Below are 55,781 nucleotides of genomic sequence, written 5' to 3' on the forward strand. Positions count from 1 at the left end.
AGCGGCGCCCGGGGTCAGGAAATAGAGCCCCTGGCGGCCCGGCGTCACCGCCACCCGCGAGACGTCGACCCCGTAGCGGCGCAACTCGTCGATCCCGGCCCGGCCCAGCGCGTTGTCGGGAGCGACCGAGAGCATGGCCGCCTCGTGCCCCAGCCTGGCCAGGGACACCGCCACATTGGTCTCGGCCCCGCCGAAGCAGACCTTGAGGCTGGGCGACTGCAGCAGCAGCTCGGCGTCCGGCGCCGAAAGCCGGATGAGGATTTCCCCGAAACAGACGACGCGGCCCACGCTGGCAGTCTCCTTGAACAAGGCGGCGCGCCGGTCATCCCGGCGCGCCGATACAGTGGTCTTCTCGGGGAGAAGGCGCCTAGTAGGTGTAGCGGACCCCGACCAGGAACTCACGGCCGGTGTGGTGGTAGAACGAGAGCCGGTCAGTCTGGTCGTTGAACTGATCCTGGAACTCGTCGGTGAGGTTCACGCCCTCGACGGTGAATTTCAGGTTGTCGTTCCAGGTGTAGGTGAACGAGGCGTCGACATTGAAGGTCTCGTTGGTTCCGTCGAAGGTGGTGCCAGCCTCGGCGCCGGGCACGCGGGTCAGGTAGCGGCTGCGGTAGCTGGCCGAGACCCGCGCACTGACCTTCTCGTCCTCATAGTAGAGCGTGGCGTTGTAGGCCTTGCGCGACAGGCCGGTGATGTCGTTGGTCGCCACCACCGCGCCGGCGGCGTTCAGATAGTCGATGGACGACTTCACATAGGTGTAGTTGGCCAGCAAGCCGAGATTGGCGAGCGGCCCGGGCAGAAAGCTCAGTGGCTGCTGGAAGCTGATCTCATAGCCCTCGAGGTCGCCGCCGGGGGTGTTGCGCGGGGTCGAGAACTGCCAGAGCGCGGCGGGGCTGCAGCCGGGCGTCGAGCCGCAGGCGGCGGTCGCCACGCTGTCGGGGATGCCGAACGGATTGCCGGTGAAGGGAATTCCGGTCGACAGCGTCTGGACGAAGCTGTCGACCTTCTTCTTGAACAGCGCCACGCTGATCAGGGCCTCGGGCTGATAGTACCATTCGAACGACAGGTCGTAGGCGTCGGCCCGGAACGGATCGAGATTGGGGTTGCCGGCGGTGACCGAGCGGGTGGTGCCCGACACGCTGACCGTGGCGCCCGGCGTCAGGTTGCCCAGGTCGGGCCGCGACATGGTCTGGGCCGCGCCGAACCGGATCAGCAGGTTCTCCATCGGCTCCAGCACCGCGTTCAGCGACGGCAGGGTGTCCTCATAGGTGCGGTCGACGGTGATCGGCACCGCCGCGCCCGATAGGAAGGTGTAGCCCGAGGCGCTCTGCTGGGTCTGGACATGGCGGACCCCGATATTGCCGCGGAACGGCATGCCGGCGATCTCGGTCGACCAATCGACCTGCACGAAGCCGCCCTTGTCCTCCTCCGACACCCCGCGATTGTTCCCGAGCGCGGGTTCGCGGCCCAACCGCCAGGCGCCGCCGAAGGCGGTCGGATCGTTGAGGTTGAAGGCGGTCGCCGCGGCGAAATAACTGGGCGACACCCATGATGTCACCGTGCCGGCCGGCGCGCCCAGCCCGCTGGTCGGCAGGTTGACGGTCTTGGCGTAGCTGGAGAGCGCGATGGCCGCCACCCCCGCCGGGATCACCGGCTCCTGGTTGGCGCTGGTCCCGTTGGAACGGCGCAGTTCGGTGCTTTCGAACTCGTAGCTTTTCCAGTTCAGGCCAGCCGAGAACTTGAAGATCTCGTTGGGCTCGAACTCCACCTCGGCCTGGACGGTGTCGTAGACATTGCTGGCGGTCTGCGGCCGCATGCGCACCTGGGTCAGGGTCCAGGCGCTAGCGTCGGCCAGGTTGGCGTTGCCATAGGTCAGCAGCGGGGCTCGCCCCTGGCTGTAGTCGTAGCGGTAACCGTCGACGTTGAACTGGTCCCAGATGATCGTGGTCTGGACCGGGTTGTCGTGGTCGGACTTCGAATGGCCGGCCAGGGCGTGGACGCGCAGGTTGTCCGAGAACTCGTGGGTGAAGTCGAGCGAGTACTGGGTGAAGGTGGTCGTCAGCTCGTCGTAGCGGTCCTCGACCCGCAGATCGACATCGTTGAACGTGCCCGCCACCAGGGTGTTGTTGGCGTCGATGGTCGAGGCCGTGACATTGGTGTCGGCGATGCCGCAACTCGTGGCCACATTGGCCGCGGTGCAGGCGCCGTTGACGCTGAACGAGGGCACTTCCAGGAACTGTTCCTCCCGGTTCCCGTCCAGCTTGGCGTAGAGCAGGTCGAAGGTGAGCTCGGTCCGATCGCTCGGCTTCCATTGCAGGGCCAGGGTGGCGCCCAGCCGGTCCTGTTCCTGGTCGTAGCGATCGTAGCGCGGGATTCGGGGGTGATAGGCCGCGTTCACCGCCGCGGCCGCCGGGTTGGCGGTGGTCGGCAGACCCGCGGCGTTCGGCAGGGCGTCGAAGCCCGGCGCGACGTTGGTTCCCCGCGCCCAGCGCACCGTGGACGTACCGACATCCAGCAGGGTGCGCTTGTTGTAGGCCACCGACAGCAGGGCGCCGAGGGTGTTGTCGGCCCAGGTGTTGGAGATCATCGCGGCCATGCGCGGCGAAGTCTTCTCGGACAGGCCGTTGTAGCTGGCCTGGGCGGAAGCGGCGAACTTGAAGCCGTCATAGTCCAGCGGCCGGGCCGTGCGCAGGTCGACCGTGGCGCCCAGCGAACCCTCCTCGGTCTGGGCCGAGGCGGTCTTCTGCACGGTGATCGAGCTGAACAGGTCAGAGGCGAAGATGTTGAAGTCGAAGCTGCGGCCGCGGTTGGTGCCGCCCGAAGCGTCCGTGCCGCCGGCGGTGGTCAGGGCCTCCATGCCGTTGATGCGCACGCGGGTGAATTGAGGGCTCAGGCCGCGCACGGTGATCTGACGGCCCTCCCCGGCGTCGCGGGCGAGCGCCACGCCGGAAATTCGCTGGATGGATTCCGAAAGGTTCAGGTCGGGGAACTTGCCGATATCCTCGGCCAGGATGGTGTCAGCGGCGACGGAAGAGTCGCGCTTGAGGTTCAGCGCCTGCTGCAGGCTGCCGCGGAAGCCGGTGACCACCACCTCCTCGACCTCCGAGGTCGCGTCCTGCGCGGCGGCGGGCGTGGCCAGACTGAGCGCCGTCACCGAGGCGCCGGCCAGCAGCCAGCGCGACATCGTCCAAGTCCGACCCATGGCATCCTCCCTCGAGGGACCGCCCACCGCGCCGACTTGCGGCATATCGGATCGACGCATCCTTGATTGTTACCTACATGACACCGGTGTCATTGTGCAATGCAGCGTTTGACACCGGTATCATCGAAGGGTAGCCACGAATCCGTCACACCCGCAATACCACTCGCCCGCTTGTTGGGCACGAGACGCCCAAACTGTGACCAGGACGCCGCGGTGGGCCGTTGAACCCAGGTCGTCCGCTGCTAAGCTTGCCGGGTGACGGGCCCGGCGATCATCCTGCTGAACGGATCTTCCAGCGCCGGGAAGAGCGCCCTCGCCCGCTCTCTGCAGAAGCGCCTGGATCCGCGGCCGGTGATCGTGAGCCTCGACGCCTTCGTCTTCGGCCTGATGCCGCCCAGCTGGCACAACACGCCCCACGGGACCTATTTCACGCACGAGGCAGACGGCGCGACGCCCCTCCACCTGGGCCCCGGCGCCCAGGCCATGGTCCGGGCCTTCCACAAGTCGGTCGCGGCGCTCGCCGACTGCGGCCTCTCGGTGATCGTCGACGACGTGCTGTTCGAGCCCTGGCTGCTAACGGACTGGCTGGAGGCGACCGCGGACCGCGAGGTGTTCTTCGTCGGGGTCTGCTGCGAGCTGGCCGAGGCCGAGCGGCGGGAGATCGCCCGCGGCGACCGCCAGCCCGGTCAGGTGCGCAGCCAGTTCGACCTGGTCCACGCACACGGCGACTATGACTTCAGCGTCGACACCACGAACACCATACCCGGCGCCTGCGCGGACCAGATCGTCGCCGCGATTGGGGCCCGAAGCGGCCCCTCGGCCTTCGAGCGGCTGCGGGGCTAGCGGGCCAGCCAGCCGCCGTCGACCGGGACGATCGCCCCGTGCATGTAGTCGGCCGCGCTGGACGCCAGGAACACCGCCGCCCCGCCCAGGTCTTCCGGCCGACCCCAGCGTCCGGCCGGGATGCGGGCCAGGATATCGCGGCTGCGGCCTTCGTCGGCGCGCAGGGCCTCGGTGTTGTTGGTGGCGAAATAGCCCGGCGCGATGGCGTTCACATTGATGCCCTTGGCCGCCCACTCATTGGCCAGCAGCTTGGTGAGGCCAGCGATGCCGCTCTTGCTGGCGGTGTAGGAGGCCACCCGGATCCCGCCCTGGAAGGACAGCATCGAGGCGACATTGACGATCTTGCCGCCTCGCCCCTGCTCCACCATCCGTCGCCCGACCGCCTGGGTGAGGAAGAAGGTGGTCTTCAGGTTGACGTCCATCACCGCGTCCCAGTCGTCTTCGGTGAAGTCCAGCGCGTCGTTGCGGCGAATGATCCCGGCGTTGTTGACCAGGATGTCGACCCCGCCCAGGTGCTCGACGGTCTCGGCCACGATACGCTCGATCGGCTCCAGGCCGCCGAGGTCGGCGGTGATGTCATGGAAGCGCCGGCCCTTGGCCTCGACGGCGAAGCGGGTGTCCACGGGGGGCGTTCGGCCCACCGCGGCGATGTCGGCGCCCGCGCCGGCCAGGGCCTCGGCTATGGCCTGGCCCAGGCCGGTGTTTGCTCCGGTGACGATAGCCGTCTTGCCGGAAAGATCGAACATTTGCAACGACATGGGGCGCCTATTTCAACTGGCAGATGTCGAGGACGTGCATGTCGGTATAGTCCAGGTTCTCCCCGCCCATGGCCCAGATGAACCCATAGTTGGAAGTCCCGGCCCCCATGTGGATCGACCAGGGCGGGCTGATCACCGCCTCGTCGGCGCCGACCACGATGTGGCGCATGGCCTCGGGCTCGCCCATGAAGTGGAAGACCTTATCGTCCCCCTCCAGGTCGAAGTAGAAATAGATCTCCGAGCGGCGATCGTGCAGATGCGGCGGCATGGTGTTCCAGACGCTGCCGGGCTTGAGGAAGGTCACGCCCAGCAGCAGCTGGGCGGTCTCACAGACCCCTGGGATGAAGTACTGGAAGATGGTCCGCTCGTTGGACTGCTCAGGCGTGCCGCGCTCCAGGGGATTGGCCTGGGAGATGGCGATCTTGGTGATCGGGCAGGCCTTATGAGCCGGGGTCGAGGCCAGGTAGAACTTCGCCGGGCTGGCCGGATCGGCGCTCTCGAAGACCACGTCGTTCGAACCCATCGGCACATAGAGGCCATCGCGCGGCGCCATGTCGAAGGCCTGGCCGTCGACTGTGATCTTGCCCGCCCCACCGACATTGACCACGCCGAGCTCCCGGCGCTCCAGGAACGGATGGCCCGCGGCGCTGGCCGGCTCGGTCTGATCGGGCAGCTTCACGGCCTTGGAGACCGGGGCCGCGCCGCCGATCACGAAGCGTTCGTTGTGGCTGTAGTTCAGGCTGACGGTGTCGGCCGCGAACAGGTCCTGGACCAGGTAGCGGTCGCGCAGGGCCTCGTTGTCGGCGCCCTTCATCATGTCCGGATGGGTCGCGTGGAATGTCTTCTTGAACATGGTCGGGTCCTTGGTCAGGCGCTGAGCGCCATGGGGGCGGCAGGCTGGCGATCCAGCCGGTAGGCCCGCTTGGGAAGGTTGTAGGCCAGGTCGACGGCCAGCTCGCGGGCTTCGCCCTCGTCCAGGCGATGCTCGGCCACCAGCTTGGCCAGGAAGCCGCAATCCACGCGCCGGGCCACGTCATGGCGGGCCGGGATCGACAGGAAGGCCCGGGTGTCGTCGTTGAAGCCGACGGTGTTGTAGAAGCCCGCCGTCTCGGTGGTCTGTTCCCTGAACCGGCGCATGCCCTCCGGGCTGTCATGGAACCACCAGGCCGGGCCCAGCTTCAGGATCGGATAGTGGCCGGCCAGGGGCGCGAGCTCGCGGGCATAGGCGGTCTCGTCCAGGGTGAAGAGGATCACCGAGAGGCCGGGCGCATTGCCGAACCGGTCCAGCAGCGGCTTCAGCGCGCGCACATAGTCGGTGGAGGTGGGGATATCGGCGCCCTTGTCGCGGCCGAAGCCCGCGAAGACCCCGGCGTTGTGGTTGCGGAACGAACCCGGGTGGATCTGCATGACCAGGCCATCGTCCAGGCTCATCGCCGCCATCTCGGTCAGCATCTGGGCGCGGAACAGCTCGGCCTCGGCGGGTCCGGCCCGCCCGGAGACGATGGTCTCGAACAGGGCCGCGGCCTCGGCCGGGGGCAGGTCGGCGGTGGCCGCCGTCGGATGGCCGTGGTCGGTGGAAGTCGCCCCGGCGTCCTTGAAGGCCGCGCGGCGGATGCGGTGGGCCTCCAGATAGCCGCGCCAGGAATAGACGTCCTCGCCTGACAGTTCGGCGAACCGCTCCATGGCCTGGCCGAACTGCTCGTGCTCGACATCGATCACCGGGTCGGGGCGATAGGCGGTGATCACCTGGCCGCCCCAGCCGGAGTCGCGGATCGCCAGGTGATGCTTGAGGCTGTCCGACGGGCTCTCGGTGGTGGCCAGGGCCTCGATGTTGAAGCGGTCGAACAGGGCGCGCGGCCGGAATTCCGGCGTCGCCAGCTTCTCGTTGACGGCGTCGAAATAGAAGTCCGCCGTCTCGGGTTCCAGCCGGACCTCGAAGCCGAACACCTCGGCAAACACGTGGCCCAGCCACATGGCCGAAGGCGTGCCGCGGAACAGGTGCTGGTTGGCCGCGAAGATCCGCCAGGCGGCGCGCGGGTCGGCGCTGCTCATGCCCGAACGGTCGGGCACGCCCAGGCTCTCCAGCGAGATCCCCTGCGAATAGAGCATCCGGTAGAGGTAGTGGTCGGGGGCCAGCAGCAGCTCGGTGGCGTTCGGGAAGGCCGCGTTCTGCGAGAACCAGACCGGGTCGGTGTGGCCGTGCGGGCTGATAATCGGCAGGCCGCGGACCTCGGCGTAGAGCGCACGGGCGATGGCGCGTGTCGCCGGCTCGACCGGCAACAGCCGGTCGTCGTTCAACTTCAGGGACTTGGCCATCAGCGGCCTCTTTTCGGCGTTTCCGGATCGCGAGCCTGACGCTCGATTGGCCTCAAGGTAACCGGTGTCATTGTTAGGGGCAATGAACTTTCGGCGCCGGCCTATCCGATGGCCGGCCCTACCCCACCTTGGCGCTGGAGGCGCGGACGATCAGTTCGGGCTGGATGTCGGGCTGGACCTTGGGTTTGTCGCGCAGGGGGTTGGGCACCAGCATTTCGCCGGCGATGCGGCCCATGTCGCGCAGGGGCAGGCGCACCGAACTCATCGGCGGCCACAGCCGGCTGGCGATGGACGAGTCGTCGAAACCCACGACCGAGACGTCTTCGGGGATGCGCAGACCCGCCTCGCGGGCGGCGGTGTAGACGCCGGTGGCCATTTCGTCGTTGAGGCAGAACACGGCCGTCGGTCGGGCCTTCAGCGCCAGCAGCTCCTTCGCCGCGCCGACTCCCGACTCGTAGGTGTAGCCGCCGACCTTCACCAGGGCCGGGTCCAGCGACAGGCCGCGTTCGGCCAGCCCGGACTCGAAGCCCTTCCGCCGCTCCACCGACGACCGGAAGCTGGTGGGGCCCGAGATGAGGGCGATTCGGGTGTGACCCAGGTCGGCCAGGTGGCGGGCGGCCTCGGCCGCGCCCTTGCCGTCGTGGCTGACCAGCATGCGGCCGGGTTCGTCCAGGGCGACCGAGCCGATGCGGACATAGCGCACGTCCAGTTCCTGCAGCAGGGCGGCCAGGCGCTCGTCCTCGGACACCGGCGAGGGCAGCACCACGCCGAACAGCTTCTGGCGCTCGATGAACACCCGCATCTCGTCCAGCAGGCGCGGGCTGGTCCGGTCCACCGGGCGCACCACCAGCTCGAAGCCGGAGCCGGCCATGGCGTCCAACAGGCCCTGCTGATGGCTGACCGTGTGCTGGGGATTGGGGTTGTCGTAGATGAGCCCGACCAGGAACGAGCGCCGGAAGGCCAGGCCCCGGGCCTGGGGATCGGGAGCGTAGCCAGTCTCGCGAATGATCGTCTGGACGGCCTTGCGGGTGTCTTCCTTGACGAAGGGGCTCTCGTTGATGACCCGCGACACGGTCTTCTTGGAGACCCCGGCCATGCGCGCCACGTCATTGATCGTCGGGCGGCGGGAGGAGCCCTCCATACCCGCCGGCCTCGGTTTCGTCCCTGCCTCGCGCGCCGCCACGGGTGTCTTCTTCCGCAATGTACCTGGGGATGTTCATAGCCTGCGCCCCGTCGCCGCAACAAGTGACGCTTGCGTAAGTCATGACACCGGTATCAATTTATAGACCATGACCGACATCGCCACCATCCTACGCATCGATCCCCGCGACGATGTCGCCACGGCCCTCGTGGGCGTCGCCGAGGGCGATTCCGTGGGCGGCGTGACCGCGCGCGCGGCGATCCCGGCCGGGCACAAGATGGCGTTGAACCCGGTGAAGGCCGGCGATCCGGTGCTGAAATACGGCTGGCCGATCGGCCGGGCCACCGCCGACATCGCCCCGGGCGACCATGTGCACAGCCACAACCTGGCCACCGCCCTCAGCGGACTGGAGGCCTACAGCTTCGCCCCGAGCGCGCCGGAGGCGCTCCCCGGTGACGACGCGACCTTCGAGGGCTATCGCCGCGCCGACGGGCGGGTGGGCACGCGAAACGAGATCTGGGTGCTCTGCACCGTCGGCTGCGTGGCGCGCACGGCCCAGAAGATCGCCGAGGCGGCCAATCGCAGGTTCGCCGGCCGGGTCGACGGGGTGGTGGCGCTGACCCACCCGTTCGGCTGTTCGCAGCTCGGCGACGACCTGTCCGCCACGCGGGCCATGATCGCGGCCTTGGCCCGCCACCCCAACGCCGGGGGCGTGCTGATCATCGGCCTGGGCTGCGAGAGCAACCAGCTCGCGCCCCTACTGGAGAGCCTGGACGGCGCCAATCCCGCGCGCCTGCGCGCCTTCGCCGCCCAGATGACCGAGGACGAGATCGAGGCGGGCCTGGCCGCGGTGGAGGCCCTGGTGGAGCTCGCCGAGCACGACAAGCGGGTTCCCTGCCCGGTCTCCGACCTGGTGATCGGCCTGAAGTGCGGGGGATCCGACGGCTTCTCGGGCCTCACCGCCAATCCCCTGGTGGGCCGGGTGGCCGACGCGGTGACCGGCGCCGGTGGGACCGCCATCCTCACCGAGATCCCGGAGATCTTCGGCGCCGAACGCCTGCTGATGGCCCGCGCCCGCGACGAGGCGGTGTTCGACGCGGTGGTCGAGGTGGTCAACGACTTCAAATCCTACTTCATCGCCCATGGCGAACCGATCTCGGAGAACCCCTCGCCCGGCAATATCGAGGGCGGGGTCACCACCCTGGAGGAGAAGTCCCTGGGCGCGGTGCAGAAGGCCGGCCGCGGGACGGTGACCCAGGTGCTGCGCTACGGGCAGCGGACCGACCGCGCCGGCGTGGTCCTGCTGGAGGCCCCCGGCAATGATGCGGTTTCGTCCACGGCCCTCACCGCCGCCGGCGCCACCGTGATCCTGTTCACCACCGGGCGCGGCACGCCCCTGGGCTTCCCCGCCCCCACCTTGAAGATCGCCACCAATTCGGGCCTGGCCCAGCGCAAGCCGCGCTGGATCGACTTCGACGCCGGCCGGATCGCCGCCGGCCAGACCCTGGACCAGGCGACCGAGGGCCTGATGGCGCTGGTCCTGGCCACAGCCTCGGGGCGGACGACCCGCGCCGAGGAGAACGGCGAACGGGAGATCGCGCTCTGGAAGCGCGGGGTCACCCTTTGAGCCCGCCGCGCCTGACCCCCGCCCGGTTGGACCTGGTCCGGCCGGGGATCACCCTGCCCGCCTATGACCGGCAAGCCGCCCGGATCGGCGTCGTCCACTTCGGCCCCGGCGCCTTCCACCGGGCGCACCAGGCCTGGTATTTCGACGAGATGCTGGCCCACCGGCCCGACGTCGCTGTCAGCGCGGTCTCGCTGAAGAGCCCCGGCGTCCGCGAGGCGCTGGGTCCCCAGGACGGGCTCTACGTCCTGGCCGAGCGCGAGGCCCAGCCGACCTTCCGGGTGATCGGCTCGATCCGCGAGGTGCTGACCGCCGCCCAGACTCCGGACGCCGTCTTCGCCCGCCTCGCCTCGCCAGAGGTCTGGCTGGTCACCGCCACGGTCACCGAGAAGGGCTACTGCCTGACCCCAGGCGGCGACCTGGACGAGACCCATCCCGACATCGCCTACGACCTCGAGCGCCCGGACACGCCGGCCAGCTTCATCGGCTGGTTGGTCGAGGGCCTGGCGCGGCGGCGCGCGGCAGGCCTACCGGCCTTCACGGTCCTGCCTTGCGACAATCTTTCGGACAATGGCGGGCGCCTGCGCCGCGCGGTCCTACAGTTCGCCGAGGCGCGGGGCGAGGCCGACCTCACCGCTTGGATCGCGGGCGAAGTCATCTTTCGCTCGACCATGGTCGATTCCATCACGCCGGCCACCGACGACGCCCTGCGGGCGGAAGTGGCCCAGGCCGTCGGCCTGACCGACGCCTGGCCGGTCCAGCGCGAGGGCTTCGTCCAATGGGTGATCGAGGCGGGCTCCGCCGCCGATGTGCTGGCGCAAGCCGGCGCGACCATCGCCGCCGATGTCGCGGCCTTCGAGCGCGCCAAGCTGCGCCTGCTGAACGGCGCCCATTCGACCCTGGCCTATGCAGGACTGCTTCAGGGCTGCGAGACCGTCTCCGAGGCCATGGCCGATCCCGAACTGGCGGCCTTCGTCGAGGCCATGATGCGCCAGGACATCGCGCCGAGCCTCGATCTCGAGGCCGGAGACTACATCGCTGGGGTCCTGAAGCGGTTCCGCAACCCGGCCATCGTCCACACGCTCAGCCAGATCGCCTGGGACGGCTCGCAGAAACTGCCGTTCCGCATCCTGGAGACCACCTCCGAGGCCTTGGCCACCGGACGGCCGGTGGACCGCCTCGCCGTTCCGATCGCCGCCTGGATGCGCTTCGTCGAACGCCGGACCCGCGAGGGCGTGGCGATCGTCGATCCCCTGGCGGGCAGGCTGGCGGGCCTGCACGGCGTCGACGCGTTCCTCGAACTGGACGAGGTGTTTCCGCGCGAATTGGCGGGGGACGCCAGGTGGCAGGCGGCGGTGCGGAAGGCCTACAACGCCCTGCCACAATAACCTCGTCATCCTCCGGTCAGCCGCAGGCTGATCCGGGGGACCCAAGGTGACTCTCGGGGGACTCCGCTTGGGTCCCCCGGATCTTGCTTCGCGAGCCCGGAGGATGACGAAGGTGGGGAGGATTTAGGTCCCCTTCGCCTTCGCCCCGGAGTCGAGCACCTCCGGCCGCTTCGGCGTCATGTCGTCCAGGTTCCAGTCGGTCTCCACGAACGGCCGCCGGGTCTCCTGCGGATGCGGATAGCCGTGCAGTTCCTGCTCCGAATCAACGATCTCACCGCGGCCCTCGGCGACGTCGGCCAGCAGGCGCACGTCGTCGGCGTCGCGGTCCCAGGGCCGGGCGCCGGCCTTGGCCAGGACCGACTGTTGGACGTCCACGGCCGCCATGGGCGTGAATCCCTGCGGCCAGAGCGGCGGCGTCTTCACCTGGATGATCTTGGCCGGGGCGGTGGTGTAGCGGCCGAACATTGGCAGCGGGACGCCGAACCGGTCCACGGCGATATTGTCCCTGCCGTAGAACTGCACGTCGCCATAGCCGCCGAGCTGGAAGAACGGTAGGCCGGCCGGGGTATCCTGCCCACCCCGCAGGACATTGCCGACGGCCACCACCTGGCCGACCTGCCATTCGGCGTCGCCCCACTCCGCGGCCATGAGGTTGTAGTGGATCGCCCGCTGCCCCGGATTGAAGATCAGGTTGTTGGCGATCACCCCGCGCACCCCGCCCTTGAACAGCGGATTGCGCTCGTAGTTGTGGGCGTAGAGGTTCCCCACGATCAGGATGTCGGTGACGTTGTCGTGGATCAGTGAGCCCTTGGAGTGCTCGATCTTGGCGTGGGTCGAATAGGCCAGGCTCTCGGCGACGATGTTGTTGGAGAAGGTGATGGCGCGGCTGGTGCCCGCCCGCCATTCGTCCGGCGTCTTGCCCACGAACCGAGGACCGGATGCCGAGAGATTCTCGTCCGTGCCCCAGGTCAGGCTGTTGTGATCGATCACGATGTTGAACGACACGCCCTGGGTGGAGATCGAGTCGAAGTCGCCGCCGCCCTTCTTGGCCTGACCGGCCTCCCCCGGCCGCACTCGAAGGTGCTGGACCACCACGTCATGGGTGGCGATGTCGAGGCCGCCGCGGATCAGGGTCACCCCCGGCGAGGGCGCGGTCTGGCCGGCGATGGTCAGGAACGGCTCGCGGACGGTCAGCGTCTTCACCCCCAGGTCGATCACCCCGCCCACTTCGAAGACGATGATTCGCGGGCCCTTGGTCTCGACCGCCGCCCGGAACGAGCCCGGACCGTCGGCCGCCAGGGTGGTGACTCGCAGGATCTGGCCGCCCCGGCCGCCCGGCGTGACCGCCGCCCAGCCCAGCGCCTCGGGAAACGCCTTGGGCGGGGACGGGGCCGTCACGCCCGGCGAGCCCATGCACAGCGCGGCTATCGCGGCCAAGCCCAATGTCCTGATCATCGTCTCACTCCACGCCCGATGCGGTCATTAGCAAAATCGTGCCGATTTGGGCTTGATTTGAAAATGACACCGGTTTCCTCTAGAGACAACAGCGCCGTTCGAGGCGGAATTTTGGGAGGGTTTTTGCGCGTGAGCGTCCCAGCGGCGGATTCGGCCGAAGGCTATCCGGTGGCTTCCGTCGCCGAGCGGTTCGTCCGCGCGCGCCGGGCCGCGAGCGCCCTACCCGAGTTTCCGGGCCCTCTGCCGACCGACCTGGCCACCGCCTACCGGGTGCAGGACGCGGCCCTCGACCTCTGGCCCGACGAGGTGGTCGGCTGGAAGGTGGGCCGGGTGCCGCCCGAGCACGAGCCGCGCCTGCGGGCCAACCGCATCTTCGGTCCGATCTTCGCCAAGGCGCTGTGGCACGTGAAGCCTGGCGAGGTGACGGAATTCCCGGTGTTCGTGGGCGGGTTCGCCGCCGTGGAGGCCGAGTACGTCCTGCGATTGGCCCACGACGCCCCGGTCGACAAGCTCGCCTGGACGCCCGAGGAAGCCGCCGAGCTGGTCGAGTCCATGCACATCGGCATGGAGCCCGCCGGCAGCCCCTTGGCCAGCATCAACATCGTCGGGCCCACCGCGGTGGTCTCGGACTTCGGCAACAACGCCGGCCTGATGGTCGGCGCTCCCATCGAGAACTGGCGGGCCATTCCCCTGGAAATGCTCCGCTGCGAGACCATCATCGCCGGCGAGCGCGTTGGCGAGGGCGGCGCCTTCGTCCTGCCCGGCGGGCCGATCCAATCCCTGCGGCTGCTGGCCGAGAACGTCGCCGCACGCGGCCGGCCGCTGCGCAAGGGGATGTACATCTGCACCGGCGCCGCCGCCGGCATCCACGACATCGTGGCGGGCCAGGACGGCGCGGTTCGGTTCGCCGGCGTGGGCGAGATCGCCTGCCGCGCCTATCCGGCGACGGCGGCCGATACCTGAGACCAAGGTCCCGCGTCGGGCGACAGCGCGGGACTCAGCAGAACATGTCGCCGCGGGTCGAAACGTTTTAGGGGCGCAAGCCATGACCACCGTCGAAACCGCCGCCTTCGAAGAGGGCAAGATGACCCGCCGCCGGTGGGTGATCTGCGGCCTGCTCTTCACGGCCGTGGTCATCAACTATGTCGACCGTCAGATGCTGGGCGTGCTGAAGCCCTTCATGTCCGACGAGATGGGCTGGAGCGAGACCGACTACGCCGACATCGTCTTCTACTTCCAGGCGGCCTACGCGGCCTCCTATCTGCTGTTCGGCGCCTTCGTGGACAAGGTGGGCGCCAAGATCGGCTACGCCACGGCCTTCGCGATCTGGCAGCTCGCCCACATCGCCCACGCCGGCGCCAGCAGCCTGAACCAGTTCTTCCTGGTCCGCGTCCTGCTTGGGATCGGCGAGGGCGGCAACTTCCCGGGCGGGGTCAAGGCGGTCACCGAGTGGTTCCCCAAGAAGGAACGCGCGCTCGCCACCGGCATCTTCAACGCCGGGGCCAATATCGGCGCGGTGATCACGCCCATCGCGGCGCCGATGATCATGCTGGCCTATGGCTGGCGAGCGGCCTTCATCATCACCGGCGTGATCGGCATGCTGTGGATCGTGGCCTGGCTGATCATGTATCGGGCGCCTGAGAAGGAAGCCAAGGTCAACGCCGCCGAGCTCGCCCACATCCGCTCCGACCCCGAGGACAGCGACCGCAAGGTCGGCTGGCTGACGGTCGTCGGCAAGCGCGAGACCTGGGCCTACGCCACGGGCAAGTTCCTGATCGACCCGGTCTGGTGGATGCTGCTGTTCTGGCTGCCGGACTTCTTCAAGAAGACCTTCGAGCTGGACATCCCGACCTTCGCCGGGGTGCTGGCGGCGGTCTATCTGATCTCAGACGCGGGCAGCGTCGCCGGCGGCTGGCTGTCCTCGCGCCTCATGAAGAACGGCCACAGCCTGAACTTCTCGCGCAAGATCACCATGCTGATCTGCGCGGTGTTCACCCTGCCCTACTTCTTCATCATGCAGATCGACAACCTGTGGCTGGCGACCATCGTGGTGGGCCTCGTGGCCGCAGCGCACCAGGCCTTCTCCGCCAACCTCTACACCCTGCCCGGCGACGTCTTCCCGCGCAGCGCCGTGGGTTCGGTGATCGGCATCGGCGGCATGCTGGGCGGCATCGGCGGCATGGTCATGGCCAAGTCGGTCGGCCAGGTGCTGGAGGCGGCCGGCGGCTACGCGCCGATCTTCGCCGTCTGCGGCGGCATCTATCTGCTGGCGGTCCTGGTCATTCACCTGCTGACCCCGAAGATGGCGCCGGCCAGGTTCCCGGAGATCGCCGCCCAAGCCTAATGGAGGCCAATGGCCTGGGGCGCGGCGAGGGACTAGATTGTCCCCTTGAGCGTCGACAGACGGAGGTCGCCATGACGCCTTGGGAACTCAAGGGACCCTCGCTGGTCAACTGCACCTGTGACTACGGCTGCAACTGCCAGTTCAACGGACTGCCCGACAAGGGCCACTGCCATGCCGTGGCCGGCATCCAGATCGATGAAGGCCACTATGGCGAGACCAGGCTCGACGGCCTGCGGATCGCCGCCATATTCAAGTGGCCGGGGGCGGTCCACGAGGGCAATGGCGAGGCCCTCGCCTTCGTCGACGAGGCCGCCAACGAGGCGCAGCGCGAGGCCCTGCTGAAAATCATGACCGGACAGGACACCGCCCCGTTCGCCACCATGTTCGCCGTCTACGCCTCCACCGTGACCAAGATGAACCCGCCGGTCTTCACAAGGATCGACCTGGACCTGGACGTCGATGGCCGGACGGGCCGCATCTCCATCCCGAACTACGTGGAGACGACGGGTGAACCGATCCGCAACAAGGTGACCGGCCTGCCGTCCCGCACGTTGATCCTCCAGCCGGAGGGCTTCGAGTACAGCGTGGCCGAGATCGGCAGCGCCTCGAGCCGGACCCAGGGCCCCGTCGAGGTGGAGATGACGGACACTTACGGACAGTTCGCCCGGCTGCACCTCAACAATAACGGCGTCGTGCACGCCTGACGGATGCCCGGGGCCTTCGAACGCCTGCTGAGCCGCCGCCGCGCGATCACCGTCGTGGGCCTGCTCGCCCTGTGCGCCCTAGCTTGGCTCTACATCCTGACGGGTGCGGGCCTTGGCATGAGCGCGCGGGAGATGACCACGCTCTCGCTCTTCCCGCACAAGACCGCCGCCGCGCAGGCCATGCCCGGAATGGACATGAGCGGAATGGACATGCCCGGCATGGCCATGGACATGGGCCCCGCCCCGGCCACGCCGCCGGCATGGACCCCCAGGACCGCGGCGCTGATGGTCGCCATGTGGTGGGCGATGATGATCGCCATGATGTCGCCGAGCGCCGCGCCGACCATCCTGCTCTATGCCCAAGTCCATCGGCGCGCCGTCGCCCAGAGCCAGATCCAGGACAGGCCCGCCCCGACCGGCGCCTTCGCCGCGGGCTATCTCCTGACCTGGCTGGGCTTCTCGGTCGCGGCGGCCGGCCTGCAGTGGGTATTCGGGCGGGTCGGCCTGATCTCCGACATGGGATCGCAAAGCCGCTGGCTGTCGGGGGGCCTCCTGATCGCCGCGGGCCTCTACCAGCTCTCGCCGCTCAAGCAGACCTGCCTGGCCCACTGCCGCGCCCCGGCCGCGTTCCTTTCGACCCATTGGCGGCCAGGGGCGACCGGCGCGCTGCGGCTCGGCCTGCGGCACGGCGTCTACTGCGTCGGTTGTTGCTGGATGCTGATGGCCCTGCTGTTCGTCGGCGGGGTGATGAATCTGGCCTGGATCGCCGCCCTCGCCGTCCTGGTCCTGGCCGAGAAGGTCTTCCCAGCCGGGCGCTGGATCGGCCTCGTTTGCGGCGCGGTCCTGGTCGGCTGGGGCGTGGCGACGCTGCTGGTCTAGGCCACCGCCAAGCCCAGTTTCAGGCCCCGCAGGATCGCCTGGGCCACGTCGGCGGCCTGGGAGCGGATGTCGGGGACCGAGGTGATCTCCCAGAAGGCCCCGCGGGTGAGCGGCCCCACGGCGTAGAGCCCGGCCTGGGCGCCGCCGCCAGTCCCGATCAGTCGCGAGCCGGCGTCGACGTCGGCCCCCAACCGGCTGGGGTCGGGGCGGATCAGCCCGCGCGACAGCAGTTGGCGCAGCAGGGGTTCGCTCGCCTGGTCGAGATCGCCCAGCAGGCCGGCGCAATTGACCACCGCTCCGACCCACAGGCGCCGGGTGAGCCTGGCCCCGCGCGGTCGCCATAGGACTTCCACCCCCTCGCGGCCCAGCGTCAGGCTCGTGATCTCCCCGGCCCTGACCACCAGCTCTCGCCCCCGCATCAGCATGGCCACGCGGCGGGCCACGCTGGGCGCCAGGCGGTGGCGATGGACGTCCCACCAGGGGCGCAGGTGGCGCAGGAAGGCGGCGCGCTCGACGCCGCTCCAGCCCTGCCAGATGGTCCGCACGTGGGGGCGCAGGTCGTCGACCGCCTCACGCCACCGGCCGTCGGGCGACGCCGCGCGCAGAGTCCGCAGGATCTCCACCGGCGAGCCGCGCGACGCCTCGATCTCCGGGCGCGGACCGACCGGGGCGTGGGAGCGCGGAACCAGGCCTCGGCGCGACAGGGCCCAGAACCTCCGTCCAGGCCGCCAGAGGGTGACAGCCGCGTCGATCATGGTCAGGCCCGTGCCTATCAGCAGCACTTCGTCGATCTCGCGATCGAGCGCGGCCCTGGGGTTCCACGGATCGGCCACATAGCGCGGCGAGGCCAGCAGATCGGGGCCCGCCACGGCGGGCGGCGCGGGCCGCAGGACGCCGAGCGCCAGGACCACGGCGGCGGCCTTGATCTCCCGTCCCATCCCCAGCCGGACCTTCCAGGCGGGCCCGGCGCGGGAGATGTCGACCACCTCGTCGCCCTCCAGCAGCAGGCGCCCTGCGGCGGAGCGCTCCACAGCCGCCTTCAGCAGATCCTGCAGGTAGTCGCCATAGACGCCGCGGGTGACGAAGCCCCCGTGCGCGCTCCAGCCCTCGCGGCCGGCCAGCCAGCGCGTGAAGTGCTCTGGGTCGTCGGGATAGGCGCTCATATTGGCCACGCGCACGTTCAGCAGATGGTCGGGATTGGCGGTCGCGTAGGCCGCGCCCCGGCCGAACGAAACCGAGCGTTCGATCAGCCGGACGATGGGCCCCTCCGGGTCCGCCGTCAGGTGCAGGGCGGTCAGCAGGCCCGAGAACCCGGCACCGACAATCGCCACCGTCGGCCGATTGGACATACCCGTCTGCTCCGCAAATGCTTCGAGTAATTCCTATCATTTTTATGGGATTTAAAACGAGAGAAAAACTGTGACTGAACGCAGATCAGTTGGAGACGGGTAACCTATTCCACGCTAAAATTGACGGCAGCGTCATCTTTGGTCGAAGCCAGGGGCGCCCCAGGGGACGGAGGAACCACGATGAGCGACGGCAATATCGACCTCAGCAAGGACGCCCGCGCGCAGGCCTATGCGACCCCGCTGGACCAGCTGAACCCGGCCCAGCCCGCCCTCTTCCAGTCCGATCAGATGTGGTGGAACTTCGAACGGCTCCGCAAGGAAGACCCGGTCCACTACACCGCGCAGAGCGACTACGGCCCGTTCTGGTCGATCACCAAGTACAACGACATCATGACCGTGGACACGAACCACGGCGCCTTCTCCTCGGAAGGCGGCATCACCATCGCCACCCAGGACGGCGACCAGGGCCCCCTGCCCATGTTCATCGCCATGGACCCGCCCAAACACGACGTGCAGCGCAAAACCGTCAGCCCCGTGGTCTCGCCGGCCAACCTGCAGGTCCTTGAGCCGCTGATCCGCGAGCGCGCGGCCATGATCCTCGACTCCCTGCCGATCGGCGAGGAATTCGACTGGGTCGACAAGGTGTCGATGGAGCTGACGGCCATGACCCTGGCCACCCTGTTCGACATGCCCCAGGAGGACCGTCGCAAGCTGACCTATTGGTCGGACGTGGTCACCGCCGTCCCCGGCCAGGGGCTGATCGACACCATCGAGCAGAAGATGGCGATCTTCGTCGAGTACCACGCCTACTTCACCAATCTGTGGAACCAGCGGGTCAACGCCCCGCCGGCCGGCGACCTGATCTCCATGCTGGCCCACGGCGAGGCCACCCGGAACATGGAGCCGCGGGAGTATTTCGGGAACATCGTCCTGCTGACGGTGGGCGGCAACGACACCACGCGCAACACCATCTCCGGCTCGATCCTGGCCCTGAACCGCAACCCCGACCAGTATCGCAAACTGCGCGAGAACCCGGGCCTGATCCCGTCCATGGTCTCCGAGACGATCCGCTGGCAAACGCCGCTGGCCCACATGCGCCGCATCGCCACGCAGGACTTCGACATCGGCGGCAAGACCATCAAGAAGGGCGACAAGGTCGTGATGTGGTACGTCTCGGGCAACCGCGACGAAGAGGCCATCGAGCGGCCCAACGACTACATCATCGACCGCGAGCGGCCCCGCAACCACATCTCCTTCGGTTTCGGCATCCACCGCTGCGTGGGCAACCGCCTGGCCGAGCTGCAGCTCAAGATCATCTGGGAAGAGATCCTCAAGCGCTTCCCCGAGGTCGTGCTCCTGGAGGAGCCCAAGCGGGTCTATTCGACCTTCGTGAAGGGCTATGAATCCATGAAGGTGATCATCCCCTCGCGGAACTAGACCATCCCACACGCTCGTCATCCTCCGGTCAGGCGAAGCCTGATCCGGGGGACCCAAGCCGAGTCCGCCAAGTCCTGGAAGTCAGCTTGGGTCCCCCGGATCGTCTTGCAGACGACCGGAGGATGACGACGGTGTTGTGCGTGCTTAGTTTTGCGCGAGCGAAACCGGAGGCGACCATGGATATGACGCCCGCGACCTTCGACCTCGAGGCCCATGTCGAGCGGCTGACGCGTGACGGCTACACGATCATTCCGGATTTCGCCGACGTCGATCAACTGGCCCAGGCGCGCGCGGCTCTGGCCCCGCACATGGGGACCCACCACGGCCGCAACGATTTCGAGGGCCTGGAGACCGAGCGCGTCTACACCCTGGTGGCGCGAGGCAAGGTGTTCGAGGATTTGACCGCCGAACCGCGGCTTCTGGCCCTGCTCGACCGGTTCCTGGCGCCGAGCTACCTGCTCACCGCCAGCCAGGCGATCTGCATCCATCCGGGCGAGAAGGCCCAGGCCATCCACTTCGACGACGGTTTCTATCGCCAGCCCCGCCCACGGCCGGCCATCAGCCTGTCGATCATCGGGGCGATCGACGAATTCACCGACACCAACGGCGCCACCGACATCATCCCCGGCAGCCACACCTGGAGCGACGCCGACATCGCCGCCCTCGACCCGCGCGAAGCCCAGGCCATGCTGGTCCCCGTCATCATGCCGGCCGGCGGCGCCATCGTCTTCCAGGGGACCCTGCTCCACCGGGGCGGCGCCAACCGCAGCGCGGCCTCGCGCCTGGCCTTCACCAACCAGTACTGCGAACCCTGGGCCCGGACTCAGGAGAACTTCTACCTTGGCGTCCCCCGCGCGCGGGTGAAGGCCATGTCGCCGCGCCTGCGGGACCTGCTGGGCTATAACATCTGGCCGCCCTTCATGGGCCAGGTGACCGGCTCGCACCCGCTCAAGAGCCTGGACGACGACTGGGTCGCCCCGGTGGATCGGGTCTAGCCCAACCGCCGCCGGAACAGGGCGTTGAGCCGCTCCCAGTGCCGCTCGGCCGCGGTCTTGTCGTAGGCGGCGCGGTTGGGGAAGGCGAAACCGTGCTCGACGCCGGGATAGAACTCGACCTCGGCCTCGATCTCGTCCGATTTCAGCGAGGTCTCCAGGGCCCGGACCATCTCCAGCGGCGCCCAGCGGTCGATCTCGGCGCAGGCGAAGTAGAGCTCGCCCTTGGCCTTGCGCGCGGCGATGTGCGGACTGTCGGGTTTGTCGGTGACCAGGAAGGTGCCGTAGATCGAGGCCGCCGCCTTGACCCGGTCGGGATGGCGCGCCGCGGCGTTGATCGAGAACTGCCCGCTCATGCAGTAGCCGACGCAGCCCACCGTCTTGGCGTCGGCCGCGGCCTGGCCGTCGGCATAGGCCAGCAGGGCGTCGGTATCCTCCATCACCAGCGGGATGGTCAGCGAGTACATCAGCCCGAACATCTTCTTCCGTTCGGGATCGGCCCAGTCCTCGGCCGTCAGCTCCAGCACGCCGGAGCGGTAGTAGAGGTTGGGAAGCATCACGTAGTAGCCGGCGGTGGCGAACCGTCGGGCCATGTCGCGCAGCTCTTCGCGGATCGCCGGGGCGTCCATGAAGAACAGGATCACCGGATGCGGGCCGTCCCGCTCCGGATGGACGATGAAGGTGGTCGTGGCCCCGTCCTTGGTCGGGACCTCCACGGTCTGCTCGATCATGCGGCGGGTCCTAGGGCTTGGGCCGGCGAAGGCGGGTCAGCTCTTCCTCGATCATCCGCTCGCGGTGGTCGCCGACATAGGCGTAGACCGAGAGCCCGTGGGCGACCAGGCCGACGCCCCAGCCCAGCATCGGCCAGAGGAACCAGTAATAGTCCGACGAGGTCATCAGGTTGATCGCCGCCAGGCCGGCGCTGACCACCACATAGACCAGCAGGTGGCTGCGGAACCCTAGCTTGGCGTCGGCCCTGCGCTCGGCGATCCGGCGCAGCCGTTGCTCTTCGTTGTCCTCGGCCATGTTGTCGTCTCCCTACCCTGACGCCATCTGACCGCGTTTCGGAAGCGACCGCTACCCCCGCGGCATGACCAGGCAACTGCGGGCGAGCGAAACCCGGGTCAGCTCCCGGCGGCGCAGGAAGACCTGCATGGCCTCGGAGGTCGGGTCGCGGGAGACCTGCCATTCGCCCAGGTCGCGATAGTTGGTCATCAGCAGCAGGCGGCGCGCGCCGTCGGCCCGGTCCGCCGCGCTCTCGGCGGCCAGGAAAAGGCCGTAGATCTTGGTCTCGAAACGGCCTTCGAAGGCCGGCCAGGCCTCCCCAGACAACCGCACGAACTCTTCGACCGCGCCGCCGTCGATGGTGAACCAGTTGTGGACATAGACCCCCTTCGGCTCGGGCGGGACGTCCTGCGTCGGCCGCAGGGTCGGCGTCAGCCGGTCGACGGCGTGGGCCGCGAAGCCCAACTCCGCCCCGGCCCTGGCCAGGACCAGGGCCTCGTTGGAGGCGAAGCCCAACAGCGGCGAGAACACCGCCACCACCTCGGGCATCGGATGCAGCCGCTCGGCCAGCGCCTTGTGGGCCGTCCGCTCGCGGCCGAGTCTGAGCTGGAAGTAGTCGTATTCCAACGGCTTGGCCCTAGAAGTTCACGCGCGACGAGATAGCGCCGTCGACCAGCATGTTGATGCCGGTGGTGAAGCTGGAGCGCGGGCTGGCCAGGAAGACGGCGGCGGCGGCCACTTCCTCCGGCGTAGCCATCCGGCCGGTGGGATTGCGCTTGATCATCTGGTCGAAGAACTGCGGCATGCCGGCCTTCACATTGCCCCAGACCCCGCCCTCGAAGAACACGGTGCCCGGCGAGATGACATTGGCGCGGATGTGCTTGGCGGCGTTCTCGCGGGCCAGGCCCTTGGCGTAGTGGATCTGGGCCGCCTTCATGGCGCCGTAGGACGAGGCGGCGGTCGCCTCCGCCGCCGAGACCGACGAGGTGATGATGAAGGCCGCGTCGCCCTTGGCCGCGCCGGCCTTCTCCAGGAAGGGCTTGGCCGCCTCGAAGGAGCGCACCGCCCCCATGACGTCGATGTCGAACATCGCCTTCCACTCGTCCTCGCCGGCCCCCTGGACGAGGGCGCTGGCGTTGGAGACCAGGATGTCGATGCCGCCCAGCTCGTTCCCCGCCTGGGTGACGAAGGCCTTCAGCGCTGGGCCGTCGGCGATGTCCACCGCCTGGCCGAAGGCCTTGACGCCCTTGGCCTGGAGCGCCGCGACCGCCTCGGCCACCTGGCCGGCGTTGCGCGCGCAGATCGCCACGTCGCAGCCTTCGTCGGCCAGCAGGTCGGCGATGGCCCGGCCGATGCCGCGCGATCCGCCGGTCACCACCGCGGCCTTACCCTTCAAGCCCAGATCCATCGTTCTCTCCCGTTCCCTATCGTTGATAACCTTGTAGCGCGCCGCGTGGTTGACGCTAGAGCGCCCGTACGCCCAAGGTCCGGCGCGATGCTCGACCATTTTGACGCCCGACTCGATGCGGATTTCCCGCCGCTCTCGGCCAAGCGGCTAGGCGCCGCCCTGCGCGCCGTGCTGCCGGCCGAGGCCATCCTCACCGATATCGAGGCCCTGCGGCCCTATGAGAGCGACGGCCTGGCGGCCTATCGCTCCTTGCCCGGCGCGGTGGTGATGCCGACCACCGTGGCCCAGGTGGCCGCCGTCATGAAGACCTGCCGCGACCTGGGCGTTCCCGTGGTGGCGCGGGGCGCGGGCACCGGCCTGTCGGGCGGCGCCCTGCCCTTCCCCGGCTGCGTCCTGCTCAGCATGGCCAAGTTCAGCAAGATTCTGGAGATCGACCCCGACGCCCGCATCGCCCGCGTCCAGCCCGGGGTGCGCAACCTGGCGATCTCGGAAGCCGTGGCGCATCTGGGCCTGTTCTACGCCCCCGATCCCTCATCCCAGATCGCCTGTAGCATCGGCGGCAATGTCGCCGAGAACGCCGGCGGCGTGCACTGCCTGAAGTACGGCCTGACCGTGCACAACATCCTCAAGCTGGAGGTGGTGACCATCGACGGCGAGGTCCTGACCATCGGCTCCGAGGCCCTGGACGCGGCGGGCTTCGACCTCATGGCCCTGATGACCGGCTCGGAGGGGCTGCTGGGCGTGGTCACCGAGGTCGTGGTCAAGCTGCTGCCCCTGCCCGAGGAGGCCCGCGTGCTGCTGGCGGCTTTCGACGATGTGGAGAAGGCCGCCCAGGCGGTGGCGGATATCATCGCCGCGGGGGTCACGCCCGGCGGGCTGGAGATGATGGACGGCCTGGCCCTGCGCGCCGCCGAGGACTTCGCCCATGCGGGCTATCCCAAGGCCGCCGAGGCCATCCTGCTGTGCGAACTGGACGGGGTGGCCGCCGACGTGGCCGAGGAGGTGGAACGCGTCACCGCCCTGATGCTCGCCGCCGGCGCCGTGGAGGTCCGCGCCGCTCGCGACGAGGCCGAGCGCCAGCGCTTCTGGGCCGGGCGCAAGAACGCCTTCCCGGCTGTCAGCCGCATCGCGCCGGACTACTACTGCATGGACGGCACGATTCCCCGCCGCGCCCTGCCCAAGGTGCTCACCGAGATCACCCGCCTGTCTGACGCCATCGGCCTGCAGGTGGCCAATGTGTTCCACGCCGGGGACGGCAACCTCCACCCCCTGATCCTCTATGACAGCCACAAGCAGGGCGACCTGGAGAAGGCCGAGGAGCTGGGCGGGGCGATCCTGGAGCTGTGCGTGGCGGTCGGCGGCACCATCACCGGCGAGCACGGGGTCGGTCGCGAGAAGATCAACCAGATGTGCGTCCAGTTCGATGCGGCCGAGATCGAGGCCTTCTTCGCCCTGAAGCGCGCCTTCGATCCACTGGGCCTGCTCAATCCCGGCAAGGCGATCCCGACGCTCAACCGCTGCGCCGAGTTCGGGGGCATGCACGTCCATCACGGGGAGCTGCCGTTTGCCGACCTCCCCCGCTTCTGACGCCGACCAGACCGAGCGGCTGGCCCATGTGGTAATCGCCGGGCGGGCCGAGGGCTTGAAGTTCCGCATCGTCGGCGGCGATACCCGCGCCTTCCACGGCCGCAAGGTCGAGGCCGAGCCGCTGACCCTGGGCGCCCACCGCGGCGTGGTCGCCTATGACCCCAGCGAGCTGGTGATCACCGCCCGGGCCGGCACGCCGATGGCCGAGATCGAGGCCCTGCTGGCGGCCAACGGCCAGATGCTGGCCTTCGAACCGCCGGTGTTCGGCGCGGCCAGCACGCTTGGCGGGACCGTGGCGGCCGGGCTCTCGGGATCGCGGCGGCCGTTCTCCGGCGCCCTGCGCGACTACGTCCTGGGCGCCAAGGTGCTGGACGGCCGCGGTGAGGTGCTGAACTTCGGCGGCACGGTGTTCAAGAACGTGGCCGGCTTCGACGCCTTCCGGCTGATGGCCGGGGCGCTGGGCTGCCTGGGGGTGATCCTGGAGGCTTCGATCCGCGTCACGCCCCGTTCGCGTGCCGAAACCTATCTGGCCTTCGACCTGGACAGCGAGGCCGCGCGGCTGCGGGTTATCGAACTGATGCGCCGGCCGCTGCCGCTGTCGGGCGCCTTCCACGACGGCGAGCGTCTGCACCTGCGGCTCTCCGGCGGCGAGGCGGCGGTGCGGGAGACCGCCCGCGAGCTGGGCGGCGAGACCGAGACCGACGAGATCTGGGCGGCCCTGCGCGACCTCAGCCATCCGGCCTTCGACGGCCCGGCCCTGTGGCGGCTCTCCCTGCCCCAGACCGCGCAACTCCCCCGCCTGGACGGCCACCTGGCCTGGGATTGGGGCGGGTCGCAGCGCTGGCTGGCCGCCGACAGCGTCGACACCATGATCTGGGACGTCGCCGCGGCGGCCGGCGGCCACGCCACCCTGTTCCGCGGCGGGGTCGACCAGGTGTTCCAGCCCCTGCCCGCCCCGCTGTTAGCCCTGCACCGGCGGATCAAGACAGCGATGGATCCCGACGGCCTGTTCAATCCCGGCCGCATGTATGAGGGCTTCTAGATGCGCACGGTGATCTCAGGCCCGATCGCCGGGACCATCGCCGGCGGGGTGGCTGAGCGGGCCCTGCGGGCCTGCGTCCACTGCGGCTTCTGCAACGCCACCTGCCCCACCTACCAACTTACTGGCGACGAACTCGACGGGCCGCGCGGCCGCATCTACCTGATGAAGCAGGCCCTGGAGGGCCAGCCGGTCAGCGCGCTTTCCCTTAAGCACCTGGATCGCTGCCTGTCGTGCCGGGCCTGCGAGACCACCTGCCCGTCGGGGGTCCAGTACCACCGGCTCTACGACATCGGCCGCGAGGCGGTGCGCGCCGCCGCCCCCCGACCCTGGCCCGCCCGGCTGGTCCGGCAGGTCATCCGCAGGCTCACGACCTCCGCGACCCTGTTCGGCCTGGCCCTGACCCTGGGCCGTCTCACACGACCGCTGCTTCCCAAGGCCTTGAAGGCCAAGGTCCCGCCCGCCGTGGCGCCCGGCGCCTGGCCGAAGTCCGACCATCCCCGCCACATGCTGCTGCTGAAAGGCTGCGTGCAGTCCGCCGCCGCCCCGCACTTCAACGCCGCCACCGCCCGGGTGTTCGACAAGGCCGGCATCGCGCTCAGCGAAGCGCCCCGCGCCGGCTGTTGCGGGGCGGTGGACTTCCACCTGGACGCCCCGGAAGCCGGCCGCGCGGCCGCCCGCCGCAACATCGACGCCTGGACACCCGCCATCGCGGCCGGCGCCTCGGCCATCGTGGTCAATTCCAGCGGCTGCGCGGCCTTCATCCGCGACTATCCCGACGTGCTGCGCGACGACCCGGCCTATCTGGAAAGGGCCCGCGCCGTGGCCGGCCTGGTGCGCGACCCCATCGAGGTCCTGGCCAATAGCGACCTCACCGCCCGCTGGGCCCCGGCCGACCCCCGCATCGCCGTCCACGAGCCCTGCACCCTGCAGCACGGCCTGAAGCTGACCGGGCGGATCGCCACCCTGCTGGCCCGCCTGGGCTACGAGCCCCAGCCGGTGGCCGACAACCACCTCTGCTGCGGCTCGGCCGGCGCCTATTCGCTGCTGCAGCCGAAGATGTCCGGCAAGCTCAAGACCGCCAAGCTGGCGGCGCTCAACGCCTCGTCGCCGGCTGCGATCTACACCGCCAATATCGGCTGCTGGATGCACCTGGCCGAGGGCGGCGCGGCGCCGGTGAGGCACTGGATCGAAGCGGTGGACGAGGTTGTTTAGGTCTGCAATCGACCCGTGTCCGACATAAGAGAGGACCGCTTTAGGGCGGCAACTGCTCATCGGGACTTGAGGGCTTCAGCAGCCTCCAGAGCGGACCGAGCGAGCGGGCTAGGTAAATCGTCGAGCGGAAACCAGCCTAGGCCCGTGTGCTTCTCGGGTTCGAGCAAAGCTGGCTCGCCCTCGAACTCTTTCGCAAGAAATGCCGGCGACACCCAGTGAACGCGCTCCTCAGGCGCCACGTAGTCTACGACACAGAGAAGTTCGAGCGCCCCAAGGTTGATGCCAAGCTCTTCCGCGGTCTCTCGGCGCGCAGCCTCTTCCGTCCTTTCCCATAGTTCGACCTTGCCGCCAGGCAGACTCCAGCACCCGGCTTCTGGCGAACGCGCCCGACGGATCAGCAGCAAATTCCGGTCCCGAAGGACAGCGACGCCGCAGCCCACCCGCGGCCCATTTGATAGTCGCGTAGGCATTCGATCACCGTCCCAAATTGATGTTCGCTTTCTACCCTTGGCGGCCATGGGTCAGCCACGCACCACCCCCTCAAAACCCCGCCGTCGTCGTCGGCAGCCCCAGGAACAGCCGCCCCACCGTCTCCAGGATGTTCGGCGAGACCATGAAGTGCTGGGTCGCCACGTGGATGTCGCGGAACTGGCGTTGCAGCGGCGAGACCGCGTAGATCGAGGTGCCGCCGGCCAGGGTGTACATGGCGTCGACCACGGCCGTGGACTCCGCCACCGCGTGATTGACCGCCAGGCGCATGTCGCGGCTGTGGTCGAGGGACAGGGGCTCGGAGGCCTGGGCCGCCTCCCAGGCCGCGTCGATGGTCTGGTAGAACAGGGCTCGGGCGGCGCGCAGGCGGGCCTCGGCGCGGGCGATCTCGATCTGGGTGTGGGCCCGCTCCGACAGCGGCGCCGAGGAGCCGCCACGGCGCTTCTCGCCCACCACCCGCGTGGCCTCGTCGAGCGCGGCGCGGCCGATGCCGAGCGCCACCGCCCCCACCCCCTGGGCCAGAGGCGAGAAGGCCGGGAAGCGGTAGAGCGGCCGGTCGGGCAGGTTCTTCACCAGCACGCCCGCCGCATGGCGCTCGGGCACGAAGACGTCCTCCACTGCGAAGGCGGTGCTGCCGGTGCCCGACAGCCCCGAGACCCGCCAGGTGTCCAGCGAGGTCACCTGGTTCCTGGGGAAGAACAGCATGTGGTTGCGCGGCAGGCCGGCGGAGTTCTTCAGCGGCTCACCGTCCTCCACCAATATGCAGCCGCCGCCGATCCAGTCGGCGTTGGGCGAGCCCGAACCCCAGTCCCAGCGGCCGGTGACCCGGAAGCCGCCCTCGACCCTGGTAGCGATCCCATTGGCCGCGAAGACCCCGGTGGCCAGGCTGTCGGAGCGGGCCATGATCTCGCCCACCGCCTGGCCGGTCAGGCGGCCGAAGGCGAGCGTCGTGGTCGCCGCGATGAAGGCCACCCAGCCGCAGGCGGCATCCCCCTGGGCCAGGGCCTCATAGACCTCGGCGGCGGTGCGCGGCGAGACCTCCAGGCCGCCGCGATCGGCGGTGACGAACATCCGGTAGAAGCCGGCCTCGCCCATGGCTTGGGAGATGTCCGGGGGGATCTGGCGGGCCCCCTCGATTTCCGCGCCCCGGGGAGCGACCTCGAGCGCCAGGCGCCGGGCGCGTTCGATCAGGTCGTGCTCGACGCTCATGGCTGACTCCCCCTCGGCGAGAGCCAGCCGACGGGGTTTCGCAGAATCTGTCAACGGAGCCGCCGCGGGTGTCGATTTCATCGCCCCCGGATCGTTTAGGCGTGACGGTCGCGCGCATCGCTTGGCAGAGGTCCCCGACCGGTCCTACACCAGCCATCCCAGCCAACCAGGAGGTCGCCCGTGGCGGTCAGTCTCTTCACCTACGTCCAGCAATACGCCCACGCCCTGGAGACCGCCTCGCACATCCTGACCCGGGGCGCGGAACACGCCGCCGCCAACGGCGTCAGCGAAGCCGAGATGCTCGACTGGCGGCTGATCGAGGACATGTCGCCCCTGCGCTTCCAGCTGATGGTGGTCTGCAACTTCGCCCGCCAGTGGCCGGCGCGGGCCGCGGGCCTGCCGGTCCCGGCCGACATCACCGACGACCTCGACCTAGCCGGATTCCAGGCCGCCATCACGCAGGCCAAGCAGTACCTGGCCGGCCTGACGCCCGAACAGTTCGCCGGCCGCGACGATGTTCCCCTGACCATCGCCATCGGACCCAGCATGGAGCCGACCCTGCCGGCGGGCCGCTGGCTGGCGATCTTCGCCACCACCAACCTCTATTTCCACCTGTCGACCGCCTATGGGATCCTGCGGTCGCGGGGCGTGCCGATCGGCAAGGTGGACCTGTTCGCCGGCGGCCTCTGAGAGCGGAGCTATCCTTCGCAAGATGCTCCCCTCCTGGGGGAGCTGTCAGCGAAGCTGACTGAGGGGGACTTTGACTCGCTTTGGTGCGCCTCAAACCCCCTCCGTCTCGCCGCCAAGAGGCGACGATCCACCTCCCCCAAACCGCGCGACGCGCTGGGGGAGGATCTAGTCCTGTGCTTCTTGGCTCCTCAGCGGAACGCCAGGCCCTCGAACTCGCCTGAGCTGCGCCAGCCCTCGATGTACTTGAAGAAGGCCGTGGCCCCGGCCGGATAGCCGACATTGAGCCGCGCCGCCGGGCCCGGGTCCTGGCCCTCGTTGTTGTAGTAGCCGGGCGTGCAGTCCGGAGCGCCCAGCATGCGGCCCATGCCGGTCAGCAGCAGCTCGACCCACTTTTCCTGAGCCTCCTGGGTGACCTCGACCTGGCTGTGGCCGCGGTCCAGGGCGTGCTTGACGGTCATGGCGATGGTCCGGCCCGATTCCGTCAGGTTGTGCGGCACGTTGGAGATCAGGTTGGCCCCCTGGGTCGGCTGCACAAAGAAGGCGTTGGGGAAGCCATGCACGTGGATGCCGTGCTTGGAGCGCATGCCCTCGCCCCAGGCCTCCGACAGCTTCAGGCCGTCGCGGCCGGTCAGGTCGAAACCGGCGCGGCGCTTGTATTCGGTGCCGACCTCGAAGCCCGAGGCGTAGATGATGCAGTCGACCTCGTACTCGACGCCGCCGACCACCAGGCCCTTCTCGGTGATGGCCTCGACGCCCTTGCCGTCGGTGTCGATCAGCCGCGTGCCGGGGGTGTTGAAGGCCTGCAGATAGGCGTCGTGGAAGCACGGCCGCTTGCAGAGCTGGCGATACCAGGCCTTGAGGTTCTGGGCGGTTCCGCGGTCGGCGACGATGGAATCCACCCGGGCGCGGATCTCCTCCATCTTCTCGAAGTCGCTGTCCTCATAGGCGGCCAGCATCTTCATCGGTACGCGATCTTCTGGCGGCAATTGCATGATCTTGCTGCGGATTCTTCGCGACAGGTCGGTCCAGCCGTCCATGACCAGATCGACCTCGGCGTTGCCGCCGGCCTGGTTGGCGGTGAAGTTCTCCAGCCAGCGGGTCTGCCAGCCCGGCGTGGCGATCTCGGCGAACCAGTCCGGATCGATCGGCTGGTTGGCGCGCACGTCGATGGACGAGGGCGTCCGCTGGACGACCAGCAGTTCCTTGCAGGCGCGCGCCAGGTGCGGGACCGCCTGGACCGAGGTCGCCCCCGTGCCGATGATCGCCACCCGCTTGTCGGCGAGCTTCTCCATCAGCCCGCCCCTGGGGTCGCCGCCGGTATAGTCGTAGTCCCAACGGCTGGTGTGGAATGAGTGGCCCTTGAAGCTCTCGATGCCGGGGATCCCCGGCAGCTTGGGCACGTGCAGCGGGCCGGTGCCCAGGCCGATAAAGTCGGCGGTGAAGCGGTCGCCGCGGTTGGTGGAGATCACCCAGCGGGACTTGGCGTCGTCCCAGCTCAGGTCCTCGACCTCGGTGTGGAACAGGGCGTTCTCATAGAGCCCGTACTGCTTGCCGATGCGCTGGCACTGTTCCAGGATTTCCGGTGCGTGCGCGTACTTCTCGGTCGGCATGTGCCCGGTCTCTTCGAGCAGCGGCATGTAGATCATCGAGGCGGTGTCGCACTGGGCGCCGGGATAGCGGTTCCAGTACCAGGTGCCGCCGAAGTCGCCGCCCTTCTCCACGATCCGCACATCGGTGACCCCGGCCTCGACCAGCCGCGCGCCGGTCACCAGGCCGGCGAACCCGCCGCCCACGAAGGCGAACGTGACGTGGTCGGTCTTGGGCGCGCGCTCGACACGCGGGGTGTAGGGATCGTCCAGATAGTGGGCGAGACGTCCCCTGACCTCCAGGTACTGCCCGTTCCCGTCGGGCCGGAGCCGCTTGTCGCGCTCCTCGATGTACTTGGCCAGCAGCGCCTGCTTGTCGATCCGCGGCTTGTCCGCCGCCTCGGTCGTCATCGTCATGCAATAGGTTCCAATCGAAATCCGGGCCGAAAATCCCTTGCCGCTGGAGGCTTGGCGCGACGATGATCGCCGGCGCGCCAAGCCTCGGCGGCTGCAATGACTTCGAAGATAGAGTATGGCGCGATGGCGCGCCATATCTACGCGACCGCTTTCTGAGGAGGCCGGCATGATCCGCACGGACCTGCCAAAACTGGCCCGCCCGGCGCAACGGGCCCTGGCGGGCGCGGGCGTCACCTGTCTCGAGGACCTGGCCGGGCACACCGAGATCGAGATCGCCGCCCTGCACGGCATGGGCCCCAACGCGCTTGGCCGCCTCAAGGAAGCCCTGGCCGCCATGGGTCTGGACTTCAAGGGCGCCTGACCTCCATCCCCCTTCCTCACCCGCTCACGGGCAGGAAGAGGAGCCGCTTGACTCGCCCGCCCTGAACCCCGACGTGTGAGCGCATGCTCACAGACACCCTCAGCACCAAGGACCGGCTGCTGCGCGCGGCGCTGAAGATCGTCGCCCGCGACGGGATGGGTGCGGCCACCACCGCGGCCATCGCCGCCGAAACCGGCGTCGCCGAGGGCACCCTCTATCGCCACTTCCCCAGCAAGGACGACCTGCTGATCGAGGCCTATCGCCGGCTGAAGGGCGAGGTGTTCACCGCCATCTCGGAGGCCGGCGACGGCGACGGGCCGCCCACCGAGCGCCTGAAGCGGCTGTGGCTGACCCTGCTCAACGCCTATCGCTCCGACACCGAGGCCTTCACCTTCGGCCAGCGCTTCGCCGAATCCGCCCTATCGGAGCGCGAGGGCGGGACGGCGCATGAGCGTATCGGCGCGGCCCTGACCCGCCTGCGCGACGCCGGCGTGGCGGCGGGCGTGTTCAAGAATCTGCCGACCGACATCCTGTCGAACCTGTTCTTCGGTCCGGTCGGCTACATGGTCAAAAGCGAGATCAAGGGCCGGGCCTGGAGCGAGGCCGAACTGGACATGGCGGCCGACGCCGTCGTGGACGCCTGGCGGGCCTGAACATCGGTATTCCAGCTTGACGCCGGTCCGGCGCGGGGCCTATAAGACGATGTGAGTGAACGCTCACACACCTCCCCCATACCCCATCTCGACAGAACGGAGCTCCCCATGATCCGTCGTGAAATCGGCCGTACCGGCCGGCAAGTGAACGCCATCGGCCTCGGCTGCATGGGCATGTCCATCGCCTATGGCGAACCCATGGACAAGGCCGAAGCCGTCAAGCTGCTGCACGCCGCTCTCGAGCGCGGCGTCGACCATTTCGATACAGCCGAGCTCTACGGTTTCGGCGCCAATGAGGAACTGCTGGGCGAGGCGTTCCATGACCGCCGCGACCAGGCCTTCATCGCCACCAAGTTCGGCCCGGTGGGCGACCTGGCCACCCGCACCGTGCGCGGCGTCGACGGCTCTGAGGCCAATATGCGCCGGGCTGTCGAGCAGTCCCTGCGCCTGCTCCGCACCGACCACATCGACCTCTACTACCTGCACCGCAAGGACCCGGCCCGGCCGATCGAGGAGACCGTCGGGGCCATGGCCAAGCTGGTGGCCGAGGGCAAGATCGGCGCGATCGGCCTCTCCGAGGTCAACGCCGAGACCCTGCGCCGCGCCCAGGCCGTCGCCCCCATCGCCGCGGTCCAGTGGGAGTATTCGATCTTCACCCGCGATATCGAACGCGAGGTCCTGCCCCACTGCTGGGAGACCGGGGTGAGCGTCGTGGCCTATTCGCCCCTGGGCCGGGGCATGCTGACCGGCGCCTTCAGCCGCGAGGTCCGTCCGGAAGGCCAGGACTACCGCGCCGTGGTCTCGCCCCGCTTCCAGGGCGACGCCTACGAAGCCAACATCGCCCTGGTCGACGAGATCGAACGCCTGGCCAAGGCGCGAGACGCCACGCCCTCGCAGATCGCGCTCGCCTGGGTGCTGGCCACCAAGCCCAACGTGGTGGTCATTCCCGGCACCACCAAGCTCGCCAACCTCGAGAGCAATCTCAAGGCCGCCGAGCTGCAGCTCACCCCCGCCGAGACCGCCAGCCTCGACGGCCTGGCCGACAAGGTCCAGGGAACCCGCTACGACGAACGCGGCATGACCCTGGTCGACGCGTAACTCCGAAGCGACGCGTATCTTTTTCCGCGTCCGTTGATGCGCGGCGCTGAGCGGCATTAGGGTCAAGCTTTCCCGGAGGGACAGCATGGCCGCGATGGATAGCTTGGCGCCGCGATCAGACGCCCGCCCCCGCCAGGCGATCCTCTGGGCCTGGTTGGTCGCGGGAACCCTCGACATCGCCGACGCGGCGGTCTGGTCGCTGATCAAGGGCGGCTCGCCTATGGACATGCTGCGCTATGTGGCCAGCGGGCCGTTCGGCGACGGGGCCAAGGACGGCGGACCGCCGATGGCCCTGGTGGGGCTCGGCGTCCACTTCGCCATCATGCTGGTCATGGTCGCGACCTATGTCTTCGCGGCGCGACGCCTGCCGATCTTGGTCCGTCGCCCCTGGATCTTCGGACCGCTCTACGGGCTCGGCCTCTACGTCGTGATGTTCCTAGTCGTCCGGCCCCTGCGCTTCGGGACCTGGCCCAACCTGGCGGCCGACAGCCTGACCAACCAGCTGACAGCCCACATCGTCTTGGTCGGCCTCTCCATCGGCCTGATCACCGCCCATTTCCTGCGCAAGCCCGCCGACGGATAGCCCTCGCCAACTGAACGGCGACAACCTAGCCTGCGGACTCAAAGGGGCGCGTTAGACGCCGCTGGGAGGACGCCATGAGAATGCTCGCCATCACCCTCGCCGCTGTCCTTGCGGCTGGCTCGGCGCAGGCCAAGACCCTCGCCGTGGCGCCGGGCGCGAACGCCCAGGAGCGGGTCCAGACCGCCCTGATCGACGCCAAGCCTGGCGACGTGATCGAGCTGGCCGCCGGCCGCTACGACTTCACCGACGGCCTGTCGCTCGACATCGACGGCGTGACCGTCAGGGGTGCGGGGCCGGGCCAGACGGTGCTGTCCTTCTCCGGCCAGAAAGGCGCGGGCGAAGGCCTGCTGGTCACCTCCGACCGCGTGACGGTCCGCGACTTCTCCCTGCAGGACACCAAGGGCGACGGTATCAAGGCCAAGGGCTCCGACCAGATCAGCTTCCTGAACCTGGTGGTCGAGTGGACCGGCGGGCCGAAGGAGACCAACGGCGCCTACGGGGTCTATCCCGTCTCCTCGACCAACGTGCTGATCGACAAGGTCACGGTGCGCGGCGCCTCGGACGCCGGCATCTATGTGGGCCAGTCGAAGAACATCGTGGTCCGCAACTCGACCGCGGAATTCAACGTCGCCGGGATCGAGATCGAGAACTCGATGAACGCCGACGTCTACGACAACCTGGCGACACGCAACGCCGGCGGCATCCTGGTGTTCGACCTGCCGAACCTGCCGCAGATGGGCGGCCATTCGACCCGGATCTTCCGCAACAGGGTGGTCGACAACGACACGCCCAACTTCGCGCCCAAGGGCAATATCGTCGCCAATGTGCCCACCGGGACTGGCGTCATGCTGATGGCCAACAAGAACGTCCACGTGTTCGACAACGAGATCGACGGCAACGCCAGCGCCGCGGTGATCCTCATCGCCTACAGCCAGACCTTCGACGACAAGACCTACAATCCCCTGCCCCGCGACATCGTGGTGCGGAACAACCGCCTGGGCCGCAACGCCTGGGCGCCGGCCTTCCCAGGCGGGGCGATCCTGGCCAAGGCCTTGGGCGGCACGGTGCCGCCGGTGATCTGGGACGGCGTCGTGACCTGGCCCGGCAGCGAGGCGGTCCGGGTGCGGCTGAGCGACGGGCCGGTGGTCAATCTCAACCTGCCCAAGCCCGGCGCCCTGATGGAGGCCAATCCCAAGATCTCGCCGACCCTAGGCGACGCGGTGATCGAGGAGCCCAAGCCGGTGGTGCTGCCGGCCGACCAGGACCAGCTGATCCCTTGAAACGGCTGGCCGCGATCCTCGCGGCGGCCGTGCTGCTGGGCGCCGCGCCCCGGGCCCCACCCGTGGCCCTGGACCTCCTGCTGGCCGAGACGCCGGCCCCCACCCTGGACGCCTACCGCCTGTTCGTCGACGCCGGCGCCCGCTCGCCCAACGGGCGGGTGACGCCCTACGGCCTGAACACCCCGCTGTTCAGCGACTATGCCGAGAAGTTCCGCTTCGTCTTCCTGCCGCCCGGCAAGGCCGCGGCCTATACGGCGGCGGGGGCGCTGGACTTCCCGGTAGGCACGACCCTGGTCAAGACCTTCGCCTATCCCGCCGATTTCCGCCGGCCAGGCGAGAAGGTTCGCTACCTTGAGACCCGGCTGCTGATCCGCAGGACCGACGGCTGGACGGCGCTGGCCTATGTCTGGAACGAGGACCAGACCGTGGCCACGCTCAAGCGGGCCGGGACCCGCCTGGATGTGAGCTTCATCGACGCCGCCGGCCGGCCGCGTCAATTCGACTATGCCGTGCCCAATGTGAACCAGTGCAAGGAGTGCCACGCCGTGGCCGGGGTGCTTCAGCCCCTGGGGCCCAAGGCGCGCAACCTGAACGGCGGCTTCGCCTACGCGTCGGGGCCCGAGAACCAGCTCGCGCACTGGAGCCGAACCGGCATGCTGACCGCCGCACCGCAGCCCGCCAAGGCGCCGCGCACCGCCGTCTGGAACGACGCAGCCGAGCCCCTTGAGGCCCGCGCCAAGGCCTATCTCGACGCCAACTGCGCCCACTGTCACAGCGCCCAGGGCATGGCCAGCAATTCGGGCCTGTTCCTCGACGTGGAAGAGACCCGACCCGCGGCCCGCGGGATCGGCAAGCGCCCCGTCGCCGCCGGCCGCGGCTCGGGCGGGCTGGAGGTCTCCATCGCGCCTGGCGACCCCGCCGCCTCGATCCTGCTGCACCGGATGAAGTCGACCGAACCGGGCGTCATGATGCCCGAACTCGGCCGCGCCCTGGTCCACGAGGAGGGCGTCGGCCTGATCGCCCAATACATCGCCAGCCTCGAACCGGCGCGTTGACAGCGCCCGAACGCCTCGGCGCCCCTCCAGCTTCATCCCCATTTCGCCGAAGAGGTCTTAGGATTCCGCCCGACAACATGGGCGCCCTTCAGCTTCTCTCGCCGAAACTTACTACCCAAGATAGGTGTTTGATTAGAAAAACTCGCCTGAGTTCAACTCCGTTACTAGTCCGGACGGGCGAACGATCTCAACGCCAAGCTGACACCTCGCAACTAAGTTCTTTGAATTAACCATTTCTGAGGCCTAGCTTCTGCTTTGAAGGAACAGGGAGGCTTCAATGGCGACCACCGAACGTTTCGACTTCTCTGCATTCGATAACGGTGTCGGCAATTCCGGCTTTGGGTTCGCCCACGGGCCCGGCGTCGACCTGCGACCCCAATTGCCGGAGACCACGCCCGACCTGATCGGCGTCGACCTGACCCACCGCATCGACGTGGCGGACGTGGCTTTCGCGGCCGCGGCTGGAGGAGCGTCGGGCAAGCCCGGCGGCGGCGGGGGCGGCGGCGGCGGCGGAATCTCCTTTTCGCCCTACACGACGACAGCGAGCGCCTACAACATCACCATCGAGTTCAAGGGCGGCAGCTGGACCCAGGATCTGCACGACGTCTTCGTGAGCGCGGCCGACCGCCTGGCCAATTTGATCGTCGGCGACGTCCAGAACGTCAATGTCATCATGAAGGGCGGGCTCCGCCTGGTGGACGACATCCTGATCACCGCCGAGCTGAAGAACATCGATGGGGCTGGCGGAATCCTCGGCCAGGCCGGACCCACCTCGGTGCGCACCGGCAGCTACCTCCCGGCGACGGCGTCCATGCAGTTCGACATTGCTGACGCCGCCAACTTCTTCGCCCAGGGCCTGTTCGACGAAATCGTCGGCCACGAGATGATACACAGCGTCGGTTTCGGGACGATCTGGTCCTATCTGGGCCTGGTCAGCGGCACGAATTTCATCGGCACCAAGGCAACCGCGGAATACAACGCCCTGCTGGGCGACGGTTCGGCGGCCGGCGTTCCGCTAGAAACCGGCGGCGGCTCCGGCACTGCCGGCTCGCATTGGTCGGAAGCGATCTTCGCCCATGAACTCATGACTGGCTATATCGACGCCGCGCCGGACCCGCTCAGCCGCATGACCGTCGCCTCGTTGCAGGATCTTGGCTACCAGGTCAGCTACTCGGGGCCGATCGACGGTTACGCCCTGGCCTAGACGCCTTTCGGCGACGCGGATTGCCGATAAGCCTCAGCCTTTCCCCGCATGAAGCGCCCAGGCGGTCGCCAGGTCCTGGACCACGTGGCCGAGGGACTTGTAGACCGTGATCTCTTCAGGCGAGCGGCGGCCCGGAACCTTTCCCGCCAGCACCTCGCCGATCTCGGCGACGATATGGTCGTCGCCGATCAGGCCGGCGGCCTTGGCGCGCAGGAACTCGGCGCCCTGGCGCAGGACGCCTTCCCGGCTGTCGGCGATGAAGCGGGCGGCGACCACCAGGTCGTTGTCGACCTCCACCGGACCGGCATGGCTGGACCCCACCAGGTTCAGATGAGTCCCCGGCGCGACCCAGGCGCCCTTCAGGATCGGTTCGGCGGCTGGGGTCAGGGTGCAGACGATGTCGGCCCCGGCCACGGCGGATTCGACCTCGGCGTGGGCCGTGACCGGCAGGCCGAGCTCGGCCCCCAGCCTGGCGGCGAAAGCCTCGCGGCGGCCGGGGTCGCGGCCCCAGACATCGATCGCCGTCAGCTTGCGGACCTTGGCGATGGCGCGGGCGTGGGTCACGGCCTGCTCCCCGTAGCCCAGCAGGGTCAGGCGCGAGGCCTCCGGACGGGCGAGCGCGTCGGTGGCCACCGCGCTGGCCGCGGCGGTGCGGATGGCGGTGATCTCGCCGGCATGGGCCACACAGACCGGGGCGCCGCTGTCGGGATCGAACAACACCACCACGCCCTGGTGTGACTGGATCCCCTTGGCGAAGTTGTCGGGGAAGATGCTGATCAGTTTGGCGCCGAAGGGCGCGGTCTCACCGAGCGCGCCGGGCATGATCCCGAACATCCGCCCCGCGGCGAGCGGGATGATCGAGCGCAGGTGCTGGCGGGTGGTTCCGGCCGAAAGCGCGATCATCGCCTCGCGCACGATGGGGATGGCGAGATCGTAGGTGAGCCGCGCGGCCACTTCCTCGCGGTCGATCAGATGCATCAGCCGCATCAGGCGAAGGTCCCGGCGTAGGTCTCACGCAGCAGGTTCTTCTGCACCTTGCCCATGGCGTTACGCGGCAGCTCCTCGACGAAGAACACACGCTTGGGGGTCTTGAAGGCGGCGAGCTTCTCGCGCGCCGCGGCGATCATGGCGGCCTCGTCCCCCTGCCCCATGACCACGACCACCACCGCCTCGCCGAAGTCGGGATGGGGCACGCCCACCACCGCGCTCTCGGTGACGCCCGGAAGTTCGTCGAGGATCAACTCGATCTCCTTGGGATAGACGTTGAAGCCGCCGGAGATGATCAGGTCCTTGGCCCGGCCGGAGATCCAGACCCGGCCGTCGGGGTCCTGGCGGCCGACATCGCCGGTGAGGAAATAGCCGTCGGCGGTGAACTCCTCGGCGGTCTTCTCCGGCATGCGCCAATAGGCGGCGAACACGCTGGGGCCCTTGATCTCGATGACTCCGGTCGCCTCGCCGCCGCCGATGCGCAGGGCCACCCCCGGCAAGGGATAGCCGACGCTGCCGGCGATGCGTTCGCCGTCCAGCGGGTTGGAGGTGATGATCACCGCCTCACTCATCCCATAGCGTTCCAGGATGCGCATGCCGGTGCGGGCCTCGAACTCGGCGAAGGTGGATTCCAGCAGGGGCGCCGAGCCGCAGATGAACAGGCGCATGTGCCCGGCGGCGTCGCGGGTGAAGCCCGGATTGGCCAGCAGGCGGGTGTAGAAGGTCGGCACACCCATCATCACCGTTGACCGAGCCAGCCCCGCCAGCACCTGGCCTTCGTCGAACTTCGGAAGCCAGACCATCGGCGCGCCCGACAGGAAGGCGCAGTGCAGGGCCACGAACAAGCCATGCACATGGAAGATCGGCAGGGCGTGCAGCAGGACGTCGTCGGGGCTGAAGCCCCAGGCCTTATGGAGGGCCTGGGCGTTGGCCGCCAGGGCGCCGTGGCTGAGCATGGCGCCCTTGGAACGGCCGGTGGTGCCGGAGGTGTAGATGATCGAGGCCAGGTCGGCGTCGTCGCGGGGGGTGGTCTGGAGGCGGGGTTTTCGGGTCCGGGCGTCGGCGACAAAGGCCTCGGCGTCCTCGACGAACAGCACCGGCTCGGCGTCTTCGAGGAAGTAGTCGACCTCGGTCTCGGTATAGGCGGTGTTGAGCGGCAGGAAGACCGCCCCGACCTTCAGCGTCGCCAGATAGACCGCCACCGCGGCGAGGCTCTTTTCCGACTGCAGGGCGATGCGGTCGCCGGGCTCGACCTCGTGCTCGATCAGCAGGGCGGCCGTGCGGGCCACATCGTCCTCGAATTGGCCGTAGGAGACGGCGGTCCCGTCGGCCAGCAGGAATGCGGGCTTGGTGCGGTCGGCGGGAAAGCGGGCGGCAAGCAGGTCGTAGAGGTTCATCATCCCTCAGAGCGGCAGGGCGGTGGTGAACTTGATCTGCTCCATGGCGAAGGCGGAGGAGACGTCGTTCAGCGGCGCGGTGGCGATCAGGCGTTTGTAGAAGCGGTCATAGGCGGCGATGTCGGAGACCACCACCTTCAGCAGATAATCGGTTTCGCCGGCCATGCGGTAGAACTCCACCACCTCGGGCAAGGCCGCCGCCCCCTTGGCGAAGGCCGCGATCCAGGCCTCGTCGTGGTGGCTGGTCTTGATCGAGACGAAGACCACCAGGCCCAGGTCCAGCTTCTCGCGCGCCAGCAGAGCCACCCGCCGCTCGATGACCCCCTCGTCGGTGAGCCGCTTGACCCGTTTCCAGCACGGCGTCTGGGACAGGCCGACCCGCTCGGCGAGCTCGGCCACGGGGATGGTGGCGTCGGCCTGCAGCTCGCGCAGGATTCGCCGATCTATCGGGTCGAGGAGAACGTCTGACACGTCATGGACCGCCTGATGAGAATGATGTTCTCTATTCTGACGTTCAGGCGGCGAATGAGACAATGCCTTTCTCGCCACCTCGAGGCACTCTCGGACCATCACATTCCAGGAGGGCGAGATGCTGGACGCGTTCAATCGGCATCCGAGTGCAGTGGGCGAGACCTATGTCGAGCACCTGGGCCACGCCGGCGGCTTTGGCGCGGAGATGGTCGCGGCCGGGCTGGCGTGCCTGATCCACGCCGTCTTTCCCTTCTGGTTCGAGAGGACCGCGAGCCTGTGCATCCAGCGCCTGCACGCCCAGATGGTCGCGCGCCGCCGCATCGCGCCCCAGGACGACGCCCGCGGCCAGGCCGAAACCTGGTCGTATTCGATCTAGGCGTCGATAGCCTGTTCGAGCGCGGCGTGGGCCGCGCGGGCCTGAGCCCATAAGGCCGGATCGGTGAGATCCTGCGGTGCGATGGCCTCGGGCCAATGGGCCTCCACCGTGCGGGTCAGCCGCTCCCAGCGCGCCTCGTCCAGCAGGAAGCGCGGATCGATCCCGCCCCGGGCGGCCTCGTCGACCGGCACGCGAAGCCGCAGGCAGGCCGGGCCGCCGCCGTTGCGCATGCTTTCGCGCACGTCGACCACCACCGCCTTGGAGATGGGGTTGTTGGCGGCGACGATCCGCTCGACCTCCGCCCAGACCCGTGCGTTCTCGCGGGCCTCGACCGGCAGGATCAGAGCCATGGCGCTGTCCGGCAGGGTCACGAGCTGGGAGTTGAACAGGTAGGACGTGATGGCGTCCGCCAGGCTGACCCCCTGCGTCTCAACCACGTGCAGGCTGGGCAGCCGGCCATGCAGGGCGGCGTAGAGGCCCTGGGCGTCCTCGAAGGCCTCCGGGTGGGTCAGCAGCACGCTCTCGTTGGCGACGGCCACCACGTCGTTGTGGAAGGCCCCGGCCTGGACGGCCTTGGCGTTCTGGAGGGCGAAGAGCGGGTCCGCGAGACCGGCCAGCCGGGCCACCGCCTCGCTGGCCCGGCGGCTCTGGCGTTCGGGAAAGGCCCCACCGCGTAGCTCGCCATGGGCGAAGACGTTGATCCCCGCCGACCCATGGCTAGACGCCAGCCGCATGTGGTTGGCCGCCCCCTCGTCGCCGAAATGCCGGGCCGAGGGCAAGGGGGCGTGGACGGCGAAGCGGGCCTGGTCGCGGAACACCCGCCGCAAGAGGTCATGGGTCTCCGGGCCTTCAAAGCTCCGGTGCAGCATGCCGGCGAGGTTGGCGGTGACCAGATGGATCCGGCCATCGGCGGTGTCGGGGGCCGCCAGGACCGTCGCGGCGTTGGCGCGCCACATGCTGGAGGCCGAACAGACCGCGCGGAACAGGGCGAGATCTTCCGCGGCGGCGCGGGCCAGCACCTCGTCGTCGGAGCCGGAAAAGCCGAAGGGCCGCAGCGCGTCGGCGGCGGGCCGCATCGGCGGCGGCAGGAAGCCCTGGGTCAGGCCCAGGTCCATGACCACGCGCATCTTGGCCAGGCCCTGCAGGGCCGCGGCGCGCGGATAGGCGGTCTCGCCGAAATTGGTCTGGGAGGCGACATTGCCGACCGAGAGGCCCGCATAGTTGTGGGTCGGCCCGACCAGGCCGTCGAAATTGATCTCGACGGTCGTCACGCGGCCAGGCCCGTGCTGATCCGGAACTGGGCGGAGTCCGACTCCAGGCTGGCCACCGGATAGGCGCAATAGTCGGCGGCGTAATAGGCGCTGGGCCGGTGGTTGCCCGAGAGGCCCGGTCCGCCGAAGGGCGCGGTGGCCGCCGCCCCCGTGGTCGGGCGGTTCCAGTTGACGATGCCGGCGCGGGCCTCATTCCAGAACCTGCGATAGAGCGCCTCGTCGTCGCTGAGCAGGCCCGCGGCAAGGCCGAAGCGGGTGGCGTTGGCCGTGGCGATGGCGGCGTCGAAGTCCGGCGCGCGGATGAGCTGCAGCAGCGGGCCGAAATTCTCGCTGTCGGGGACCGCGACCCCGGTGACATCGACCAGGCCGGGGGTCAGGAAGGGACGGTCCGGGGTGGTCGGCTGGAGCTCGCGGATCGCCACGCCGCTCAGGCGCTGTTGGGCCAGCAGCAGGCTCTTGGCCGAGGCCAGGTCGATCACCGGGCCCATGAAGGGCTGGGGATCGTCGAACGGCGCGCCGACCTTGATGCGGTCGATGAGGGCGGTGAGCGCGCCGACGATGGTGTCGCCGGCCGCGCCCTGGGGCACGATCAGCCGTCGGGCGCAGGAACAGCGCTGGCCCGCCGACACATAGGCCGACTGGACGATCAGGTGGGCGGCGCTCTGCGCGTCCGCCACGTCCCAGGCGATCAGCGGATTGTTGCCGCCCAGTTCCAGGGCGACGATCTTTTGCGGCTGGTCGGCGAGCGCCACGTGGATCGCCTTGCCGGCCGAGACGCCGCCGGTGAACAGCACCCCGTCGACGCCCTCGTGGGCGACGAGAGCCTTGGCTGTGTCGGCCCCGCCGGTCAGCACCTGCAGGACATCGGCGGGGACGCCCGCCTCGCGCCACAGCTTGACCAGCAGGACGCCGCTGGCCGGGGTCTTCTCGCTGGGCTTGAACACCACGGCGTTGCCGGCCAGCAGGGCCGGCGCCATGTGGCCGTTGGGCAGGTGCATGGGGAAGTTGAACGGCCCGATCACCGCCAGGACCCCGTGCGGCCGGTGGGCCAGGCGCGCGCGGGCGCCGGCCGCCTCCCCGGTCCGCTCTCCGGCCCGTTCGGCCTGGGCGCGGATCGACACCTCGACCTTGGCCGAAACGGTGTCGGCCTCGGTCAGGGTCTCCCAGAACGGCTTGCCGGTTTCACGACTGATCAGGGTGGCGATCTCCTCGCGCCGGTTGCGGGCGAGGTCGGCGAAGACCCGGGCGATCCGGCAGCGCTCCTCCAGGGGCGTCGCCGACCAGGCGGCGAAGCCCTTGCGGGCCCGCGCCACGGCGGCGTCCACCTCGGCGGCCGAGGCGGCCGGACCGCTCCAGACCACTTCGCCGGTGCAGGGATCGGTGGAGACGAACTCAGAATTCGACATGACGCACGCGGTCTCCGACTTGAACATTCAGCGCCCGAGCCAGGTCGGGGGTCAGGGTGACGCCTGCCTCGCCGCTCCAGATCCGGCCGCGCGAGGCTCTGAAGCCGGCCGCATGGCCGGCGGCCACCAGCATCTCCGGCCCGTCCTCGCAGGGCTCGACGGCGGCCACGGTGGAGACCCGGCTCTCGCGCACGGCCTTCAGGCTGTCGATGTCGGCCACCATGGTCGGTCCGGCGTCGAAGATGTCGACACATCCCTCGAAGCGGAACCCCTCCTCCATCAGCAGGGCCTGGGCGCGCAGGCCGTCGGGATGGCACTGGCCGACGCAGGCCGCGGCCTCCGGCGACAGCAGGTTGAGATAGATCGGATACTTCGGGCCCAGGTCGGCGATCACCTGTTTGCCGGCGCCGACGCTGATCTTGTCGGCCTCGGAGAACTCCAAGCCGTAGAAGCGCTTGCCCACCGCCTCCCAGAACGGCGAGACGCCGTCCTCGTCCTGATAGCCGCGCAGTTCCGAGACCACTCGGTCGCCGAACCAGTCGCGATGCTCGGCCATGAACAGATAGCGGCTGCGAGCCATCAGTCGGCCGCCGGCCACCCCGCGCAATCCGGGCCGCACGAACAGGCCGCCCACCTCGGCCGAGCCGTCATAGTCGTTGACCGGGGTCAGCAGGGTGTTGTCCACGCTCTTGCCGAGCGCCTGGGAGCTCTGCCGGATGCGGCCGATGCGGTAGGAATAGAACGGCCACTCCCCCCCGACGCTGGGGAAGATGCAGCCGGTGCCGACCACCTCGTCGCCGATCTCCAGCACCAGCAGCAGCTGGCTGTGGCCGCGCGCGCCGGCGAAGGCCGCGGCGCTGCCAGCCAGCAGGGCGGCCAGCTTGTCGCGGCAGGACGGCAGGTTGGTCATGCCCAGGCCCGCGGTCTTGGCGAGCGCGTGCAGGGCCTCGAGGTCGTGGGCTCCCGCGGCTCGGATGACGACGCCGGTGGCGATCATGAAATCCTCCGCAGAATGATCGAAGCTCAAGCGGCTTATTGTGCTAGGGTTTGTGCGAAATGGGCGGCGGAAGACCGGGGGTCAGGCCGCAGATCATGCGGGAAGTGGGGGCCTTGGACGGATATTCTGCACTCGACCGGCTGGACCTGAGGATCCTGGCGATTCTCCAGGCCCAGGGCCGGATCACCAACCAGGCCCTGGCCGAGCAGGTGGGTCTGTCGGCGAGCGCCTGCCTGGCCCGGGTGCGCCGGCTGGAGGCCGATGGCCTGATCCAGGGCTATCATGCCCGCCTCGACATCGAGCGTATCCGGCCCACCGTGACGGTGTTCGGCGAGGTGACCCTCAAGAGCCACCGCCCCGCCGACCTGCTGGCCTTCGAGGCGGTGCTGGCGCAGATCCCCGAGGTGGTGGAGGCGGCCCAGGTCTCGGGCGCCTTCGACTACCTGATCAAGGTGGTGGCGCCCGATGTGCGGACCTGGGGCGAACTGGCCGACCGCCTGCTGCAGGAGGGCTTGGGCGTCGACAAGATCGCCAGCCACATCCTGATGAAGGACGCCAAGCCCTATCGCGGAACGCCGGTGACGACGGGGCGCTGATGTCGGACAACCACCTCCTCTCCCCTTCCAAGGGGAGAGGGTAGGGTGAGGGGATGCGGCGCGAAGCGGCGCAACTCGGTCTACCAACAAGCTCGGTGCGGCGGAGATGCCCCCCTCACCCTACCCTCTCCCCCCGGAAGACGGGTGGAGAGGAGGTGGCTTGCAAGCGCGGCCTCAGCCAAGAGAATGGTTCTAAGCGTCCCCCATCGCGGCCTTGATCTTGGCCGCCGGGATATCGCCGGTGGCGAGCTTGGCGAGGATCAGGGCGGAGAGCTGGGCGCGTTCGACGAAGCTCTCGGGCCAGGCGTGCTCGGCCTCGCTGTGGATGTCGCCGCCCCGGACGCCCAAGGTGTCGACATTGGGCAGGCCGGCGGCGAACAGGTTGTTGCCCTCGCATACCCCGCCCGACGAGGCCCAGGTGATCTCCTGGCCGAGCAGGGCGCCGGCTTCCTTCACGGCCCCAAACAGCTGTTGCTGGGCCGGGGTGAACGGCTTGGCGGGACGGGTGAAGCCGCCATGCAGCTCGGCCTCGATGCCCTCAGCGGCGGTGGCGGCCACGGCGTCCTCAACGAACTTCAGCGCCCACTCGCCGGCTTCGCGGTCGGGCAGACGGATGTTGAACCGCACCACCGCGCGGTCCGGCACCATGTTCAACGGCCCGCCGCCGTCGATGCGGGCGACATTGAGGGTCACGCCCTCCCGCCGGCCATTGGCGGCGACCAGGCGCGTGGCGAGGTCGGCGGCGGCGGCGATGGCGTTGCGCCCCTTGTCGAAGTCGCGGCCGGCATGGGCGGCGCGGCCTCGCACCACCACATGGAAATTGCCCGAGCCCTTGCGCTGGGCGGCCAGCGCCCCACCGGCCATGGCCGGTTCGTAGGTCAGGCCCACATGACCCCCGCGCGCCAGCTCCGCCAAGTGCGGAGCCGACGCGAGCGAGCCGATCTCTTCGTCGGGGGACAGCAGGACACGGTAGCCCAGGCTGTCGCGGGCCGGGTGATGCTCGAAGGCGGCGAGCGCGGCCAGCATCACGCTGATGCCGCCCTTCATGTCGGCGATGCCGGGGCCGTTGAGCGCCCCGTCGGCGCGGGTCACCACCTTGGTGAAGCCGCTCTCGGCCGGATAGACCGTGTCGTAGTGGCCGGTGAGCACCACCTGCACCGGGGCGTCGGGCCGCACGGTCAGGCGCAGGGCTGGCGTATGCCTTTGGGCCTTGAGTTCACCGTCGGCGGCCACCTCGTGGCTGTCGGCCAGGGGCAAGGCCTCGACCTGGCCCGGCAGGTCGCCGAGCACACCCTGGAAGACGGCGCATTGGGCCTCGAGACCCGGAAGATTGCGGCTGCCCGAGCCGATGGCGCACCAGTCGATGGCGCGGCCGACGAGATCGGTTTCCTGACCGGCGAGACGGTCGAGGATGGCGGAGTCGGAGGAATCCAGTTTCATGCGCGCGAGCCTCGCGCCGAACGGTGCCCACGCGCAAGGCCCGGAGGATTGAATGACCATCCCGTTCCTGTCGCGCCTGGATCCCGAGGCGACCGAACTCTGGCGCGGCCTGCTGGAGCTGGCGCTCGGCGAGCCGGTAACCCTGGGCCCCCCGGACGATCGCGGCGCGGTCGAGATCGCCGTAGTCGCCAATCCCCCGCCGGGCCAGCTCGCGACCCTGCCGAATCTGAAGTTCATTCAGTCGGCCTGGGCCGGGATCGACGGCTTGATGGCTGACCCCGCCCTGCCCCGCCATGTGGCCCTCGCCCGCTTGATCGACCCGACACTGGCGGCCCAGATGGCCGAGGCCGTGGCCGCCCACGTCCTGGCCCTGCACCGCCAGGCGCCGGCCTACGCGGCCCAGCAAGCGCGAGGGCTCTGGCGCAAGCTGCCACAACCCCCGACCACGGGACGCCCGGTCGGCCTGTTGGGTTATGGCGAAATGGGAAGAGCCTGCGGCAAGGCGCTGACAGCGCTGGGCTTTCCGGTCTCGCGCTGGACGCGGTCGAGCGGCGATCTGGGCGAACTCCTGGCCCGTAGCGAGATCGTCGTGAACCTGCTGCCGCTGACGCCGGAGACACGGGGAATCCTCGGTCAGGCGACCTTCACGCGCATGCGGCCCGGCGCCGCGATCATCAATGTGGGACGCGGCGGACACCTGGCCGAGGCCGACCTGATCCCGGCCCTGGAGTCAGGCCAGCTCGGCCACGCCGTCCTCGATGTGTTCGAGACCGAGCCCCTGCCCGCCGATCACCCGTTCTGGCGCCACCCGAAGATCACCATCACCCCGCACGCCGCGGCGATCACCGACCCAGCCAGCGGCGCCCTGCGGGCCGCCGAGAACATCGCCCGTTTCCGCGCCGGCCAACCGGTGACGGGACTGGTGTCGTTCGCGACCGGGTACTAGACCGGCAGTTCGGTCACCGACTTCACCTCTTCCAGCACGGCGTAGGTGCGGGTCTCGCGTACGCCCGGCATGCGCACCAGGACCTCGCCCAGGAAGCTGCGATAGGCCTCCATGTCGCGGACGCGGGCCTTGATCAGATAGTCGAAACCGCCGGCCACCATGTGGCATTCGAGGATTTCGGGACTACGCTGGGCGGCCTGGGCGAATTCGGCGAAGGTGTCGCCGGTGGTCCGGTCGAGCTGGACCTCCACGAAGATCAACAGGGCCCGGTCGATGGCCTTGGGGTCCAGCAGCGCCGAGTATCGCAGGATCACGCCGCGCTCCTTCAGGCGGCGGACACGATCCGAACATGCCGAGGGCGAGAGGTGGCATTGCTGGGCCAGGTCGAGGTTGCTGATCCGCCCGTCCCGCTGCAGCACCCGCAGCAGGCGGCGGTCGACCTCATCCAACTGCACATCGTTCGGCATTTTCGACTCGCTTCGTAGTTATATCCGGCCGATTAGCCATACATCCGCAGGACATTCGATAGCACAAGCGATACGCCGGACGATAGAATCTTCAATCTTTCAAGGCCGCGCCCCATGACCTCCTGGACCGCCCTCGACGACCTCTCCGCCAAGTATCGCGACGAGACGGATGCGGTCACCGCCCTGCTGGCCGCCCAACCCCTGTCGATGCTGCAGCGGGCCGCCGTGCGCGCCGAGGCTGAAGACCTGGTCCGCGCCGCCCGCAAGTCGGCCAAGCGCCAAGGCGTGGTCGAGAGCTTCCTACAGGAGTTCAGCCTGGGCACCCGCGAGGGCCTGGCGCTGATGTGCCTGGCCGAGGCCCTGCTGCGCACCCCCGACCAGGACACCCGCGACCGGCTGATCGCCGAGAAGATCGGCAACGCAGACTGGGCCAGCCACCTGGGCCAGTCCGACAGCCTGTTCGTCAACGCCTCCACCTGGGGCCTGATGCTCACCGGCAAGCTGGTCGAGGTGGACGACGAGGCCCGCAACGACCTGCCGGGCTTCCTGAAGCGGCTGGCGGAACGGATCGGCGAGCCCGTGGTGCGCAAGGCGGTGGCCCAGGCCATCGGCATCATGGGCGAGCAGTTCGTCCTGGGCCGCACCATCGAGGCGGCCCTGAAGCGCGCCGGTAAGGAGGGTCAGATCTGCTCCTTCGACATGCTGGGCGAAGGCGCGCGCACCGCCACCGACGCCGCCCGCTACGAGCAGGCCTATGCCGACGCCCTGGAGGCCGTGGGCAAGGCGTCGAAGGGCGCGGGTCCCGAAGCCGGGCATGGGGTTTCGGTGAAGCTCTCGGCCCTGTCGCCGCGCTATGAGGCGACCCACGAGGACCGCGTCTGGAGCGAGCTCTACCCGCGCACCAAGCGCCTGGCCCTGATCGCCGCCCGGCACGACATCAACTTCACCATCGACGCCGAGGAAGCCGACCGGCTGACCCTGTCGCTGAAGCTGCTGGACCGGCTGTCCCGCGAGCCCGAGCTGGGCGAATGGCAAGGCCTGGGCCTGGCCGTCCAGGCCTATCAGAAGCGCGCCCGTCTCGCCGTCGACCGGGTGGCCGAGATCGCGCGGTCCAGCGGCCGGCGTTTGATGGTGCGGCTGGTCAAGGGCGCCTATTGGGACAGCGAGATCAAGCGCGCCCAGGTGGGCGGCCGGCCCGACTATCCGGTGTTCACCACCAAGGCGGCGACCGACCTCTCCTATCTGGTCTGCGCGCGGGCGCTGATCGCCGCCGCGCCGAACCTCTACGCCCAGTTCGCCACCCACAACGCCCATACCCTGGCCGCCGTCCAGACCATGGCCGCCGAGGCCGGAGTGAAGATCGAATTCCAGCGCCTGCACGGCATGGGCGAGGCGCTCTACAAGGCCGCCGACGACCTGCACGCCGGCGCCGTCGTGCGCACCTACGCCCCCGTTGGCGGACATGAGGACCTGTTGCCCTATCTGGTGCGCCGCCTGCTGGAGAACGGCGCCAACACCTCCTTCGTGCACGCCCTGCTGGACGAGCGGGTGCCGGCCCAGGACGTGGTGGTCGATCCGGTCGCGGCAGTGGAGAAGGCCGGGATCGGGCCGCACCCGAAAATCCCCCGCCCCGTCGACATCTATGGCGCGGAGCGGAAGAACTCCCTGGGCGTCGATCTCTCCATCCCCGACGAGGCCGCCCGCTTGACCGCCGCCGCCCGCGCCCTGGAACCCCTGTCGTCCGGCCCGCTGATCGGCGGCAAGCCCCGCGCCGGCGTCAAGTCCCAGCCGGTGCTCAGCCCATCCGCCAACGCCCTGGTGGTGGGCCAGGCCAGCGAGGCCTCGGCCGCCGACATCGACGCGGCCTTCGCCGCCGCCAGGGCCGCCCAGCCGGCCTGGGACAAGCTCGGTGGATTCCGCCGCGCCGAGATCCTGCGGGCCATGGGCGACATCCTCGAGACCCATCGCGACCGGCTGATCGCCATCTGCGCCCGCGAGGCCGGCAAGACCCTGGCCGATGGCGTGGCCGAGGTGCGCGAGGCCGCGGACTTCTGCCGCTACTACGCCCACCTGGCCCTGACGAAGTTCGGGGGTCCGGAGACCCTGAAGGGGCCGGTCGGCGAGACCAATACGCTGGAGCTGCACGGCCGTGGGGTCTTCGTCTGCATCAGCCCCTGGAACTTCCCGCTGGCCATCTTCACCGGCCAGATCGCCGCGGCCCTGGCCGCCGGCAACGCCGTGGTGGCTAAGCCCGCCGAGCAGACCCCGCTGATCGCCGCGGCGGCGGTAGCGCTGTTCCACGAGGCCGGCCTGCCGCCTGGCCTGCTGGCCCTGACACCCGGCCGAGGCGAGACCGTCGGCGCGGCCTTGACCGCCCATCCAGGCTGCGACGGGGTGGCCTTCACCGGCGGCTCCGACACCGCGCGGCGAATCAACCAGGCCCTGGCCGGCCGCGACGGCCCGATCGTGCCATTCATCGCCGAGACCGGGGGACTGAACGGCATGTTCGTCGACACCACGGCGCTGAAGGAACAGGTCGTCGACGACGTTGTGCTCTCGGCCTTCAGCTCGGCCGGCCAGCGGTGCTCGGCCCTGCGCATCCTGTTCCTGCCCACCGACACCGCCGACATGCTGATCGAAGGGATCAAGGGGGCGATGGACTCCCTGGTCCTAGGCGACCCGGCCGACGCCGCCACCGATGTCGGCCCGGTGATCGACGCCGAGGCCCATGGCTTGCTCACCACGCACCTGGCGCGCCTGCAGCGCGAGGCCAAGGTCCTGCACCAGTTGGAGGCGCCGCAGGGTGGGACCTTCTTCGGGCCGGTCCTGGCGGAGATCCCGTCGGCGAGCTTCCTGGAGCGCGAGGTGTTCGGCCCGGTGCTGCACGTGGTCCGCTATCGCCCGGCCGACCTCGCCAAGGTGGCCGGCGAACTAGCGGCGTCGCGCTACGGCCTCACCCTGGGTGTCCACTCGCGGATCGACGCCTTCGCCGTCCAGGTCCGCGACCTGGTCCCGGCCGGCAACGCCTATGTGAACCGCTCCATCATCGGAGCCGTGGTCGGCGTCCAGCCCTTCGGCGGCGAGGGCCTGTCGGGGACCGGGCCTAAGGCCGGCGGCCCCAACTCGCTCACCCGCTACGCCATTGAGCGCGCCGTCAGCGTCAACATCACCGCCCAGGGCGGCGACCCAGCCCTGCTCAACCTGAGCCTCTAGGGATGTTGGGAACCCGGCATTCCGGGAACGGCGCGATGGTACCACCTCTCGGGCTCGAACCGAGGACCTCTAGATCCACAATCTAGCGCTCTAACCAACTGAGCTAAGGCGGCGCATCGCGAGGCGTTCTTCTAGTCGCGCCGGACGGTTCGATCAAGCACCCACCCACCCCGGCGGCGGACCGGGCCAAGAAAAAACCCCGGAAGCTCGCGCCGCCGGGGTTTGATCGTTGGTCTTTGGTCGCGGTCAGCCCTTGGGCAGCGTCCAACGGAGCGGAATCCGCACCGTTCCCCCTTCGACAGGGGCGCCGTCCTGGGTCTTCGGCCGCATCTTGAACAGCTTGCTCGCCCGAAGGGTCGCAGTACCGAAGTCCTGATCGGCCGGATCTTCGGAAACGATGGAGCAACCCTCCAGCGTTCCCTTCGAAGTGACCGTGCAGCTGATCGTCGCCCGGCCTTCGACGCCCATCCGCTGAGCCCGTTCCGGGTAGTACCGGGACAGAGCTTCGGCATCGGGACGACGCGACCAGTCGGGGTTCGTGATGACCGACGGACGCGGCGGGGTCGGGGGCGCAGCCCGCGGGGGCTCCGGAACCTCGATCCGCTTTTCGACCGGCGGAACCGGCAGCGGCGGGATCGTCGGGATGTCGGCCGGCACGTTCACCGGAGGCCGCGGTTGCAGCTTCGGCGGCGGAGGCGGCGGCGTGTTCGGAGGCGGAGGCGGAGGCGGCGGAGGCGGCGGCGGAGCGGGCTTGATGATCGCCACGTCCGTCACATCATCCGAGTACTCCTTGTACTTCGGCTCGAACTTCGACTTGTAGAGGTAGGCGATAAGGCCCGCGTGGACGATCACCGAAAGCACGATGGCGACGGTGACGCCCGTGTTCCGTTTCTTGACCGGCTCATCGAAGACGCTGCGGTGATGGGTCGTGTCGGTGGTTTCAGCCATTCGTCACCCCCCTCACTCTTCGAGGCCAATAAGGGCCACGCTGTAGAACCCGTTGTCCTGAAGCATGTTCATCACGCCCATGAAGTCTCCGTAGAGAACATTCTTGTCGGCGCGGATGAAGATGCGTTCCTTCTCCGGGTTGCGCTTTCCGATATTGGTCCGCAGGTCGTCGCCCAGATCGGCAAGGTCAGTCTTGCTGTCCCCGAGGTAGATGCTGCCACCCGCCTGGATGCTGATATAGACCGGCTTTGGCGGGTTGGTCGAAGGCTTGGCGGTAGCCGGTGGAAGGGCCACCTCCACGGTCACGGCGGCCATGGGCGCCGCGACCATGAAGATAATCAGGAGCACCAACATAACGTCCACGAAGGGCGTCACGTTGATTTCGCTCATCGCCTCTACCGAGCCTTGCCCACCCCCAGAACCTGAGAGTTTGGCTCCCATGGCGGTTAGGCTCCCTTGTCGAGCTGCCGGGAAATGGCGTTCATCAGTTCGGCGACAAATCCGTCAGTCCGCGAGCCGTAAGCGGAAATCCGGGTTTGGAAGTAGTTGTAGAAGATAACCGCCGGGATGGCGGCGAACAGACCGATGCCGGTGGCGAGAAGCGCTTCGGCGATGCCGGGGGCGACGACGGCCAGGTTGGTCGTGTTGGTGTTCGCGATGCCGATGAACGAGTTCATGATCCCGTAGACGGTGCCGAACAGACCGATGAACGGACCGGACGAACCGACGGAGGCCAGGAACTGCATGCCGCTGGACAGGCGCTTGGCGAGGTTGGATTGAACCGCGCCAACCGCGGCTTCCGCCCGGTGGATGGTGGTTTCACGGTGCGCGCCGGTGACGGCGAGACCCGCTTGCCGCGAGAGTTCGACTTCTTGGGCCGCCGCGGCGGCCATGTCGGCCAGCGGATTGCCTTCGAATTCTTCGGACATCGCGATACGGCCCATGTCGTTGATCGACTTGGCGCCGCGGAAGGCCTCGACGAAGCGGTCCGAGGCTTTGTTCAGCGAGCTGAACTCGATCATCTTCGTGACCAGCAGGGTCCAGGAGAGGATGGAGGCCAGGATCAGGCCGATCATCACGACCTTCACGACGGGTTGAGCGTCGAGGAACATCTGCACGACGGTAAGCGAACCGGCATGCTCGATGGTCGGGGGGGCGACGTCGGCGGCGGGAGCCGCAGCATCCGCGGCTGGGGCCGCGGCGGCATCAGCGGCCGGAGCCGCGGCGGCGTCGGCGGCGGCGGGAGCGGCCGGAGCGGCGGCTTCCTGCGCGAACGCCGGCACGCTCGCCATCAGCGCAACCGCGCCGATGAGAGCGATGAAAGGGGTCAGTCGTTTGTTGTCGAGCATCTGTCGCCAGTTCCTGATTGGTCTAGCACGTTTGGACCGAGGGTCGTCGCGCGAGAGCGTCTCCACCCTAGTTAAAGCCCGCCGCTCGTCCGGTAACCGCCGGACAAAACGCCAGAGCCGCTTTCGCTGCGCCCGACCCGTTACGCCAACGCTTCAACGAACTCGTGAAGCGCAACGTTCCGAAGGCGGGAGCGACCTCGGTTTCCCCGAAGGGAAGCTGAAGTCTTAACCGCCATGTTAGACGTGCGGCAGGGGTCCTTTGGCAACCCCTATTACGGGCGTCAAGGGGTGTTACTCCGAGGGCCGACCCAGGGCATGCTTCGCGACCCGCAGCATTGCTGCAGTGCACAATGTGCTGCATAAGTAATCTTGCGCGATTTTCTACTTATAGCTGAAAATATATATTGCGCCGCAGCATAGCTGGCGGAACGCCGGTCTCGAAATAACCCGGCTCGCGATCCGATTTTTCGGCAGGGCGCCCGAATTTCGGTCGCGTCCCGGCCTTGGCGGGCAAATGGGAGCCGGAGGGGTCCGAGTCAACCCGCGTTCGCCGACTCGCGGGCCGTCGGCGGAGGAGCGTGTCGCGCGGGACATACCACCGCGGGAGGCTCCCATCGCCTCTGGAATGTCACTCAGGCCTTACGGAACAAGCTCTACCGGTCGTTCGGGGTGCGGGTGGCCATGGCTGCTTCCGGATCGGGCGGCGGGGCGACCACCACGGGGGCGGCCGGCGGCGCGGCGATGACAGGCGGCGGCGCGGTCTCCGGCGGCGGGACCACGAGCGGCGGGTCGTCGATCTCGGCGGGCGTCGGGGTCGGCTGTGAGGCTCGCGCCGACGCACGGCGCGGCGCCGCGAGCGCCGCGCGTCGTGAGGCGGGCGGCGGGGCGGATTGGGCGACGGCGGCGGCCTCGAGGGGCGCGGCTGCGGGAGGCATGCTTGCCGCCGCCTGAACCGGCGCAGGACGGACGGCGCGGTCGGCGGCCGCCGTGCCCTGACGCGCGGCGATCGTCACCACCGTGACCACCGCGATCACCGCCAGGGCGCCGGCTCCGGCGACCAGCGGCAGGCGGTTCGGCGCGCGTCGCGGGGCGGTTCTCGGCAGAATGGAATTGAAGACCGGAGCCTCGACCGCCGCAGCGGGCGGCGGCGGCGGCGGCTCGGCGGCCTGCGGCGGCTCGGTCCTGGCGACGGCGGCGGGCGGGACCGCGACGCGAGGCGCCGTGACCGGGGGCTGAGGCGCGGCCGCCGGAATGAGCGAGCCGGTCAGGATTCCGGGCCGCGGCAGGGCGACGGTCGGCTGGGGCGCGACATAGGCCAGGGAGGGCCTGCGGGGCGGCGATGGCGGCGGCGAAGGTCTTGCGGCCTTGGGCAGCGGCCCGATGCGGAACACCGGACGCGGCTGACCGCCCCAGGCTGAGTTGGCGGCGAACGGACTGGGCGGATCGTCCTTGGGCGGCGGCATGCGCGTCTCCACGACCGTTCCCGGCCGCGCACAGGGTGGGCCCCCGCCCGCCTGGAACCTCGCCCTAGACTTGGTCGGTTCTATGACGCCGCCCGTGGACAGGCGCCGTCGGGCGACCGACACTCGGGCGGCCTGAGGCGGGCGCGTCGAGTTCAAGGGGACAATGATGAGTTACGGTCGAATCCTGGTCGCGGGGCTATGCGCCGCGGCCCTGCTGGGCGGCGCGGCCCAGGCCCAGACCCCGCCGCCGGCCAACCTGGCCCTGGCCCGCGAGCTCCTGGCCGAGCTCATCGCCATCAACACCGTGCATGACCACGGGACCCTCCCGGCCGCCGAGGCGATCCAGAAGCGGATGCTGGCGGCCGGATTCGCCCCGGCCGACGTGACCGTCCTGACGATTCCCGAGCATCCGACCCAGGGCCAGGTTCTGGTGCGGCTGCGGGCCAAGGCCCCCAAGGCCAGGCCGGTGCTGTGGATCAGCCACCTGGACGTGGTGGAGGCCAGGCGCGAGGACTGGACCGTCGAGCCTTTCGCCCTCACCGAGAAGGACGGCTGGCTGTACGGCCGCGGCGTGCAGGACATGAAGGGCGAGATCGCCGCCCTGCTGGCCGCCTTGGTCCGCGCCAAGCAGGAAGGATTCGTTCCCGACCGCGACATGATCTTCGCCTTCACCAGCGACGAGGAGAGCGGCGACGCCAACGGGGTGGACTGGCTGGTGAAGACCCAAAGGCCGCTGGTGGACGCCGCCTTGGTGATGAACAGCGACGGCGGCGGTGGTTCGCTGCGCGGCGACCGACGCCTGTCCTATGGGGTCCAGACCAGCGAGAAGGTCTATGTCACCTTCCAGCTGGAGGCGACCAACAAGGGTGGCCACTCTTCAGTCCCCGAGCCCGACAACGCCATCTACCGGCTGGCCAAGGGGCTTTCGCGCATCGAGGCTTTCAAGTTCCCCGTCGTGACCACCCCTACCACGCGCGGCTATTTCGCCAGTTCCGCGGCGCTGGAGACCGGCCAGGTCGCCGCCGACATGCTGGCGGTGTCCAAGGAGCCTGCCGATCCCGCCGCCGCCGAGCGGCTGAGCGCCATGCCGTCGCGCAATGCGCGGCTGCGGACCACCTGCGTGGCCACCGGCCTGTCGGGCGG

General features: G+C 69.0%; 52 protein-coding genes and 1 tRNA gene (2 of these 53 only partly in view). 25 read left to right on the plus strand and 28 right to left on the minus strand.

From position 1 onward, the window contains the following. Window positions 1-288: the beginning of a sugar kinase gene (locus tag V6M51_RS09790; protein WP_332766720.1), read on the minus strand. It extends 735 nt beyond the left edge of the window; 288 of the gene's 1,023 nt are visible here — the first part of the coding sequence; the start codon lies at window positions 286-288; its stop codon lies off the left edge, out of view. Between the two features lie 79 nt (window positions 289-367). Next, window positions 368-3,202 (minus strand): TonB-dependent receptor, encoded by a 2,835-nt coding sequence (locus V6M51_RS09795; protein ID WP_332766722.1) that lies wholly within the window; start codon window positions 3,200-3,202, stop codon window positions 368-370. A 255-nt stretch (window positions 3,203-3,457) separates the two neighbouring features. On the opposite strand from V6M51_RS09795, the gene V6M51_RS09800 reads away from it, so the two are divergent. Continuing rightward, window positions 3,458-4,045, plus strand: a complete 588-nt coding sequence (locus tag V6M51_RS09800) for a chloramphenicol phosphotransferase CPT family protein (RefSeq protein ID WP_332766724.1) — start codon at window positions 3,458-3,460, stop codon at window positions 4,043-4,045. Here the strand turns inward: V6M51_RS09800 and kduD are convergent. The 4 genes from kduD to V6M51_RS09820 all read right to left on the minus strand — a co-directional run bounded on the left by kduD (window position 4,042) and on the right by V6M51_RS09820 (window position 8,260). After that, the gene (gene kduD / locus V6M51_RS09805) at window positions 4,042-4,803 is read right to left on the minus strand and encodes a 2-dehydro-3-deoxy-D-gluconate 5-dehydrogenase KduD (protein ID WP_332766726.1); all 762 of its coding nucleotides are present in this window, start codon (window positions 4,801-4,803) and stop codon (window positions 4,042-4,044) included. The two genes, V6M51_RS09800 and kduD, sit on opposite strands and share 4 nt — an antisense overlap. Window positions 4,804-4,810: 7 nt before the next feature. Continuing rightward, window positions 4,811-5,656, minus strand: coding sequence for a 5-dehydro-4-deoxy-D-glucuronate isomerase (kduI, locus tag V6M51_RS09810; RefSeq protein ID WP_332766728.1), 846 nt, complete (start codon window positions 5,654-5,656; stop codon window positions 4,811-4,813). 14 nt (window positions 5,657-5,670) lie between these two features. Next, the gene (uxaC, locus tag V6M51_RS09815; RefSeq protein ID WP_332766729.1) at window positions 5,671-7,119 is read right to left on the minus strand and encodes a glucuronate isomerase; all 1,449 of its coding nucleotides are present in this window, start codon (window positions 7,117-7,119) and stop codon (window positions 5,671-5,673) included. A 118-nt stretch (window positions 7,120-7,237) separates the two neighbouring features. Beyond that, window positions 7,238-8,260 carry a LacI family DNA-binding transcriptional regulator gene (locus tag V6M51_RS09820; protein ID WP_332766731.1) on the minus strand — a complete coding sequence of 341 codons (1,023 nt, stop codon included), beginning with the start codon at window positions 8,258-8,260 and terminating at the stop codon, window positions 7,238-7,240. Window positions 8,261-8,408: 148 nt separating this feature from the next. Between V6M51_RS09820 and V6M51_RS09825 the strand changes: the two genes are divergently transcribed. After that, window positions 8,409-9,887, plus strand: a complete 1,479-nt coding sequence (locus tag V6M51_RS09825) for a UxaA family hydrolase (protein ID WP_332766733.1) — start codon at window positions 8,409-8,411, stop codon at window positions 9,885-9,887. Further along, a complete protein-coding gene (locus V6M51_RS09830; RefSeq protein ID WP_332766735.1) occupies window positions 9,884-11,272 on the plus strand; it encodes a mannitol dehydrogenase family protein in 1,389 nt (462 codons plus the stop codon). The genes V6M51_RS09825 and V6M51_RS09830 overlap by 4 nt, the downstream gene beginning before the upstream one ends. 123 nt (window positions 11,273-11,395) lie before the next feature. Here the strand turns inward: V6M51_RS09830 and V6M51_RS09835 are convergent, their stop codons facing one another. Further along, a complete protein-coding gene (locus tag V6M51_RS09835) occupies window positions 11,396-12,727 on the minus strand; it encodes a pectate lyase family protein (RefSeq protein WP_332766737.1) in 1,332 nt (443 codons plus the stop codon). Window positions 12,728-12,856: 129 nt separating this feature from the next. Between V6M51_RS09835 and V6M51_RS09840 the strand changes: the two genes are divergently transcribed. The 4 genes from V6M51_RS09840 to V6M51_RS09855 all read left to right on the plus strand — a co-directional run bounded on the left by V6M51_RS09840 (window position 12,857) and on the right by V6M51_RS09855 (window position 16,654). Next, window positions 12,857-13,690, plus strand: coding sequence for a 2-keto-4-pentenoate hydratase (locus V6M51_RS09840; RefSeq protein ID WP_332766739.1), 834 nt, complete (start codon window positions 12,857-12,859; stop codon window positions 13,688-13,690). 82 nt (window positions 13,691-13,772) lie between these two features. Continuing rightward, window positions 13,773-15,071 (plus strand): MFS transporter, encoded by a 1,299-nt coding sequence (locus tag V6M51_RS09845; RefSeq protein ID WP_332766741.1) that lies wholly within the window; start codon window positions 13,773-13,775, stop codon window positions 15,069-15,071. A gap of 71 nt (window positions 15,072-15,142) precedes the next feature. Further along, window positions 15,143-15,775: a DUF1326 domain-containing protein gene (locus tag V6M51_RS09850; protein ID WP_332766743.1), complete on the plus strand. Its 633-nt coding sequence runs from the start codon at window positions 15,143-15,145 to the stop codon at window positions 15,773-15,775. 3 nt (window positions 15,776-15,778) lie between these two features. Next, complete coding sequence (locus tag V6M51_RS09855; RefSeq protein ID WP_332766744.1) at window positions 15,779-16,654, plus strand: DUF2182 domain-containing protein; 876 nt, start codon at window positions 15,779-15,781, stop codon at window positions 16,652-16,654. Here the strand turns inward: V6M51_RS09855 and V6M51_RS09860 are convergent. Then, a complete protein-coding gene (locus V6M51_RS09860; RefSeq protein ID WP_332766745.1) occupies window positions 16,651-18,003 on the minus strand; it encodes an FAD/NAD(P)-binding protein in 1,353 nt (450 codons plus the stop codon). The two genes, V6M51_RS09855 and V6M51_RS09860, sit on opposite strands and share 4 nt — an antisense overlap. A 180-nt stretch (window positions 18,004-18,183) precedes the next feature. Between V6M51_RS09860 and V6M51_RS09865 the strand changes: the two genes are divergently transcribed. Together V6M51_RS09865 and V6M51_RS09870 are read left to right on the plus strand one after the other, a co-directional pair. Beyond that, window positions 18,184-19,440, plus strand: a complete 1,257-nt coding sequence (locus V6M51_RS09865; RefSeq protein WP_332766746.1) for a cytochrome P450 — start codon at window positions 18,184-18,186, stop codon at window positions 19,438-19,440. Window positions 19,441-19,616: 176 nt separating this feature from the next. Beyond that, entirely contained in the window at window positions 19,617-20,435 is an 819-nt protein-coding gene (locus tag V6M51_RS09870) for a phytanoyl-CoA dioxygenase family protein (protein ID WP_332766747.1), read from the plus strand. Here V6M51_RS09870 and V6M51_RS09875 read toward each other — a convergent pair. Genes V6M51_RS09875 through V6M51_RS09890 form a run of 4 tightly spaced genes read right to left on the minus strand, consistent with a single transcriptional unit; the run spans window position 20,432 to window position 22,845 of the window. Next, window positions 20,432-21,163, minus strand: a complete 732-nt coding sequence (locus V6M51_RS09875; RefSeq protein WP_332766748.1) for a dienelactone hydrolase family protein — start codon at window positions 21,161-21,163, stop codon at window positions 20,432-20,434. The two genes, V6M51_RS09870 and V6M51_RS09875, sit on opposite strands and share 4 nt — an antisense overlap. 10 nt (window positions 21,164-21,173) lie before the next feature. Further along, window positions 21,174-21,458 carry a 2TM domain-containing protein gene (locus V6M51_RS09880; RefSeq protein ID WP_332766749.1) on the minus strand — a complete coding sequence of 95 codons (285 nt, stop codon included), beginning with the start codon at window positions 21,456-21,458 and terminating at the stop codon, window positions 21,174-21,176. 51 nt (window positions 21,459-21,509) lie between these two features. After that, on the minus strand, window positions 21,510-22,064 hold the full coding sequence (locus V6M51_RS09885; RefSeq protein WP_332766750.1) for a hypothetical protein: 555 nt from the start codon (window positions 22,062-22,064) through the stop codon (window positions 21,510-21,512). Between the two features lie 10 nt (window positions 22,065-22,074). Further along, on the minus strand, window positions 22,075-22,845 hold the full coding sequence (locus V6M51_RS09890) for an SDR family NAD(P)-dependent oxidoreductase (RefSeq protein ID WP_254836752.1): 771 nt from the start codon (window positions 22,843-22,845) through the stop codon (window positions 22,075-22,077). Window positions 22,846-22,932: 87 nt separating this feature from the next. On the opposite strand from V6M51_RS09890, the gene V6M51_RS09895 reads away from it, so the two are divergent. The 3 genes from V6M51_RS09895 to glcF are packed head-to-tail and all read left to right on the plus strand — an operon-like array spanning window position 22,933 to window position 26,686. After that, entirely contained in the window at window positions 22,933-24,432 is a 1,500-nt protein-coding gene (locus tag V6M51_RS09895; RefSeq protein WP_332766751.1) for an FAD-linked oxidase C-terminal domain-containing protein, read from the plus strand. Further along, a complete protein-coding gene (gene glcE / locus V6M51_RS09900) occupies window positions 24,410-25,474 on the plus strand; it encodes a glycolate oxidase subunit GlcE (protein WP_332766752.1) in 1,065 nt (354 codons plus the stop codon). Before V6M51_RS09895 ends, glcE begins: the two co-directional genes overlap by 23 nt. Beyond that, window positions 25,475-26,686, plus strand: coding sequence for a glycolate oxidase subunit GlcF (gene glcF, locus V6M51_RS09905; RefSeq protein WP_332766753.1), 1,212 nt, complete (start codon window positions 25,475-25,477; stop codon window positions 26,684-26,686). It abuts the gene before it with no gap. Window positions 26,687-26,742: 56 nt separating this feature from the next. Here glcF and V6M51_RS09910 read toward each other — a convergent pair whose 3' ends face one another. Both V6M51_RS09910 and V6M51_RS09915 read right to left on the minus strand, forming a co-directional pair. After that, on the minus strand, window positions 26,743-27,204 hold the full coding sequence (locus tag V6M51_RS09910) for an NUDIX domain-containing protein (RefSeq protein WP_332766754.1): 462 nt from the start codon (window positions 27,202-27,204) through the stop codon (window positions 26,743-26,745). 22 nt (window positions 27,205-27,226) lie between these two features. Beyond that, on the minus strand, window positions 27,227-28,384 hold the full coding sequence (locus tag V6M51_RS09915; protein ID WP_332766756.1) for an acyl-CoA dehydrogenase family protein: 1,158 nt from the start codon (window positions 28,382-28,384) through the stop codon (window positions 27,227-27,229). Between the two features lie 180 nt (window positions 28,385-28,564). On the opposite strand from V6M51_RS09915, the gene V6M51_RS09920 reads away from it, so the two are divergent. Beyond that, on the plus strand, window positions 28,565-29,074 hold the full coding sequence (locus V6M51_RS09920; protein ID WP_332766758.1) for a DUF1993 domain-containing protein: 510 nt from the start codon (window positions 28,565-28,567) through the stop codon (window positions 29,072-29,074). A gap of 188 nt (window positions 29,075-29,262) precedes the next feature. Here V6M51_RS09920 and V6M51_RS09925 read toward each other — a convergent pair whose 3' ends face one another. Beyond that, complete coding sequence (locus tag V6M51_RS09925) at window positions 29,263-31,077, minus strand: flavin-containing monooxygenase (protein WP_332766760.1); 1,815 nt, start codon at window positions 31,075-31,077, stop codon at window positions 29,263-29,265. A 166-nt stretch (window positions 31,078-31,243) separates the two neighbouring features. Between V6M51_RS09925 and V6M51_RS09930 the strand changes: the two genes are divergently transcribed. From V6M51_RS09930 to V6M51_RS09960, 7 genes are all read left to right on the plus strand, one after another. Beyond that, window positions 31,244-31,438, plus strand: coding sequence for a hypothetical protein (locus V6M51_RS09930; protein ID WP_332766762.1), 195 nt, complete (start codon window positions 31,244-31,246; stop codon window positions 31,436-31,438). Between the two features lie 83 nt (window positions 31,439-31,521). Then, window positions 31,522-32,091 (plus strand): TetR/AcrR family transcriptional regulator, encoded by a 570-nt coding sequence (locus V6M51_RS09935; protein WP_332766764.1) that lies wholly within the window; start codon window positions 31,522-31,524, stop codon window positions 32,089-32,091. Between the two features lie 108 nt (window positions 32,092-32,199). Beyond that, window positions 32,200-33,189: an aldo/keto reductase gene (locus V6M51_RS09940; RefSeq protein WP_332766766.1), complete on the plus strand. Its 990-nt coding sequence runs from the start codon at window positions 32,200-32,202 to the stop codon at window positions 33,187-33,189. Between the two features lie 85 nt (window positions 33,190-33,274). Continuing rightward, complete coding sequence (locus V6M51_RS09945) at window positions 33,275-33,772, plus strand: hypothetical protein (RefSeq protein WP_332766767.1); 498 nt, start codon at window positions 33,275-33,277, stop codon at window positions 33,770-33,772. 74 nt (window positions 33,773-33,846) lie between these two features. Beyond that, a complete protein-coding gene (locus V6M51_RS09950; RefSeq protein WP_332766769.1) occupies window positions 33,847-35,052 on the plus strand; it encodes a parallel beta-helix domain-containing protein in 1,206 nt (401 codons plus the stop codon). Continuing rightward, on the plus strand, window positions 35,049-36,107 hold the full coding sequence (locus tag V6M51_RS09955) for an SO2930 family diheme c-type cytochrome (RefSeq protein ID WP_332766770.1): 1,059 nt from the start codon (window positions 35,049-35,051) through the stop codon (window positions 36,105-36,107). The genes V6M51_RS09950 and V6M51_RS09955 overlap by 4 nt, the downstream gene beginning before the upstream one ends. A gap of 277 nt (window positions 36,108-36,384) precedes the next feature. Then, window positions 36,385-37,311 (plus strand): leishmanolysin-related zinc metalloendopeptidase, encoded by a 927-nt coding sequence (locus V6M51_RS09960; RefSeq protein WP_332766771.1) that lies wholly within the window; start codon window positions 36,385-36,387, stop codon window positions 37,309-37,311. 33 nt (window positions 37,312-37,344) lie between these two features. On the opposite strand, the gene V6M51_RS09965 is transcribed toward V6M51_RS09960, so the two are convergent. Genes V6M51_RS09965 through V6M51_RS09975 form a run of 3 tightly spaced genes read right to left on the minus strand, consistent with a single transcriptional unit; the run spans window position 37,345 to window position 40,166 of the window. Beyond that, window positions 37,345-38,298 carry an ornithine cyclodeaminase family protein gene (locus V6M51_RS09965; protein WP_332766773.1) on the minus strand — a complete coding sequence of 318 codons (954 nt, stop codon included), beginning with the start codon at window positions 38,296-38,298 and terminating at the stop codon, window positions 37,345-37,347. Next, complete coding sequence (locus tag V6M51_RS09970; RefSeq protein ID WP_332766775.1) at window positions 38,298-39,695, minus strand: AMP-binding protein; 1,398 nt, start codon at window positions 39,693-39,695, stop codon at window positions 38,298-38,300. The genes V6M51_RS09965 and V6M51_RS09970 overlap by 1 nt, the downstream gene beginning before the upstream one ends. A 6-nt stretch (window positions 39,696-39,701) precedes the next feature. Then, window positions 39,702-40,166: an Lrp/AsnC family transcriptional regulator gene (locus tag V6M51_RS09975; RefSeq protein WP_332766777.1), complete on the minus strand. Its 465-nt coding sequence runs from the start codon at window positions 40,164-40,166 to the stop codon at window positions 39,702-39,704. A gap of 118 nt (window positions 40,167-40,284) precedes the next feature. Between V6M51_RS09975 and V6M51_RS09980 the strand changes: the two genes are divergently transcribed. Continuing rightward, window positions 40,285-40,542: a DUF6356 family protein gene (locus V6M51_RS09980; RefSeq protein WP_332766779.1), complete on the plus strand. Its 258-nt coding sequence runs from the start codon at window positions 40,285-40,287 to the stop codon at window positions 40,540-40,542. Here V6M51_RS09980 and V6M51_RS09985 read toward each other — a convergent pair. The 3 genes from V6M51_RS09985 to V6M51_RS09995 are packed head-to-tail and all read right to left on the minus strand — an operon-like array spanning window position 40,539 to window position 44,216. After that, window positions 40,539-41,813: an N-succinylarginine dihydrolase gene (locus V6M51_RS09985; RefSeq protein ID WP_332766780.1), complete on the minus strand. Its 1,275-nt coding sequence runs from the start codon at window positions 41,811-41,813 to the stop codon at window positions 40,539-40,541. The two genes, V6M51_RS09980 and V6M51_RS09985, sit on opposite strands and share 4 nt — an antisense overlap. Beyond that, window positions 41,810-43,219, minus strand: coding sequence for a succinylglutamate-semialdehyde dehydrogenase (gene astD, locus V6M51_RS09990; protein ID WP_332766781.1), 1,410 nt, complete (start codon window positions 43,217-43,219; stop codon window positions 41,810-41,812). Before astD ends, V6M51_RS09985 begins: the two co-directional genes overlap by 4 nt. Beyond that, window positions 43,206-44,216 (minus strand): arginine N-succinyltransferase, encoded by a 1,011-nt coding sequence (locus tag V6M51_RS09995; protein ID WP_332766782.1) that lies wholly within the window; start codon window positions 44,214-44,216, stop codon window positions 43,206-43,208. Before V6M51_RS09995 ends, astD begins: the two co-directional genes overlap by 14 nt. Before the next feature lie 113 nt (window positions 44,217-44,329). Here V6M51_RS09995 and V6M51_RS10000 point away from each other — a divergent pair, with 113 nt between their 5' ends. Beyond that, the gene (locus V6M51_RS10000; RefSeq protein ID WP_442957849.1) at window positions 44,330-44,812 is read left to right on the plus strand and encodes an Lrp/AsnC family transcriptional regulator; all 483 of its coding nucleotides are present in this window, start codon (window positions 44,330-44,332) and stop codon (window positions 44,810-44,812) included. A 192-nt stretch (window positions 44,813-45,004) separates the two neighbouring features. Here the strand turns inward: V6M51_RS10000 and V6M51_RS10005 are convergent, their stop codons facing one another. Then, on the minus strand, window positions 45,005-46,252 hold the full coding sequence (locus V6M51_RS10005) for a hydrolase (RefSeq protein WP_332766783.1): 1,248 nt from the start codon (window positions 46,250-46,252) through the stop codon (window positions 45,005-45,007). Window positions 46,253-46,304: 52 nt separating this feature from the next. On the opposite strand from V6M51_RS10005, the gene V6M51_RS10010 reads away from it, so the two are divergent. After that, window positions 46,305-47,198, plus strand: coding sequence for a 2-hydroxyacid dehydrogenase (locus V6M51_RS10010; RefSeq protein ID WP_332766785.1), 894 nt, complete (start codon window positions 46,305-46,307; stop codon window positions 47,196-47,198). Here V6M51_RS10010 and V6M51_RS10015 read toward each other — a convergent pair. Next, on the minus strand, window positions 47,195-47,665 hold the full coding sequence (locus V6M51_RS10015) for an Lrp/AsnC ligand binding domain-containing protein (protein WP_332766786.1): 471 nt from the start codon (window positions 47,663-47,665) through the stop codon (window positions 47,195-47,197). The two genes, V6M51_RS10010 and V6M51_RS10015, sit on opposite strands and share 4 nt — an antisense overlap. A 114-nt stretch (window positions 47,666-47,779) precedes the next feature. Here V6M51_RS10015 and putA point away from each other — a divergent pair, with 114 nt between their 5' ends. Continuing rightward, complete coding sequence (putA, locus tag V6M51_RS10020) at window positions 47,780-50,878, plus strand: bifunctional proline dehydrogenase/L-glutamate gamma-semialdehyde dehydrogenase PutA (RefSeq protein WP_332766788.1); 3,099 nt, start codon at window positions 47,780-47,782, stop codon at window positions 50,876-50,878. Between the two features lie 36 nt (window positions 50,879-50,914). Here putA and V6M51_RS10025 read toward each other — a convergent pair. From V6M51_RS10025 to V6M51_RS10045, 5 genes are all read right to left on the minus strand, one after another. Beyond that, window positions 50,915-50,991 (minus strand) — tRNA-His (locus V6M51_RS10025). 133 nt (window positions 50,992-51,124) lie between these two features. Next, a complete protein-coding gene (locus tag V6M51_RS10030; protein ID WP_305674817.1) occupies window positions 51,125-51,826 on the minus strand; it encodes an energy transducer TonB in 702 nt (233 codons plus the stop codon). A 12-nt stretch (window positions 51,827-51,838) separates the two neighbouring features. Next, on the minus strand, window positions 51,839-52,267 hold the full coding sequence (locus V6M51_RS10035; protein WP_305674818.1) for a biopolymer transporter ExbD: 429 nt from the start codon (window positions 52,265-52,267) through the stop codon (window positions 51,839-51,841). Between the two features lie 5 nt (window positions 52,268-52,272). Beyond that, entirely contained in the window at window positions 52,273-53,175 is a 903-nt protein-coding gene (locus V6M51_RS10040; protein WP_305674819.1) for a MotA/TolQ/ExbB proton channel family protein, read from the minus strand. 653 nt (window positions 53,176-53,828) lie between these two features. Next, window positions 53,829-54,638: a hypothetical protein gene (locus tag V6M51_RS10045; RefSeq protein WP_332766790.1), complete on the minus strand. Its 810-nt coding sequence runs from the start codon at window positions 54,636-54,638 to the stop codon at window positions 53,829-53,831. A gap of 166 nt (window positions 54,639-54,804) precedes the next feature. On the opposite strand from V6M51_RS10045, the gene V6M51_RS10050 reads away from it, so the two are divergent. Continuing rightward, window positions 54,805-55,781 carry the 5' portion of a M20/M25/M40 family metallo-hydrolase gene (locus V6M51_RS10050; protein WP_332766792.1) on the plus strand. It continues 433 nt past the right edge of the window, so 977 of the gene's 1,410 nt are visible here — the first part of the coding sequence; its start codon is at window positions 54,805-54,807; its stop codon lies off the right edge, out of view.

This window comes from Phenylobacterium sp. (assembly GCF_036677185.1).
Taxonomy (GTDB): Bacteria; Pseudomonadota; Alphaproteobacteria; order Caulobacterales; family Caulobacteraceae; genus Phenylobacterium.

Bases quoted from the DNA above. Each gene is read 5' to 3' on its own strand.
- V6M51_RS09925 (WP_332766760.1), bottom strand. From the start codon at position 31,077: ATGACGATGACGACCGAGGCGGCGGACAAGCCGCGGATCGACAAGCAG.
- V6M51_RS09915 (WP_332766756.1), bottom strand. From the start codon at position 28,384: ATGAGCGTCGAGCACGACCTGATCGAACGCGCCCGGCGCCTGGCGCTC.
- V6M51_RS10015 (WP_332766786.1), bottom strand. From the start codon at position 47,665: ATGCCGAACGATGTGCAGTTGGATGAGGTCGACCGCCGCCTGCTGCGG.
- V6M51_RS10005 (WP_332766783.1), bottom strand. From the start codon at position 46,252: ATGAAACTGGATTCCTCCGACTCCGCCATCCTCGACCGTCTCGCCGGT.
- V6M51_RS09860 (WP_332766745.1), bottom strand. From the start codon at position 18,003: ATGTCCAATCGGCCGACGGTGGCGATTGTCGGTGCCGGGTTCTCGGGC.
- V6M51_RS10035 (WP_305674818.1), bottom strand. From the start codon at position 52,267: ATGGGAGCCAAACTCTCAGGTTCTGGGGGTGGGCAAGGCTCGGTAGAG.
- V6M51_RS10030 (WP_305674817.1), bottom strand. From the start codon at position 51,826: ATGGCTGAAACCACCGACACGACCCATCACCGCAGCGTCTTCGATGAG.
- V6M51_RS09795 (WP_332766722.1), bottom strand. From the start codon at position 3,202: ATGGGTCGGACTTGGACGATGTCGCGCTGGCTGCTGGCCGGCGCCTCG.
- V6M51_RS09960 (WP_332766771.1), top strand. From the start codon at position 36,385: ATGGCGACCACCGAACGTTTCGACTTCTCTGCATTCGATAACGGTGTC.
- astD (WP_332766781.1), bottom strand. From the start codon at position 43,219: ATGTCGAATTCTGAGTTCGTCTCCACCGATCCCTGCACCGGCGAAGTG.
- V6M51_RS09875 (WP_332766748.1), bottom strand. From the start codon at position 21,163: ATGATCGAGCAGACCGTGGAGGTCCCGACCAAGGACGGGGCCACGACC.
- V6M51_RS10040 (WP_305674819.1), bottom strand. From the start codon at position 53,175: ATGCTCGACAACAAACGACTGACCCCTTTCATCGCTCTCATCGGCGCG.
- V6M51_RS10010 (WP_332766785.1), top strand. From the start codon at position 46,305: ATGACCATCCCGTTCCTGTCGCGCCTGGATCCCGAGGCGACCGAACTC.
- V6M51_RS09895 (WP_332766751.1), top strand. From the start codon at position 22,933: ATGCTCGACCATTTTGACGCCCGACTCGATGCGGATTTCCCGCCGCTC.
- V6M51_RS09890 (WP_254836752.1), bottom strand. From the start codon at position 22,845: ATGGATCTGGGCTTGAAGGGTAAGGCCGCGGTGGTGACCGGCGGATCG.
- V6M51_RS09835 (WP_332766737.1), bottom strand. From the start codon at position 12,727: ATGATCAGGACATTGGGCTTGGCCGCGATAGCCGCGCTGTGCATGGGC.
- V6M51_RS09970 (WP_332766775.1), bottom strand. From the start codon at position 39,695: ATGAACCTCTACGACCTGCTTGCCGCCCGCTTTCCCGCCGACCGCACC.
- V6M51_RS09995 (WP_332766782.1), bottom strand. From the start codon at position 44,216: ATGATCGCCACCGGCGTCGTCATCCGAGCCGCGGGAGCCCACGACCTC.
- uxaC (WP_332766729.1), bottom strand. From the start codon at position 7,119: ATGGCCAAGTCCCTGAAGTTGAACGACGACCGGCTGTTGCCGGTCGAG.
- glcF (WP_332766753.1), top strand. From the start codon at position 25,475: ATGCGCACGGTGATCTCAGGCCCGATCGCCGGGACCATCGCCGGCGGG.
- V6M51_RS09940 (WP_332766766.1), top strand. From the start codon at position 32,200: ATGATCCGTCGTGAAATCGGCCGTACCGGCCGGCAAGTGAACGCCATC.
- V6M51_RS09850 (WP_332766743.1), top strand. From the start codon at position 15,143: ATGACGCCTTGGGAACTCAAGGGACCCTCGCTGGTCAACTGCACCTGT.
- V6M51_RS09965 (WP_332766773.1), bottom strand. From the start codon at position 38,298: ATGCGGCTGATGCATCTGATCGACCGCGAGGAAGTGGCCGCGCGGCTC.
- V6M51_RS09880 (WP_332766749.1), bottom strand. From the start codon at position 21,458: ATGGCCGAGGACAACGAAGAGCAACGGCTGCGCCGGATCGCCGAGCGC.
- V6M51_RS10045 (WP_332766790.1), bottom strand. From the start codon at position 54,638: ATGCCGCCGCCCAAGGACGATCCGCCCAGTCCGTTCGCCGCCAACTCA.
- V6M51_RS09980 (WP_332766779.1), top strand. From the start codon at position 40,285: ATGCTGGACGCGTTCAATCGGCATCCGAGTGCAGTGGGCGAGACCTAT.
- V6M51_RS09950 (WP_332766769.1), top strand. From the start codon at position 33,847: ATGAGAATGCTCGCCATCACCCTCGCCGCTGTCCTTGCGGCTGGCTCG.
- putA (WP_332766788.1), top strand. From the start codon at position 47,780: ATGACCTCCTGGACCGCCCTCGACGACCTCTCCGCCAAGTATCGCGAC.
- V6M51_RS09930 (WP_332766762.1), top strand. From the start codon at position 31,244: ATGATCCGCACGGACCTGCCAAAACTGGCCCGCCCGGCGCAACGGGCC.
- V6M51_RS09845 (WP_332766741.1), top strand. From the start codon at position 13,773: ATGACCACCGTCGAAACCGCCGCCTTCGAAGAGGGCAAGATGACCCGC.
- V6M51_RS09855 (WP_332766744.1), top strand. From the start codon at position 15,779: ATGCCCGGGGCCTTCGAACGCCTGCTGAGCCGCCGCCGCGCGATCACC.
- V6M51_RS09945 (WP_332766767.1), top strand. From the start codon at position 33,275: ATGGCCGCGATGGATAGCTTGGCGCCGCGATCAGACGCCCGCCCCCGC.
- V6M51_RS09825 (WP_332766733.1), top strand. From the start codon at position 8,409: ATGACCGACATCGCCACCATCCTACGCATCGATCCCCGCGACGATGTC.
- V6M51_RS09910 (WP_332766754.1), bottom strand. From the start codon at position 27,204: ATGGCCGCCAAGGGTAGAAAGCGAACATCAATTTGGGACGGTGATCGA.
- kduI (WP_332766728.1), bottom strand. From the start codon at position 5,656: ATGTTCAAGAAGACATTCCACGCGACCCATCCGGACATGATGAAGGGC.
- V6M51_RS09820 (WP_332766731.1), bottom strand. From the start codon at position 8,260: ATGGAGGGCTCCTCCCGCCGCCCGACGATCAATGACGTGGCGCGCATG.
- kduD (WP_332766726.1), bottom strand. From the start codon at position 4,803: ATGTCGTTGCAAATGTTCGATCTTTCCGGCAAGACGGCTATCGTCACC.
- V6M51_RS09870 (WP_332766747.1), top strand. From the start codon at position 19,617: ATGGATATGACGCCCGCGACCTTCGACCTCGAGGCCCATGTCGAGCGG.
- V6M51_RS09865 (WP_332766746.1), top strand. From the start codon at position 18,184: ATGAGCGACGGCAATATCGACCTCAGCAAGGACGCCCGCGCGCAGGCC.
- V6M51_RS09935 (WP_332766764.1), top strand. From the start codon at position 31,522: ATGCTCACAGACACCCTCAGCACCAAGGACCGGCTGCTGCGCGCGGCG.